This window comes from Staphylococcus sp. HMSC036D05 (genome assembly GCF_001836225.1).
Taxonomy (GTDB): Bacteria; Bacillota; Bacilli; order Staphylococcales; family Staphylococcaceae; genus Staphylococcus; species Staphylococcus caprae.
In genome coordinates this window covers 905,191-957,701 of the sequence record NZ_KV827781.1, presented here as the reverse complement: position 1 = coordinate 957,701, position 52,511 = coordinate 905,191, and the positions used below count along the sequence as shown (strand labels likewise).

55 protein-coding genes and 2 pseudogenes are annotated in these 52,511 nt (G+C 32.5%); 50 read left to right on the top strand and 7 right to left on the bottom strand.

Annotated features, from left to right (window positions below):
• Positions 1 to 145: 145 nt before the first annotated feature.
• Positions 146 to 301: a hypothetical protein gene (locus HMPREF2580_RS12335; RefSeq protein WP_176747475.1), complete on the bottom strand. Its 156-nt coding sequence runs from the start codon at positions 299 to 301 to the stop codon at positions 146 to 148.
• Positions 302 to 465: 164 nt separating this feature from the next.
• On the opposite strand from HMPREF2580_RS12335, the gene HMPREF2580_RS09110 reads away from it, so the two are divergent.
• Positions 466 to 663 (top strand): CsbD family protein, encoded by a 198-nt coding sequence (locus HMPREF2580_RS09110; protein WP_002441669.1) that lies wholly within the window; start codon positions 466 to 468, stop codon positions 661 to 663.
• Between the two features lie 71 nt (positions 664 to 734).
• On the opposite strand, the gene HMPREF2580_RS09105 is transcribed toward HMPREF2580_RS09110, so the two are convergent.
• Positions 735 to 1,592 carry a polyprenyl-phosphate transporter PopT gene (locus HMPREF2580_RS09105; RefSeq protein ID WP_070832236.1) on the bottom strand — a complete coding sequence of 286 codons (858 nt, stop codon included), beginning with the start codon at positions 1,590 to 1,592 and terminating at the stop codon, positions 735 to 737.
• 324 nt (positions 1,593 to 1,916) lie between these two features.
• On the opposite strand from HMPREF2580_RS09105, the gene sufC reads away from it, so the two are divergent.
• The 6 genes and pseudogenes from sufC to HMPREF2580_RS12550 form a co-directional block, all read left to right on the top strand.
• On the top strand, positions 1,917 to 2,678 hold the full coding sequence (gene sufC, locus HMPREF2580_RS09100; protein WP_002441672.1) for a Fe-S cluster assembly ATPase SufC: 762 nt from the start codon (positions 1,917 to 1,919) through the stop codon (positions 2,676 to 2,678).
• Positions 2,679 to 2,778: 100 nt separating this feature from the next.
• On the top strand, positions 2,779 to 4,086 hold the full coding sequence (gene sufD, locus HMPREF2580_RS09095; protein WP_070832233.1) for a Fe-S cluster assembly protein SufD: 1,308 nt from the start codon (positions 2,779 to 2,781) through the stop codon (positions 4,084 to 4,086).
• 65 nt (positions 4,087 to 4,151) lie between these two features.
• Positions 4,152 to 5,402, top strand: coding sequence for a cysteine desulfurase (locus tag HMPREF2580_RS09090; RefSeq protein WP_002441676.1), 1,251 nt, complete (start codon positions 4,152 to 4,154; stop codon positions 5,400 to 5,402).
• Positions 5,392 to 5,856, top strand: a complete 465-nt coding sequence (sufU, locus tag HMPREF2580_RS09085; RefSeq protein ID WP_044466333.1) for a Fe-S cluster assembly sulfur transfer protein SufU — start codon at positions 5,392 to 5,394, stop codon at positions 5,854 to 5,856. Before HMPREF2580_RS09090 ends, sufU begins: the two co-directional genes overlap by 11 nt.
• A gap of 218 nt (positions 5,857 to 6,074) precedes the next feature.
• Positions 6,075 to 7,472, top strand: a complete 1,398-nt coding sequence (sufB, locus tag HMPREF2580_RS09080) for a Fe-S cluster assembly protein SufB (RefSeq protein WP_070832230.1) — start codon at positions 6,075 to 6,077, stop codon at positions 7,470 to 7,472.
• A 157-nt stretch (positions 7,473 to 7,629) separates the two neighbouring features.
• Positions 7,630 to 7,913: pseudogene (locus tag HMPREF2580_RS12550) on the top strand (Csa1 family protein); the annotation flags it as partial.
• A 157-nt stretch (positions 7,914 to 8,070) separates the two neighbouring features.
• Here the strand turns inward: HMPREF2580_RS12550 and HMPREF2580_RS09075 are convergent.
• Positions 8,071 to 9,069 (bottom strand): CHAP domain-containing protein, encoded by a 999-nt coding sequence (locus HMPREF2580_RS09075; RefSeq protein WP_070832227.1) that lies wholly within the window; start codon positions 9,067 to 9,069, stop codon positions 8,071 to 8,073.
• 240 nt (positions 9,070 to 9,309) lie between these two features.
• On the opposite strand from HMPREF2580_RS09075, the gene HMPREF2580_RS09070 reads away from it, so the two are divergent.
• The 28 genes and pseudogenes from HMPREF2580_RS09070 to HMPREF2580_RS08935 all read left to right on the top strand — a co-directional run bounded on the left by HMPREF2580_RS09070 (position 9,310) and on the right by HMPREF2580_RS08935 (position 35,467).
• Positions 9,310 to 9,603, top strand: a complete 294-nt coding sequence (locus tag HMPREF2580_RS09070; protein WP_002441688.1) for a WXG100 family type VII secretion target — start codon at positions 9,310 to 9,312, stop codon at positions 9,601 to 9,603.
• Between the two features lie 83 nt (positions 9,604 to 9,686).
• Positions 9,687 to 12,722 (top strand): type VII secretion protein EsaA, encoded by a 3,036-nt coding sequence (esaA, locus tag HMPREF2580_RS09065; RefSeq protein WP_070832224.1) that lies wholly within the window; start codon positions 9,687 to 9,689, stop codon positions 12,720 to 12,722.
• On the top strand, positions 12,722 to 13,156 hold the full coding sequence (essA, locus tag HMPREF2580_RS09060; RefSeq protein ID WP_002441693.1) for a type VII secretion protein EssA: 435 nt from the start codon (positions 12,722 to 12,724) through the stop codon (positions 13,154 to 13,156). The genes esaA and essA overlap by 1 nt, the downstream gene beginning before the upstream one ends.
• A complete protein-coding gene (locus tag HMPREF2580_RS09055) occupies positions 13,153 to 13,395 on the top strand; it encodes an EsaB/YukD family protein (RefSeq protein WP_070832221.1) in 243 nt (80 codons plus the stop codon). Before essA ends, HMPREF2580_RS09055 begins: the two co-directional genes overlap by 4 nt.
• Before the next feature lie 13 nt (positions 13,396 to 13,408).
• Positions 13,409 to 14,734, top strand: coding sequence for a type VII secretion protein EssB (essB, locus tag HMPREF2580_RS09050; protein WP_070832218.1), 1,326 nt, complete (start codon positions 13,409 to 13,411; stop codon positions 14,732 to 14,734).
• Between the two features lie 20 nt (positions 14,735 to 14,754).
• Complete coding sequence (gene essC, locus HMPREF2580_RS09045) at positions 14,755 to 19,200, top strand: type VII secretion protein EssC (RefSeq protein ID WP_070832214.1); 4,446 nt, start codon at positions 14,755 to 14,757, stop codon at positions 19,198 to 19,200.
• Between the two features lie 13 nt (positions 19,201 to 19,213).
• Positions 19,214 to 19,504 (top strand): TIGR04197 family type VII secretion effector, encoded by a 291-nt coding sequence (locus HMPREF2580_RS09040; RefSeq protein WP_070832211.1) that lies wholly within the window; start codon positions 19,214 to 19,216, stop codon positions 19,502 to 19,504.
• 14 nt (positions 19,505 to 19,518) lie between these two features.
• On the top strand, positions 19,519 to 19,923 hold the full coding sequence (locus HMPREF2580_RS09035; protein ID WP_070832208.1) for a YwqH-like family protein: 405 nt from the start codon (positions 19,519 to 19,521) through the stop codon (positions 19,921 to 19,923).
• A gap of 15 nt (positions 19,924 to 19,938) precedes the next feature.
• Positions 19,939 to 21,522, top strand: coding sequence for a T7SS effector LXG polymorphic toxin (locus tag HMPREF2580_RS09030; protein ID WP_070832205.1), 1,584 nt, complete (start codon positions 19,939 to 19,941; stop codon positions 21,520 to 21,522).
• A gap of 11 nt (positions 21,523 to 21,533) precedes the next feature.
• Positions 21,534 to 22,205 carry a DUF5079 family protein gene (locus tag HMPREF2580_RS09025; protein ID WP_070832202.1) on the top strand — a complete coding sequence of 224 codons (672 nt, stop codon included), beginning with the start codon at positions 21,534 to 21,536 and terminating at the stop codon, positions 22,203 to 22,205.
• A gap of 3 nt (positions 22,206 to 22,208) precedes the next feature.
• Entirely contained in the window at positions 22,209 to 22,661 is a 453-nt protein-coding gene (locus HMPREF2580_RS09020) for a DUF5085 family protein (protein WP_070832199.1), read from the top strand.
• Complete coding sequence (locus tag HMPREF2580_RS12080; protein WP_083321683.1) at positions 22,654 to 23,109, top strand: DUF5085 family protein; 456 nt, start codon at positions 22,654 to 22,656, stop codon at positions 23,107 to 23,109. The genes HMPREF2580_RS09020 and HMPREF2580_RS12080 overlap by 8 nt, the downstream gene beginning before the upstream one ends.
• A gap of 4 nt (positions 23,110 to 23,113) precedes the next feature.
• Positions 23,114 to 23,716, top strand: coding sequence for a DUF5080 family protein (locus HMPREF2580_RS09010; RefSeq protein ID WP_070832196.1), 603 nt, complete (start codon positions 23,114 to 23,116; stop codon positions 23,714 to 23,716).
• Between the two features lie 92 nt (positions 23,717 to 23,808).
• A complete protein-coding gene (locus HMPREF2580_RS09005) occupies positions 23,809 to 24,180 on the top strand; it encodes a cystatin-like fold lipoprotein (protein WP_070832193.1) in 372 nt (123 codons plus the stop codon).
• Between the two features lie 165 nt (positions 24,181 to 24,345).
• Positions 24,346 to 24,552 (top strand): hypothetical protein, encoded by a 207-nt coding sequence (locus HMPREF2580_RS09000; protein WP_070832190.1) that lies wholly within the window; start codon positions 24,346 to 24,348, stop codon positions 24,550 to 24,552.
• A gap of 192 nt (positions 24,553 to 24,744) precedes the next feature.
• Positions 24,745 to 25,218, top strand: coding sequence for a DUF5083 family protein (locus tag HMPREF2580_RS08995; protein ID WP_070832187.1), 474 nt, complete (start codon positions 24,745 to 24,747; stop codon positions 25,216 to 25,218).
• A 12-nt stretch (positions 25,219 to 25,230) separates the two neighbouring features.
• Positions 25,231 to 25,593: pseudogene (locus tag HMPREF2580_RS08990) on the top strand (cystatin-like fold lipoprotein).
• Between the two features lie 20 nt (positions 25,594 to 25,613).
• On the top strand, positions 25,614 to 26,027 hold the full coding sequence (locus tag HMPREF2580_RS08985) for a DUF4064 domain-containing protein (RefSeq protein WP_070832184.1): 414 nt from the start codon (positions 25,614 to 25,616) through the stop codon (positions 26,025 to 26,027).
• Positions 26,005 to 26,397, top strand: a complete 393-nt coding sequence (locus tag HMPREF2580_RS08980; RefSeq protein WP_070832181.1) for a DUF5084 family protein — start codon at positions 26,005 to 26,007, stop codon at positions 26,395 to 26,397. The genes HMPREF2580_RS08985 and HMPREF2580_RS08980 overlap by 23 nt, the downstream gene beginning before the upstream one ends.
• 154 nt (positions 26,398 to 26,551) lie before the next feature.
• A complete protein-coding gene (locus tag HMPREF2580_RS08975; RefSeq protein ID WP_070832178.1) occupies positions 26,552 to 27,169 on the top strand; it encodes a DUF5079 family protein in 618 nt (205 codons plus the stop codon).
• 474 nt (positions 27,170 to 27,643) lie between these two features.
• Positions 27,644 to 28,303, top strand: a complete 660-nt coding sequence (locus HMPREF2580_RS08970; protein ID WP_070832175.1) for a DUF5079 family protein — start codon at positions 27,644 to 27,646, stop codon at positions 28,301 to 28,303.
• Between the two features lie 231 nt (positions 28,304 to 28,534).
• On the top strand, positions 28,535 to 29,560 hold the full coding sequence (locus tag HMPREF2580_RS08965) for a hemolysin family protein (RefSeq protein ID WP_070832171.1): 1,026 nt from the start codon (positions 28,535 to 28,537) through the stop codon (positions 29,558 to 29,560).
• Positions 29,561 to 29,584: 24 nt separating this feature from the next.
• Positions 29,585 to 30,652, top strand: coding sequence for an NAD(P)H-dependent flavin oxidoreductase (locus tag HMPREF2580_RS08960; RefSeq protein ID WP_070832167.1), 1,068 nt, complete (start codon positions 29,585 to 29,587; stop codon positions 30,650 to 30,652).
• Positions 30,653 to 30,875: 223 nt separating this feature from the next.
• Positions 30,876 to 31,724 carry a DUF72 domain-containing protein gene (locus HMPREF2580_RS08955; protein ID WP_070832165.1) on the top strand — a complete coding sequence of 283 codons (849 nt, stop codon included), beginning with the start codon at positions 30,876 to 30,878 and terminating at the stop codon, positions 31,722 to 31,724.
• 13 nt (positions 31,725 to 31,737) lie between these two features.
• Positions 31,738 to 32,565: a sulfite exporter TauE/SafE family protein gene (locus HMPREF2580_RS08950; RefSeq protein WP_002441733.1), complete on the top strand. Its 828-nt coding sequence runs from the start codon at positions 31,738 to 31,740 to the stop codon at positions 32,563 to 32,565.
• Positions 32,566 to 32,658: 93 nt separating this feature from the next.
• Positions 32,659 to 33,978, top strand: a complete 1,320-nt coding sequence (locus HMPREF2580_RS08945; protein ID WP_070832162.1) for a bifunctional metallophosphatase/5'-nucleotidase — start codon at positions 32,659 to 32,661, stop codon at positions 33,976 to 33,978.
• Positions 33,979 to 34,061: 83 nt separating this feature from the next.
• Positions 34,062 to 34,979: a lipoyl synthase gene (lipA, locus tag HMPREF2580_RS08940; RefSeq protein ID WP_070832159.1), complete on the top strand. Its 918-nt coding sequence runs from the start codon at positions 34,062 to 34,064 to the stop codon at positions 34,977 to 34,979.
• A gap of 104 nt (positions 34,980 to 35,083) precedes the next feature.
• Entirely contained in the window at positions 35,084 to 35,467 is a 384-nt protein-coding gene (locus HMPREF2580_RS08935) for a YutD family protein (protein WP_070832155.1), read from the top strand.
• Positions 35,468 to 35,584: 117 nt separating this feature from the next.
• Here the strand turns inward: HMPREF2580_RS08935 and HMPREF2580_RS08930 are convergent, their stop codons facing one another.
• On the bottom strand, positions 35,585 to 35,851 hold the full coding sequence (locus tag HMPREF2580_RS08930; RefSeq protein ID WP_070832152.1) for a DUF3055 domain-containing protein: 267 nt from the start codon (positions 35,849 to 35,851) through the stop codon (positions 35,585 to 35,587).
• 118 nt (positions 35,852 to 35,969) lie between these two features.
• Here HMPREF2580_RS08930 and HMPREF2580_RS08925 point away from each other — a divergent pair, with 118 nt between their 5' ends.
• From HMPREF2580_RS08925 to dltD, 8 genes are all read left to right on the top strand, one after another.
• Positions 35,970 to 36,404 carry a DUF86 domain-containing protein gene (locus HMPREF2580_RS08925; RefSeq protein WP_002441743.1) on the top strand — a complete coding sequence of 145 codons (435 nt, stop codon included), beginning with the start codon at positions 35,970 to 35,972 and terminating at the stop codon, positions 36,402 to 36,404.
• Entirely contained in the window at positions 36,404 to 37,183 is a 780-nt protein-coding gene (locus HMPREF2580_RS08920; protein WP_070832149.1) for a TIGR01457 family HAD-type hydrolase, read from the top strand. Before HMPREF2580_RS08925 ends, HMPREF2580_RS08920 begins: the two co-directional genes overlap by 1 nt.
• A gap of 73 nt (positions 37,184 to 37,256) precedes the next feature.
• A complete protein-coding gene (locus HMPREF2580_RS08915) occupies positions 37,257 to 38,225 on the top strand; it encodes a 2-hydroxyacid dehydrogenase (protein WP_070832146.1) in 969 nt (322 codons plus the stop codon).
• A gap of 409 nt (positions 38,226 to 38,634) precedes the next feature.
• Complete coding sequence (locus HMPREF2580_RS08910) at positions 38,635 to 38,784, top strand: teichoic acid D-Ala incorporation-associated protein DltX (protein ID WP_002441749.1); 150 nt, start codon at positions 38,635 to 38,637, stop codon at positions 38,782 to 38,784.
• A gap of 15 nt (positions 38,785 to 38,799) precedes the next feature.
• Entirely contained in the window at positions 38,800 to 40,257 is a 1,458-nt protein-coding gene (dltA, locus tag HMPREF2580_RS08905) for a D-alanine--poly(phosphoribitol) ligase subunit DltA (RefSeq protein ID WP_070832143.1), read from the top strand.
• Entirely contained in the window at positions 40,254 to 41,468 is a 1,215-nt protein-coding gene (gene dltB, locus HMPREF2580_RS08900; RefSeq protein ID WP_070832139.1) for a D-alanyl-lipoteichoic acid biosynthesis protein DltB, read from the top strand. The genes dltA and dltB overlap by 4 nt, the downstream gene beginning before the upstream one ends.
• Positions 41,469 to 41,485: 17 nt before the next feature.
• Positions 41,486 to 41,722 carry a D-alanine--poly(phosphoribitol) ligase subunit 2 gene (gene dltC, locus HMPREF2580_RS08895; protein WP_002433359.1) on the top strand — a complete coding sequence of 79 codons (237 nt, stop codon included), beginning with the start codon at positions 41,486 to 41,488 and terminating at the stop codon, positions 41,720 to 41,722.
• Positions 41,719 to 42,963, top strand: a complete 1,245-nt coding sequence (gene dltD, locus HMPREF2580_RS08890) for a D-alanyl-lipoteichoic acid biosynthesis protein DltD (RefSeq protein ID WP_070832136.1) — start codon at positions 41,719 to 41,721, stop codon at positions 42,961 to 42,963. Before dltC ends, dltD begins: the two co-directional genes overlap by 4 nt.
• 160 nt (positions 42,964 to 43,123) lie before the next feature.
• Here the strand turns inward: dltD and HMPREF2580_RS08885 are convergent, their stop codons facing one another.
• The gene (locus tag HMPREF2580_RS08885; protein WP_002433501.1) at positions 43,124 to 43,366 is read right to left on the bottom strand and encodes a NifU family protein; all 243 of its coding nucleotides are present in this window, start codon (positions 43,364 to 43,366) and stop codon (positions 43,124 to 43,126) included.
• A gap of 99 nt (positions 43,367 to 43,465) precedes the next feature.
• On the opposite strand from HMPREF2580_RS08885, the gene HMPREF2580_RS08880 reads away from it, so the two are divergent.
• Positions 43,466 to 43,786: a YuzD family protein gene (locus HMPREF2580_RS08880; RefSeq protein WP_002441758.1), complete on the top strand. Its 321-nt coding sequence runs from the start codon at positions 43,466 to 43,468 to the stop codon at positions 43,784 to 43,786.
• A 60-nt stretch (positions 43,787 to 43,846) separates the two neighbouring features.
• Here HMPREF2580_RS08880 and HMPREF2580_RS08875 read toward each other — a convergent pair whose 3' ends face one another.
• Positions 43,847 to 44,911 carry an NAD(P)/FAD-dependent oxidoreductase gene (locus HMPREF2580_RS08875; RefSeq protein ID WP_002441759.1) on the bottom strand — a complete coding sequence of 355 codons (1,065 nt, stop codon included), beginning with the start codon at positions 44,909 to 44,911 and terminating at the stop codon, positions 43,847 to 43,849.
• Positions 44,912 to 45,224: 313 nt separating this feature from the next.
• Between HMPREF2580_RS08875 and HMPREF2580_RS08870 the strand changes: the two genes are divergently transcribed.
• The 6 genes from HMPREF2580_RS08870 to HMPREF2580_RS08845 all read left to right on the top strand — a co-directional run bounded on the left by HMPREF2580_RS08870 (position 45,225) and on the right by HMPREF2580_RS08845 (position 51,067).
• Positions 45,225 to 45,470, top strand: coding sequence for a YuzB family protein (locus tag HMPREF2580_RS08870; RefSeq protein WP_070832133.1), 246 nt, complete (start codon positions 45,225 to 45,227; stop codon positions 45,468 to 45,470).
• 76 nt (positions 45,471 to 45,546) lie between these two features.
• Positions 45,547 to 45,906: a HesB/IscA family protein gene (locus HMPREF2580_RS08865; protein ID WP_070832130.1), complete on the top strand. Its 360-nt coding sequence runs from the start codon at positions 45,547 to 45,549 to the stop codon at positions 45,904 to 45,906.
• Between the two features lie 431 nt (positions 45,907 to 46,337).
• Positions 46,338 to 47,546, top strand: a complete 1,209-nt coding sequence (locus HMPREF2580_RS08860; RefSeq protein ID WP_070832126.1) for an NAD(P)/FAD-dependent oxidoreductase — start codon at positions 46,338 to 46,340, stop codon at positions 47,544 to 47,546.
• A 109-nt stretch (positions 47,547 to 47,655) separates the two neighbouring features.
• The gene (locus HMPREF2580_RS08855; RefSeq protein ID WP_070832123.1) at positions 47,656 to 49,137 is read left to right on the top strand and encodes a M17 family metallopeptidase; all 1,482 of its coding nucleotides are present in this window, start codon (positions 47,656 to 47,658) and stop codon (positions 49,135 to 49,137) included.
• Positions 49,138 to 49,353: 216 nt separating this feature from the next.
• A complete protein-coding gene (locus HMPREF2580_RS08850) occupies positions 49,354 to 50,670 on the top strand; it encodes a Na+/H+ antiporter family protein (protein ID WP_037541241.1) in 1,317 nt (438 codons plus the stop codon).
• Positions 50,671 to 50,692: 22 nt separating this feature from the next.
• On the top strand, positions 50,693 to 51,067 hold the full coding sequence (locus HMPREF2580_RS08845) for a PaaI family thioesterase (RefSeq protein WP_070832120.1): 375 nt from the start codon (positions 50,693 to 50,695) through the stop codon (positions 51,065 to 51,067).
• Positions 51,068 to 51,144: 77 nt separating this feature from the next.
• Here HMPREF2580_RS08845 and HMPREF2580_RS08840 read toward each other — a convergent pair whose 3' ends face one another.
• On the bottom strand, positions 51,145 to 52,302 hold the full coding sequence (locus HMPREF2580_RS08840; RefSeq protein WP_070832117.1) for an NAD(P)-binding domain-containing protein: 1,158 nt from the start codon (positions 52,300 to 52,302) through the stop codon (positions 51,145 to 51,147).
• Positions 52,303 to 52,511: the final 209 nt, after the last annotated feature.

The following is a 52,511-nucleotide window of genomic DNA, read 5'->3' as shown; positions in this document are numbered from 1 at the left end:
CTCTATGTTGGGGCCCCGCCGGCAAGGATGTCTAGGATTGAGAGAAGCTTGATGTAAGCGCGCTTTCAATCCAGACATCTACTGCCAATATGTTAAAAGAGACTGAGATATTTAATATGTCCCAGTCTCGATTTTTAATTAAATATTATAATACTTTAAATAGTATGCCTACACCTACACCACCGTATCCCATTTGATAATCAAATTTTAGAATTTCTATATTTGGATTTTGTTCAAAAAAACGATTCACTTTCTTATTGAGTCCACTTTCAGTCATAGATGTAATGTTGGCGAAATTCATAACGTCACTCCTTAAATCATTTTAGGTACTTTTAATATATGAAAATTAAAGTATAAAGCAATCTTTTTAAGTTAAAAATTAAGCTTTTAACAGCATATGGATGTTTATTTAATATTTTAGAGGGTAAAAGTGATAAAGATAAAAGTCATAAGGAGGAAATTACAATGGCTGAAGATAACAAATTTGAACAAGCTAAAGGTAATATTAAAGAAACAGTAGGTAATGCTACAGACAATAAAGATTTAGAACAAGAAGGTAAAGAAGATAAAACTTCTGGCAAAGCAAAAGAATTTGTAGATAACGCAAAAGAAAAAGCAAATGACGTTATTGATAAATTCAAAGGTAATAAAGGAGACAACTAAGGTTGTCTAACCACTTAAATGAGCCCTCATGTACAGAAACGTACTTGAGGGCTTTGTTGTGTTCTAGCTTGTTATGAGGTTTCATTATGAGCTGTCATACGACCTAAGCTTAGACTTATTAGGAAACCTACAATTAATGTTGTTAATGAAATCGCCCAGGTTAATCCATTTTCAGGAAGACCTGGATAAACTGCGAAAATTGATCCAATAACAAAGCCGATGATTAGAGCGAAGGTCATAGTACTGTGATGATGTAAAAAATATTGAATAATGCGACTAGATACCATAAATCCAGTGAGAATTCCTAAACCAACGATAAGTAAAATAGGTAATGCTGAAAAATTCAACTTAACAAGTTCAGAAATTGAGAACATTACTGTGCCGTACGCACCAAAAACTAATAACATAAATGACCCAGAAATACCGGGTAGTAGCATTGCACTAGAGGCAAACATTCCAGCTATAAAATATTTAATAATAAGACTAAAAGATAAAGATAATGTTTCGCCGGAGTGTTTATCACCGTTATTTAGAAGAGTAATTACAAATAAAATGACGATGCCTACTAGCACCATTAAATAATGTTTAGTTTCGAAGGTACGCTTGAAATCTGAAACTTTAAGTAGATATGGAATAATACCGATGATTAGTCCAGTAAAGAAGAACATTGTAGAAATTTCGTAGTGACTTAACAAATAATTAAATAAGTTACTTAATATTGCTATGGCTAAACCCATTCCTATTATAATAGGAAGTAAAAATTTGAGGCTAGGCCAAAACCGTTTGGAAAACAGCCCACTAATTGAACTAATAAATCCGTCATATATACCTAATAGTAAGGCAATTGTTCCACCGCTCACGCCGGGAACTAAATCGCTGGTGCCCATACCAAAACCTTTAAGGATATTAATCCATTTGAAATTGTTCATGAATGGCTCCTTTCTATAAATGATTTAAAGGTTAAAGTGCATCATATCATAGAAATGAAATTTTAGGGCAATAAATACTTTAATATGTCTAAAAATTGGCTATTGAGAAATTAAGAGCTTGTTTATCATTTAATGAAATTTTACGCGTTAGATAAAAATAATTTTATTTAAAGAATAAATCTAAATTAGTGGTTCAAAAAGTTTATATTACCAACTAAGTGCGTTATAATAAAGAGAATTGAATATCACTAAGTCTTTTTGACTACAGATTAAAATTATTATAAACTAGTTAAGAAAACTTTATATTTTACGGAGGGAATATAAATGTCATCAACATTAGAAATCAAAGACCTACATGTGTCTATTGAGGATAAAGAAATTTTAAAAGGTGTAAATTTAACTGTCAACACAGGTGAAATACATGCAATCATGGGGCCTAACGGAACTGGTAAATCAACATTATCATCTGCAATCATGGGACACCCATCTTACGAAGTGACTCAGGGGGAAGTATTACTAGACGGCGTCAATATCTTAGAATTAGAAGTTGATGAGAGAGCTAAAGCTGGTTTATTCCTAGCTATGCAATATCCTTCAGAAATCACTGGCGTTACTAACGCTGACTTTATGCGTTCAGCTATCAATGCAAAACGTGAAGAAGGACAAGAAATCAACTTAATGCAATTTATTAAGAAGTTAGACAAAGAAATGGATTTCTTAGATATCGATCAAGACATGGCGCAACGTTATTTAAATGAAGGTTTCTCTGGTGGGGAGAAAAAACGTAACGAAATCTTACAATTAATGATGTTAGAACCGAAATTTGCTATTTTAGACGAAATTGACTCAGGTTTAGACATTGACGCATTGAAAGTTGTATCTAAAGGTATTAATCAAATGCGTGGAGAAGACTTTGGCGCATTAATGATTACGCACTATCAACGTTTATTAAACTATATTACACCGGATAAAGTACACGTTATGTATGGTGGTAAAGTTGTTAAATCTGGTGGACCAGAATTAGCTAAACGCCTTGAAGAAGAAGGTTACGAATGGGTTAAAGAAGAATTTGGTGCAACTGAATAGTCGTCAATCAGACTTTTAACATTGAGATGTTCACTTTTAATGATGAAAATGAACATGCCGAGCAACAAACTATTTCATCAAGCAGGAGGAAAAGAAAGTTATGACAACTGAAACTTTGAACATTTCTGAAGCACAACTTGTTGATTATTCAAAAGCGCACAATGAACCTTCTTGGATGACAGAATTACGTAAAAAAGCGTTGGAATTAACAGAAACTTTAGAAATGCCAAAACCTGATAAAACAAAATTACGAAAATGGAACTTTGATACATTTAAACAACACGAAACAAAAGGTAGTGCATATAATAATCTTGATGAACTACCAGAATCAGTAAAGCAAATCATTGATGTGGAGAACACTGAAAACTTAGTCATCCAACATAATAACGATTTAGCTTATACTCAAGTGTCAGACCAAGCTAAAAATGATGGTGTGATTATTGAAGGTTTATCAGAAGCATTAGTTAATCATAGTGACTTAGTTCAAAAATACTTTATGACAGAAGCTGTAGACATTGATGAACATCGTTTAACAGCTTTACACACTGCATTAATTAATGGTGGTGTATTCGTCTATGTACCTAAGAATGTAGTAGTTGAACATCCAATTCAATACGTTGTGTTACACGATGACGAGAATGCTAGTTTCTACAACCACGTTATCATTGTGACTGAAGAAAGCGCTGAAGTTACTTATGTAGAGAACTATTTATCTAACGCAAGTGGTGAAGGTAATCAAATTAATATTGTTTCAGAAGTGATTGCTGGAGCAAATTCAAATGTAGCTTATGGCTCAGTAGATTACTTAGATAAAGGTTTCACTGGTCACATTATTCGTCGTGGTACAACTGAAGCTGATGCATCTATTAAATGGGCATTAGGTTTAATGAACGAAGGTAGTCAAATTATCGACAACACAACAAACCTTGTAGGTGACCGCTCAACAAGTGAATTGAAATCAGTTGTTGTAGGTACAGGTGATCAAAAAATTAACCTAACTTCTAAAATTGTACAATATGGTAAAGAAACTGATGGTTACATCTTAAAACATGGTGTAATGAAAGAAAACGCATCTTCAGTATTTAACGGTATTGGTTATATTAAACATGGTGGTACGAAATCTATCGCTAACCAAGAATCTCGTGTGTTAATGCTTTCTGAGAATGCACGTGGTGACGCAAACCCAATTCTATTAATAGATGAAGATGATGTTGAAGCAGGTCACGCAGCATCAGTAGGTCGTGTAGACCCTGAACAATTGTATTACTTAATGAGTCGTGGTATTTCAAGAACAGAAGCAGAACGTTTAGTTATTCATGGATTCTTAGATCCTGTAGTTCGCGAATTACCAATCGAGGATGTTAAACGTCAATTAAGAGAAGTTATTGAACGTAAAGTTTCTAAATAAACTTATTTCGCACTATATAAAAAGTAAAACCAAAATACGATGAGATTTTTAATTATAGAAAGGTCGTGAATAAAGTGACCGAACGAACTTTTGATGTAAATTCTATCATCAAAGATTTCCCGATTCTTGAGCAACAAGTAAATGGAAAACGCTTAGCGTATCTTGATTCAACTGCAACAAGTCAAACACCAATACAAGTATTAAACGTTTTAGACGATTACTATAAGCGTTATAATTCAAACGTTCATCGAGGCGTTCATACTTTAGGATCACTAGCAACAGATGGATATGAAAGTGCACGTGAAACTGTGCGCCGTTTCATCAATGCTAAATATTTTGAAGAAATTATTTTCACTAGAGGTACAACAGCATCTATCAATATTGTTGCACGTAGTTATGGAGATGCAAACGTTGAAGAAGGCGATGAAATTGTTGTAACTGAGATGGAACACCATGCGAATATTGTTCCATGGCAACAATTAGCTCAACGTAAAAATGCATCATTAAAATTTATCCCAATGACAGACGAGGGCGAACTTAATCTTGATGACATTAAAGCAACAATCAATGATAAAACGAAAATTGTAGCCATTGCACATGTTTCAAATGTACTTGGAACAATTAATGATGTTAAGACGATAGCAGACATTGCACATGAACATGGCGCAATTATTAGTGTGGACGGTGCACAAGCAGCACCACATATGGCATTAGATATGCAAGAAATTGATGCAGATTTCTATAGCTTTAGTGGACATAAAATGCTTGGTCCTACTGGTATTGGTGTGCTTTACGGTAAACGTGATTTACTTAAAGACATGGAACCAGTCGAATTTGGTGGTGACATGATTGATTTCGTTAGTAAATATGATGCGACATGGGCAGATTTACCAACTAAATTTGAAGCGGGCACACCACTTATTGCTCAAGCGATTGGTTTAGGTGAAGCAATTCGCTACATTGAAGACCTTGGCTTCGATGCGATACACAAACATGAAAAAGAATTAACTGAGTATGCCTATGAACAAATGTCTTCTATTGAAGGATTAGACATTTATGGTCCACCTAAAGACCGTCGTGCAGGAGTGATTACATTTAATCTCTCTGATATTCATCCTCATGATGTCGCAACAGCTGTAGATACTGAGGGTGTTGCTGTACGTGCAGGTCATCATTGCGCTCAACCGCTAATGAAATGGCTCAATGTATCATCAACTGCACGTGCAAGCTTCTATGTATACAATACAAAAGAAGACGTAGATCAGTTAGTTCAAGCATTGAAACAAACGAAGGAGTTTTTCTCTTATGAATTTTAATAATTTAGATCAACTATACCGATCTGTAATTATGGATCATTATAAGAACCCTAGAAACAAAGGTGTTTTAGATAACGGCTCAATGACAGTAGATATGAACAATCCCACATGTGGTGACCGTATACGTTTAACATTTGATATTGAAGACGGGATAATTAATGATGCGAAGTTCGAAGGAGAAGGTTGCTCTATCTCAATGTCCAGTGCATCTATGATGACTGAAGCTGTAAAAGGTCATTCATTAGCTGAGGCGATGCAAATGAGCCAAGAGTTCACTAAGATGATGCTTGGTGAAGATTATGAAATTACTGAAGATATGGGAGACATTGAAGCTTTACAAGGTGTTTCTCAATTCCCAGCACGTATCAAATGTGCCACACTTGCTTGGAAAGCATTAGAAAAAGGCACAGTCGAAAAAGAAGGTAAAACAGAAGGTACTACTGAAGAAGAGTAATTTATTTACAAAGTTTCCTTCAGTGTATTTGAAAATGAATCGGGTAAACTCAAACTATAACAGCTGTATAGTCTTTAGATGAATATAGCATGTTGTTATAATATAGATATTACAACATTAAAGAATAGTCATTTTTAAATATTACACTTTAAACTATATAAAATTAAAAATCTCACACGCACGTCGTTTATTAATTATAAATTCAAGGAGTGATTAAAATGGCTAAAAAAGCACCTGATGTTGGAGATTATAAATATGGTTTCCACGATGAGGATGTGTCCATTTTCAGATCAGAGCGAGGTTTAACAGAAAATATCGTTACTGAAATTTCTAGAATGAAAGAAGAACCTCAATGGATGTTAGACTTCCGTCTTAAAGCATTGAAATTATTCTATAAAATGCCAATGCCACAATGGAGCGGAGATTTATCAGAATTAAACTTTGATGACATCACATATTACGTTAAACCATCAGAACATACTGAGCGTTCATGGGATGAAGTTCCTGAAGAAATCAAACGTACATTTGATAAATTAGGTATTCCTGAAGCTGAACAAAAATATTTAGCTGGTGTTTCTGCACAATATGAATCAGAAGTTGTTTATCATAATATGGAAAAAGAATTAGAAGAAAAAGGTATTATCTTCAAAGATACAGACAGTGCATTACGTGAAAATGAAGACCTATTTAGAGAATACTTTGCATCTGTTGTACCTGCAGCTGATAACAAATTCGCTGCACTTAACTCAGCTGTATGGTCAGGTGGTTCATTCATCTATGTACCTAAAAACGTTAAATTAGATACACCATTACAAGCGTATTTCCGTATTAACTCTGAAAACATGGGGCAATTCGAACGTACATTGATCATTGCTGATGAAGGTGCATCAGTAAACTATGTTGAAGGTTGTACTGCACCAGTTTATACAACAAGTTCATTACACTCAGCTGTAGTTGAAATCATTGTTCATAAAGATGCGCATGTTCGTTACACAACAATTCAAAACTGGGCCAACAACGTTTATAACTTAGTTACGAAACGTACGTTTGTCCATGAGAATGGTAATATGGAATGGGTTGACGGTAACTTAGGTTCTAAGTTGACTATGAAATACCCTAACTGTGTATTATTAGGTGAAGGTGCAAAAGGTAGCACATTATCTATTGCCTTTGCAGGTAAAGGACAAGTTCAAGATGCGGGTGCTAAAATGATTCACAAAGCACCAAACACATCTTCAACAATTGTATCTAAATCTATCTCTAAAAATGGCGGTAAAGTCATTTATCGTGGTATTGTTCATTTTGGACGTAAAGCTAAAGGTGCACGTTCAAATATCGAATGTGATACGTTAATCTTAGATAATGAATCTACTTCAGATACAATTCCATATAACGAAGTATTTAATGACAATATTTCATTAGAACACGAAGCGAAAGTGTCTAAAGTGTCAGAAGAACAATTATTCTATCTCATGAGCCGTGGTATTTCTGAAGAAGAAGCTACTGAAATGATTGTTATGGGCTTCATTGAACCATTCACAAAAGAATTACCAATGGAATATGCAGTAGAAATGAACCGTTTAATCAAATTCGAGATGGAAGGTTCAATTGGTTAATATATACTAGAGCTATAAATTTAATAATTATGAATAAACTGCCAACAATTCTTTATACGAGTTGTTGGCAGTTTTTTGTGGGAATAAAGATTTAATAAAAGGTTATTTGTGTAACAAATATCTGTTAATTAATTAGTAACAGAAAAATGGAGATTTTAAAGATTTGAAAACGAATCAGTATTCAAAGTTAGGCTACAATCCTAATGTTCCTAGCTATACCTTAGAATATAATCTAAATAATGAAGAAAATAATGTAAAAAACTTAGAGAAATTTATAATATCCCTACAAACAAAAAGCCAAAATTGATAATAGAAGGGCAAAGTAGTCTCAATCACGCAAGAGTAGGATATAAGAGTTTAGAATTTTCATTTATAAAGAGAACAGATGAAACAATTTCATTTACAGATAATGTGAACCTTCAACCGTCAAATACAAATTAAAATTCTCGAAATGTAAGTGACGAATTTTATCGACTATAGTTAATCAACTTTAATATTCTAATTATAATTTGATGAAGTTCTTTTGAAATAAAAATATGAGTAATATGCAATAGGAGGATAAAGTAGAGATCAACTTCTACCTTATCCTCTTATTTTATTAATGTATATAACTATAGGAACCAGCTTCGCTAGAAGAAATTGTTCTAGTTGAGACGATATAAGGGGCTACCCAGTTCATTTCTGAAATATAAACACTACCATCTGAATTGACACGCTCGACATAAGCGACATGGCCATATGGACCGTTTATTGTTTGAAGAATCGCACCTTTTTCTGGAGTATGGTCGACTTTGAATCCTGCGCTAGACGCTTGTCCAGCCCAATTTTTTGCATCTCCCCAGAACGTACTTATAGTATGTCCATCTTGAGCACGTTTATCAAACGCGTACCAAGTGCATTGACCTGCAGTGTATAAATTATTCTTATTCGTAAATAGTGGTTGTGAAATAATTTTACCATTACCTAAAGCTAACGGTTTCCCATCTTTAGTTTTAGCTTTTTCATTAAATTCTGAGACTTTAAGTTCATCATATAAGTCATCCATATCTAAGTTAGTAATCATGCCATGTTTATCTTTTTTGAAAGCTTGAGAAACATCAGCATTATGATCATCATCGTTGTTAAGGTTGGGAGGCGCAATTGGTGAACGGTTATTTTGTGGAGGAGTATCACTATTATTTATTTTTTCCCCTTGATCATTATTCCCATTTTGAACATCTGGTAATGGCGTTGACCCATTACTTCTATTTAATAAGTTATTAGAATTAGATTGATTCGATTCTTGAGGTTGATTAACTTTTTTCTGCGAAGTTGAATAACGATGTGCTACATTATTTTGTCCAGAAGAATGATTTGTAGAGGTATTATGTTGCCCATCATCATTATTATTTCTGCCATTATTTACATTCCCATTACTTTTCCCATATGTATAAGTAAAAGAACCATCAGATGGATTGACCTTAAAATCTGCGTTTGGATGTTCTTTTTTAGCTTCTTCGATTGTCCCGTAATTCTTAGCGTAACCTATATTATCTATATTAAGTATATTTAATATAGTAAGTGTAGAAATAGTTGATAATAATAATTTTTTGCTCATTAATCGCTAATCCTTTATTTGAAATTTTACTTTTATTATACACATAAAAAATACTTAAATGAATAAGGAATTTTAAATTTCTACATTTTTCGAAGTAAAAATAAATAATTATTGATAAATTTGAAGAAAACTATGTACATATACTTATAATTTTTATATTATTTACGTAAGGCACACTAAAACTTTTTTAGTATGTCTACATGCAAGATCTAACTCAAAATTTTCAGGAGGTTCTACAATATGGCACTTATTAAGATGAGTCCGGATGAAATCAGAGCTAAGTCACAATCTTACGGGAATGGATCTGAACAAATTCGTCAAATTTTATCTGATTTAACTCGTGCACAAGGAGAAATCGCTTCGAACTGGGAAGGTCAAGCATTTAATCGTTTCGAAGAGCAATTCCAACAACTTAGTCCAAAAGTTGAAAAATTTGCTCAATTATTAGAAGAAATTAAACAACAATTAAACAGCACTGCAGACGCAGTTCAAGAACAAGACCAACAGTTGTCTAATAACTTCGGATTACAATAATAATTTTGTGTATAGTAGAGCCACATTTCAATGTGGCTTTACTTTTCATCATGGGGAGAATGTTTTGAAAGGGAAATATAAAAATGAAAAAGAAAAATTGGATATATTCACTCATCATAATATTAATTATAGTGTTAGCCATAGTAGGACTAATTACTTTTGTACATACGAAATATGGAAATCAAGCTGAAAATCATACTAAAAATGAAACTAAAGATTATAAAAATATACATATTGCAATTATAAATGAAGACCAACCAACTAAATATAACGGTAAAAAAATTGAATTAGGTGAACCTTTTATTAAGAGGTTATCTGAGCATAGTAATTACAATTTTGAAACGGTATCAAGAAATATCGCGGAAAATGGACTTAAAGATGGTAAATATCAGGTAATGATTGTTATTCCTAAGAACTTTTCTAAATTAGCAATGCAATTAGATGAAAAAACACCATCAAAAATGTCTATTCAATATAAAACAGCTGTAGGACAAAAAGAGGATGTTGCTAAGAAAACTGAAAAAGTAGTAAGCGATGTTCTTAACGATTTTAATAAGAATTTAATCAATATTTATCTAACAAGTATCATTGATAATTTACATAACGCTCAAGAGAATGTGGGAGACATTATGAAGCGTGAACGTAATGTGGACCAAAATTTTGCCAACTATCTATTAAATCCGCTCAATGATTTTCCAGAATTATTTACGGATACATTAGTAAATTCACTCGTGGCAAATAAAGACATCACGTCATGGATTCAAAATTATAATCATTCACTTCTAAGTGCTAACTCAAATATATTTAACATCGATAATGATTATAACGCTTCTTCAATTGTTCAGGATCAAGGATCATTTTTCGATAAAAATATATCAGCATTAGAACAAACGTTAGATGATTATAAAACTCAAAAGGATAACATTAACGTTGGCGATTACATCTCAGAATTAAAACAAATGAATAAACAAATTGATCAACAATCGGAAGAACAAGACCGTTCTAAAGAAGAATATAATCAAACATTTAAAGAGAATTTAGAAAAAGTTAAAGATGATGTAAAAGAACAAGAATCACCATTTACAAAAGACATGATAGAAGATTATCGTCAGAAATTAACTGAGTCTTTAGAGGAACAACTTAGAAATAATCAAGATCTCAATGACGCATTAGACCAAATTAAACAAGATAATCAAAACATACAAGATACAATGATGAATCATCTTAAAAATACAATAGAAAACGATCATACAGGTTTCGATAATTATTATATTAGAAAGCTGACAAATGAAGATTTAGAAAATGCAGGGTTAAGTTGGAAAGCAACACGTGAATATCAACATATCCTAGATGACATGAATCAATTTATCAGTAAATATAATGAGGCAAACCCTGATCATCCAATTAAACAAGACGATTATCATGGAGAAATTAATGCGGATGATACATCTAAGTTAACTAATGAAGGTGTAAAATTCGAAAGAAAAGAAACAATTAAGAGTAAAGACATCAACAGATTGAGCATTGCGACTGATCCTAACTTCGATTTCGATGGTACTGTCTATATTAATGACAAAAAGTATGATGTTAAAGATCAAGACATTAAATTAGATACAACTCAGAAATCATATGATGTAGAAGTTAAAGGTACAGCTAAGTTGAAAGGCGACCATAAAAATCAAGAAGACTTCCTTAAAGATAAAACGATGCATCTACAACTTGTCTTCGGTCAAGCTGATAAAGATGATGAAAATAAGAAAGCGAATGTCGTAGATTTAAGTATCAATCATAACTTGGAAGGCAAATTAGTTAGTGGAGATTTAGACCAACAATTGCGTTCTCTAGATCAATTTAAATCAGAATACGATTTATATAAAGATAGTGATCTTGATCCTAAAAAACCAAAAATTGATAATAAAGCAATTGTGAATATGATGGTTGACCAAGTTATCAAAGATATGGAAAGTTTTAAAGACGATAAGTCTGCATTACTCAAAGAAATTGATTCTCTAAGCAATTCGTCAAACGACATGATTGATAAAATATTTGATAATAAACAAAGCGTTGAAAACAATAAAAAAGAACTTAATTCAATCATTGATAGTTTAAATGATGTTGAAAAGCAACTTGAAGAAGATCCTGAAACACCTAAAATCGAAAAAGATAAAGGTAAAGAATATACAACTTTATCAACGCATTTAGACGATCAAGTGAATAAATTATCTGAACGTAGTACGAAGTTACTTTCAGATAGTCAGAATTCTAAATCTACAGCTGATTCAATCAGTGGAGAATTAAATAAACTTGATGACAATGTCAATAATTTACATGCAAGTGGTAGAGCGCTTGGTACAAGAGCGAATGATTTAAATAAACAAATGGCAAACAATGATAAAGATAACCAACTCTTTGCTAAAGATTTTGCAAATGTACTGAAAAATTCTAAAGATGGAGATCGACAAAATAAAGCACTTAAAGACTTTATGAGTAATCCAATACAGAAACAAAACTTAGAAAACGTATTGGCTAATAATGGAGATAAAGATACGTTCTCACCAACATTACTCGTATTACTGATGTATCTTATCTCAATGATGACAGCATATGTGTTCTATAGTTATGAACGTGCAAAAGGTCAGATCAACTTTATTAAAGATGATTTTAGTAAAAATAATCATATATGGAACAGAGTCATTTCTTCAGCAATAGTGACATTTACTGGAATGGTTGAAGGACTTGCGATTGGTTTAATTGCTATGAATCGTTATCAAGTGATGCCAGGTTATAAGGTTAAATTCATTTTCATGATTCTAGTGACTATGATTGTGTTCGTCTTAATTAATACTTATCTATTAAGACAATTAAAATCTATCGGTATGTTTATCATGATTGTAATATTAGCAGTTTACTTTATCGCGATGAATTACTTGAATCCATCAGGAAGTGGTAGCACGTTAAATCGTTTATCACCATTATCTTACGTAGACTCAATGATTTATAACTATTTAAATGCTGAACATCCAGTAGGTCTCGCATTACTTGTTTTATCATTATTGGCAATTGTAGGATTTGTGTTAAATATGTTCATTAAACACTTTAAGAAAGAGAGGCTCATCTAATGATAATTGAAAGTATGATAGCAATGACATTGTTAACAGCTGATAATCATAGAGGTGACCTTAATATAGAAATTGACCAAGAAGATAAAGAGAATGTGAATAAAGATATAAAAGAATACGACACAACGTTATTTGATAAAGATAGTAAATCTATTAATGACGCAATAAAACAACAACAAAAGAATAAAGATGAAAAAGTTAAAAATAATTTGTTTCAAAACCAAGCGAGTCACACGACTCGCTTGGATGAAACAAAGCACGTATTGTTTTCCCATAAAAGTTCAAATAATGCTGTGGAGAGTGATAAGAGCCCCTATATACAAGACAAACAAAAGAGAAACATCTTTCCTTACATCTTGTTAAGTATAGGGGTTCTTTTGACGTTAGGATTTGTCATATTTTCCATTAGAAGAGGGAGAAGAAGTAAACAATGAACCAACATAAAAAAGTGACTATAGATTTTTCAAATTATCATATGGGGACTTATGATTTATCAGTTCCAATATATTTACCACTTAAAACATTGATTCCTTTAATTATTGATAGTTTAGGTATCGATATTCGTAATTTTAAAAACCAAGTTAAAGTAATTACGAAAAATCAATTATTAGTTGAAAATGATAGATTAGTAGATTTTCAAGTTGCAGATGGAGACATTTTGAAATTATTATAGGGAGAATTCAATCATGGCGAATAAAAAATCCAAAGAACTTAGTGAATTAGAAACATTAGATAATAAGCAAGATGTTAAAAAGCATGATAGAGAAGATATGAGAGAAATAACGAAGTCTTCTATTAAGAAAGAACATTATCATTTAATGTACTTACTCGAACAGAAAGCTACTTACTTTATTGATGCTGAATTGACCGAGTTGCGTGATAGTTATCAAGTCTATTATAAGATCTCAGATGATATCACATCTTTTCACAAAATAACTAAGTTCTCTAAAAATGAAAAATTAAGATATTTATTGAATATTGCTAAATTAGAAGATATTAAAAATACAAGATATACCTTCGTTTTAGCACCAAATGAGCTGTATTTTACTAAGGATGGCTTACCACTTCTAAAGACAAGAGGGTTAAAAAACATTGTGGAGCCGTTACCAATGTCGGACGAAGATTTTCTGACTCGATATAAAGCGTTAGTAATTACTTCGTTTAATAGTAAGGTTTCATTTGATTCACTCGTTGAAGGGAATTTGGAACTACATAAGGGAACGCCTTTTGAAAATCAAATTATTAATATCAAATCATTAGATGAATTGAAAGATTTTCTTAAGCAACAGTTTAATAAGCAACAAAAAGATTATTCTCAAAATTTCACATATGTTAGAAAAAGAAAATTCCAAATCTTTAAATGGTTAGCTATTGGGGCAAGTATTTTAGGATTGTTACTTATCGCATTTTTAGTGTATCTCTATTTTTCAGTTATGAAGAACCATGATCAAGTTGAAAAAGGTTACAAAGACTATGTTAAATCAGACTACACTCAAGTTTTGAATGACTATAAAGATTTAAATGGTAAGAATTTAGATAAAGAAGCGCTATATATTTATGCGAAAAGTTATGTTCAAACGAATAAGCAGGGATTAGAAAAAGATAAAAAAGAAAACTTATTAAATAATATTACTCCAAATTCTAATAAAGATTATTTACTTTATTGGGTTGAACTTGGACAAGGCCATTTAGATGAAGCATTGAATATCGCAACATATTTAGATGATAACGATATTATGAAACTCGCTTTAATTAATAAATTAAGTGATATTAAAAATAATTCAAATCTTTCAAATGACAAACGTTCAGAACAAACTAAGAAATATAATGATAAACTTCAAGATATTTTAGACAAAGAAAAAGAAGTTAAAGACGAAAAAGCTAAAAAGAAAGAAGAAGAAGCTAAGAAAAAAGATGAAAAAGTAAAACAACAAGAAGAAAACGAGAAAAAACAAAAGAAACAAGCTCAAAAAGATAAAGAAAAACGTCAAGAAGCAGAACGCAAAAAATAGTATAGGACTGGGGACTAACTATGCATAAATTGATTATTCAATATAATGACCAAATAAGCATGCTTAATTTAAGAAATGGTAAAACGTATACCATTAGTAATGATAAAGAAGCAGATATTACCTTTAATTTATTAGAAGAACCCATACACCTTGAACAAAATGAACAAGGTGTATGGCAAGCAAATCACACGTCAATATTTAAAGAACTTAAATATCAAACGAACAATGGCGAAGTAATATTCAATATTTATTTTAAAAATAATCTTACTTCATATGCGTATCCTTCATCTAAAGAAGTCATGACAATTGGTGAAAATGCGTTTGATGACATTCAAGTTGAAAGCTTGAATGATATTGTGATGGTTAAGGATATCCAACAAATTTATCACAATCATTTTATCAGAATTGTGCATAATACAAATAATACGCTATATATTAATTATGAAAAGCAATCGCAAGAAGTAAGTAAAGCGTATATAGGGGACCATGTATTTATAGACGGTATTTGGTTTGAAGTTCAAGAAGAAGGCCTCTCAATACTGTCGCATGGAGACATTCATTCTGAATTGATCGTACTCAATAATGATGAACCGGAAGCTGTGGATACAGATTATAACGATTATCACCGTTCGCCTAGAATCATTCATCGTGAACCTACGGAAACAATTAAAATTGAAAGACCACCTCAACCTGTTCAAAAGAATAACACCATGATTTGGCGAGCGATTATTCCACCTTTAGTAATGATTGCATTGACGGTAATTATCTTCTTAGTAAGACCTATAGGTGTCTATATTTTACTTATGCTTGGTATGAGTACCGTTACAATCATTTTCGGTATCACAACGTATTTCACTGAGAAAAAGAAATATAAAGAAGATGTCGAAAAACGAGAGAAAGATTATAAGAAGTATTTAGAAGAGAAAGCAACAGAAATTAACAAAGCCATCAAAGATCAACGCTTTAGTTTAAATTTTCATTATCCAACATTACCAGAAATTAAAGATATTGTTGAAACGAAGGCACCTAGAATATATGAAAAAACATCTCACCACCATGATTATCTTCACTATAAACTCGGCGTCGCAAATATTAAGAAATCATTTAAAATCGACTACCATGAAGAGGAATTCAATCAACGTCGTGACGAACTCTTTGACGATGCGAAAAGATTGTATGAATTCTATGGTGAAGTTGAACAAGCACCTTTAATCAATGATTTAACACATGGGCCAATCGCTTATGTTGGTACACGTCATCTTATTATAGAAGAAATTGAAAAAATGATTCTTCAATTATCAACGTTCCATAGTTACCATGAATTAGAATTTTTATTGGTAATTAGGGAAGATGAGAAGGACACATTCAGTTGGTCAAGATGGTTACCACATATGACGTTAGGCGCTCAAAATATTAGAGGGTTTGTTTACAATCAACGTACAAGAGACCAAATTCTAACGTCAATTTACAGCATGATTAAAGAGCGTATCCAAACAGTTCGAGAAAAGACACAAAGTAATGAAAAAGTTATATTCACGCCGCATCTTGTATTTATTATTACTGATATGTCTCTAATTATTGACCACGTTATTTTAGAATATGTGAACCAAGACTTAACAGATTATGGAATTTCGCTTATTTTCGTTGAAGATGTCATTGAAAGCTTACCAGAACATGTTGAAACGATTATTGATGTGAAATCTCGCACTGAAGGCGAACTTGTTATGAAAAATGAAGAGCTCGTGCAATTAAAATTCACGCCTGAAAATATTGATGGGGGCGATAAAGAGTATATTGCACGTCGCATCGCTAATTTAAATCATATTGAACATATGAAAAATGCGATTCCAGATAGCGTGACATTCTTACAAATGTATAACGTGAATGAAGTAAGTGAATTAGATATTAAGCATCGTTGGCAAGTTAATGAAACATTTAAAACAATGGCAGTACCATTAGGTGTAAGAGGTAAAGATGACATTCTCAATCTTAACTTACATGAAAAAGCACATGGACCACACGGTTTGATTGCTGGTACGACTGGTTCTGGTAAATCTGAAATTATCCAATCTTACATTCTTTCATTAGCGGTTAACTTCCATCCACATGAAGTGGCATTCTTATTAATCGACTATAAAGGTGGAGGTATGGCGAACTTATTTAAAGACTTGAAACACCTCGTTGGGACAATTACCAACTTAGACGGTGATGAAGCGATGAGAGCGTTAACGTCTATTAAAGCTGAATTACGCCAGCGTCAACGTTTATTTGGCAAACATGATGTGAACCATATTAACCAATATCACAAACTATTTAAAGATGGTATTGCAACAGAACCTATGCCACATTTATATATTATTTCGGATGAATTCGCCGAATTAAAATCTGAACAACCTGACTTTATGAAAGAGCTTGTATCAACTGCGCGTATCGGTCGTTCATTAGGAATTCATTTAATTTTAGCTACGCAAAAACCATCAGGTGTCGTTGATGACCAAATTTGGTCGAACTCTAAATTTAAATTGGCGTTGAAAGTGCAAGACCGTCAAGACAGTAATGAAATCTTAAAAACACCTGACGCTGCTGACATCACGTTACCAGGTCGTGCGTATTTACAAGTGGGTAATAATGAAATTTACGAATTGTTCCAATCTGCTTGGAGTGGTGCGACGTATGATGTTGCAGGGGATAATTATGAAGTTGAAGATAAGACGATTTATATGATCAATGATTATGGTCAGTTTGAAGCAATTAATAGAGACCTTAGTGGTTTGGAAAATGAAGAACCACAAGAAAGTCAAACAGAACTTGAAGCGGTGATTCATCACATTCAAGATGTTACACAACAACTAGCAATTGATGACTTAAAGCGTCCTTGGTTACCACCATTACCAGAAGCGGTGTATCAAGAAGATTTAATTGAAACAGATTTCACAAAATTATGGTCAGATCAACCTAGTGAAGTTGTATTAACGGTAGGCTTAAAAGATGTGCCTGAAGAACAATATCAAGGCCCGCTGGAATTAGAACTTAAAAAAGCAGGGCATATTGCGCTTATTGGAAGTCCTGGTTATGGGCGTACCAATTTCTTACACAATACTATTTTCGATATTGCAAGACATTATCGACCAGATCAAGCACATATGTATCTATTCGACTTTGGTACAAATGGTTTAATGCCAGTATCCGATGTTCCTCATGTGGCTGATTACTTTACAGTTGACCAAGAAGATAAAATCGCCAAGTCAATTAAGCGCATTAATCAATTAATCTCTGATCGTAAAAAGCTATTAAGTCAACAACGTGTAGTTAACATTGAACAATACAATCGTGAAACGAACGATGCGGTGCCAAATGTATTTATCATCATTGATAACTATGACACGGTTAAAGAATCACCATTCGTTGAAGAATATGAAGAAATGATGATGAAAGTGACACGTGAAGGTTTAGCACTTGGCGTGTATATCATTTTAACTGGTTCAAGATCTAATGCGATTAAGTCAGCCATTTTCACAAATATTAAAACACGAATTGCACTATATTTATTCGAAAATAACGAACTTACAAATATTATTGGCTCTTATAAAAAAGGAGTTAAAGACATCAAAGGACGAGCTGCGATTAATGATGATAACTTTACTCAGTTCCAAATTGCACAACCATTTAGAGTAGGCGAAGGCGAAACGTATAACAGTCACATTAAAGACGAAATCGCCAAAATGAACGAAAACTTCGTTGGCGATTACCCAGCACACATTCCAATGATGCCAGAGAAAGTAATCAGAGAAGACGTAGAACGAAGATACAATCTCGAACAACTTATCTTAGAAGAACACAAACTACCACTCGGATTAGATTTTGAAGACGTAGAGTTAGTGAGTTTAGATTTATCTTCTCCAAGCATAATGACTGCAAGAGTTCCTAAAGATTTAGAAAATTTAAATGATCGAGTATTTGAAGAGTTAGTAAAATTAAAATCTACAACTACGACAATATTAATCGATGCAGACGCCAATTTGGCAAATAAAAGGGAATATTTCAGTTCATATTATTCTAAACCAGAAGATTTAACGTTTATTAAACAAGGTTTCGATGTTGAAATTAAGAAAAGACTCAATGGAGAACGTTCAACAGATGATGCAAAAATTGTGTTTATTAATAACTTAAAAGCATTTATAACTATGACAGGATTAACTGACAAAAACATAAGAACGATGCTATCAGATGGTCCGAAAGTTAATGTAAATGTCATTATTAGTAGTATGTATAACGACATTATCGGAACATATGACAAAGAAACAAAACTTACACGTCAAATTATTAATCAAGCAGTTATCGTTTCTCGTTTATATGATCAAGACTTTTTACCGTCAAAAACAACTAGTAGAGAGCCGATGTTAAAACCAAACGAAATGCATTATTTCAATCACAATGAGTATGAAAAAATTAAATTAATTAATTGAGGGGGAGCCGATTATGGGAGAAGTTAAAGTAGAAACAGGTTCAACATCATCTAAAATCAACAATATATCTTCAGCGGGGTCAAATATTAAATTTAATGTAACCAATGATAGTCTAGACTCAACTAATATTAGTCCATTTGTGGGTTTTGCGTCTGCAATTGAATTAGTATCTAGTGCTATGTCTAATTATAGTTCGATAGTTACACAGGATGCTACTGCGATGAATAATGCAGTAGAAGATTTTAGTGATAATGATCAAAACCTTGCTAATCAAATTAACCAAAATACTTCTGGTTTGAATTAAGGAGTTGAAATCAATTGTCAAATAAAGCTGAACTTCGTCGTAAAAGGGCACAATATGTTTCTCAACGTAGTGATAAAGAAAATGAACTAAGTGATTTAAAATCCGATAAAAGTAGATTGAAAAAAGCAATAAAGACTGCAGAGTCAATACAGGAAGATTTTGATTCCGAAAAGAGTAAATACCATCGCATTAAGATCACCAGTAATGAATGGTCAGGAGAAACTAGAGATAAGTCGGATAATAAAAAAGATGATTTAGATGATGCAATTAAAGACTATAGTGAAAAATATGATGATATTTTAGAGCAAATGAATAAAGATTTAGACAAAATAGAACATAAAATTGAAGGAGTCGAAAGTGATATTTCAGGTTTAAATGCTAGTATAGCTGCTATTGATAGGGAACTTGGTAAAAACTAAAAGGGGGTACTTAAATTGGGAAATAAAGTGAAGATGGCTGAGGTACACTCACTTCAAAAAGCTGTTAATAGTTCACTAAATAATCTTTCAAATGACACTAAAACCTTGGAAAACAACTTAAATAATCTTAAAAGTGATGATAATTTCAAAGGTGAAACAGCATCAAGTATTAGTGCTTATAATGATAGTTTTCATATCGAAACTATTCACAGAATAGGTAAAATAAAAAATGAATTTGAATCTAAATTTAAAAGCGCGATAAATGCTTTTCATTCAGATGTAGATAATAACCATAGCGCTATTCTTGATGAAGATGGTATGTATGATTATAGAGACGATTTGAAAAACTCTATAAGTAATATAGAACAATCTAAAAATAAAATGAATAGTACTATTAAAAGTGTACAAGACATTACCGAAGCAAAAGTAATATCTAGTAATTCAGTTAAAGAAAAAGGAAACGATTTAACAAAATTTATAGAAAATACTATTGATGACTTTAAAGATTTTCAAGCTAAACATGACATGGATGACGCTGAATTGTTAGATATGATAGCACCAGTTGCCGCTATGACATCTAAAGTTAAAGATATGCCAACTAATCGCTCTACAATTCCAAATAATGCTGGACGTATAGCAAATTTATATACAATGAATTCAAAAGATAATCAGTTTACTAAAATGAAAAAAGAATTAGATAAGTATCGTAATGCAGTGTATGGAGGTAAAAAAGTTGCAAAAGTAACAAAATCTATTTTAGAAATTAAAAATCATATCATGGCAGCATATATTGCTGGTGATGGAAATTTTGGAGTTGGTAATAGAATTTTATCGTCTGGTAAAATTGGTCAACTTGGTAGTAAAAAAGTAAAATTAATAAATGCTACATTAAACACAAATATAGAAAATATTCAAGGAAAAAGGTTGCTCAAAGCTTCAAAATTTTTATTGAATAAAAATGGAATGAAAATGAGTGACAAAATCGCAAATGCTATAAAAATGACTCGAAATTTTGATGATGCAGAATTTAAAAGCATTCAAAAAGCAGTAGAAAAGTATACCAATAAAAGTCCATTGAGAAGCGGTGCTAAGGCAGGACTAGATAATATAATTAATCCCAAAATAAGAGAAACAATAAAAAATCCTAAGCTAATCAAGAAATTTACGCTAGAACAGTTAAATGAATATAAGAGTATGAATAAACTTGGGAAAGGATTAACATTTTTAAAATATGGAAGTAGAGCTCTTGGCCCAATTGGAGTAGTTACTGCAATAGGATCAAACGTAATGAGTAATAAATCCAAACAGAGAAAAGTTGTAGATTCTGCTGTTGACTTAGGTGCAATGGGTGCATCAGTTGCTACAGGTGCTGCTGTGGGGGCCGCTGTAGGTGGTCCACTTGGAGCAGTTGCAGGAACAATTGCAGGGGCTGGCGTGTCAGCAGCTTCTGATTGGAAAGTATTTAATGGGAAATCAGCAACGGACATTGCAAAGGATAAAGCAAATGAAGCGGTTAGTAGATTTAGAAATTCTAAAGCTTGGCACGACACATCTGAAGCTTTCAAAGGTTTTGGAAAGTCATTATCAAGCGTATTTTAAGGAGGAACATTATGTCCACTTCAGAATTATTAGACGATATAAGAAAACCAGGAGCTCAAATACTTAGTATATTTTTATTTTTAATATTGGGCTATGCATCATTAGTATTTCTTTTTGGTGCAGATATTAAAGATATGTATATAGGATTGAGGATTTTTCTAATAATTGAAATAATTATTATAATTATAAGTGTTATTCAATTTAAAGATTTTTTCAAATACGAAAATATTGATAATAAATTAAAGCTAAAAAAATATGCAAAATTTTTAACAATAATTAATATTTTAAGTACTTATAATGTAATATTTATGTTTCACAATATCTTTTATGTACTAGCTTTACAAAGTAAATATAATTTAGAAAATTTTTGGTTAGTAACTACAACAATAGTTTTACTTTTTTGTATTTTAGACTTAATCAGTAATTTGTTTATTTTGATAGAACTACCCAGAGTTGAAAAAGTAATAAATGGAAAGTTGAAATCAAAACTAGGTATAATCTTTAAACTTTTAGCACAATTAATATTTGTTGAGAAGATTATTGAGTATTTCACACTACCTTATTATTTAGATAATAAATTCACTATAATGGTTTCTATTATTATTATTTTTGCATCAAATGTAGGTGCGTATCTATATATGAAAAAATATGCAGATTTTAAAGCTAAAGTCTTGGAGGATTAAGTAATGCAGTTAGATATGTTAGTGATGCCGAATATAGCTAAAATGGAATTTTCTATGGACCCAAATTATTGGGAAGAGGAAATGTTAAGAATTAAATCTTTCTTTGTATCTAAGGACATTTACACTACAGGTCCAATTATTTTTACAAAAGAAATAATTGGTCTTGATGAAGCGAGTTTTACCACTTACATTGCTTTAAATGATGAAATTGAAGATATTCCAGAATTAAATATTGAATTTTTATCATCTCTAGAAGTTTTGCCAACAATTTCTCATAAGTGCTTTGATGATGATGATTTTGAACAAGTTTATCTAGAAATTCAAAGATATGCCCAAGAAAATAATGTAGTTTTAATGGATAAACCATACTATCATGTGGTAGTTGATTATTTTGATGGTCAAATTTATGAAATCCATGCAGAAGTTGATGTAGATGGAGTTGATATCGATGAATAAAATGGGCTATTCCTCTATGATGTACCGTAATGTTGCTTATAAAGAATATCTAGATATTCAATTAGATCAAACAAAAGAATGTGTTTTAGATTTCTATGAGAAATTAAGCAACCAAAACCTTCAGAAGAATGGACCTCTAATCATATCTTATACACAGATAATGAAGAGTCATCGTGTGAATATATTAATCCAAATGTCTGTAAATCAACCATTTTATAGTAATGAAATCTTACAATTTAGATCTTATTTATGTATTGACCATATGTTACAAGCTAGAATGCCTGGACAAGATTACGAAAGTGAAGAAGTTAAAGCACTTAATGAAATTGAAGCATTTTCAAAAGAAAATAAATTAAGAAGAATTTCACCATACTATCATATTATAAATGAATTTGATGACTATCATTGGATTGATTTGAAAGTCAAAGTTTTAGATAGAAAGGATTGAAATGATGTTCTTCTTATTATTAATAGTAGTATTTGGTTTTTATTATGTACTTTACCTGACAACCGTTATGCTCTCAGAAAGAATGAAAATATTACCAACGCTCCTTTACATATTTAGTATGATTTTATTTATAATCCCATTTATATTTAGTCCTAGTGATCAAAATGGTAAAGAAAATTATTTATTAGTTTTAGAAGCAGGAATTGTATTTTATGGTTGGATATTTATTAATTCATTATGGAAAAGACCACTCAAAGTAAAATTTAAAGTTTTAACAGAAGGTTCTAATAATAAAATTACTCAAAATGAATATGAACAAGTTGAAAGTTTGTCAATTAATTTACTACTTTCAAAATATAAATTTTACATATCATTATGTACTTTAATAGTTTTGTTTATTACTACCAAAATTTATGTAACTCCAGATATGATAGATGGAGTTATAGAGGGAATTCAAACAATAGTTATACTATTATTTTTCGTAATAATAGTTTATTTCATAATTGATATTATTTTATGGATAAAAAGAAAGAAATTTGCATTTATCACACTAAAGCCTATATTTGTTATATTCTTATTTATTTTATTGTTAGTATTTTTGCCATAATTTAAAATAAATATTTAAAAATTAAATAAAATGAATTGGGAAAAGAAGTGTTTATAAAGTATGAAAATCAAAAAATTAGGGAGATAAGTATTATGAAAAAAGTTTTAGTTATTTTATTGATGTTAACGATAGTTTTGGCAGGGTGTAATAATGGAGAAAAATATAAAAAAGATATTGATAAAGTTTATAAAGAACAAGAAAAGCTCAACAAAGAGATTTCACTGTTTAGTGATAAAGTAAATACTAAAATTGATCGAGATAAAAGTAATACTCATGTTTATAAAGATGGAAAAGTTATCATCATTGGCATTCAATTATTTAAAAAGGAAAATAAATTACATTACTTCTATTATAATATTAAGGATGGCAAAGCAAAATTTGATGAAGAAGCGGATCCAATGAAATATATGAAAAAACATGATGCAGATTATGAGGAAGAAAATCAAAAAGTTGAAAAGAAATAAATAAAGTAGTTAGCAGAAAATATAATGATTAATAACTTTAATAAAAATAGTTATATCATTGGTAATATTTTCGATTAATCTATATGAAAATGAATGAAATTTTCATATAATTGAATCATAGAATTTATATTTTATTAATCTATTTACTTAAGGAGAATTGTACGCATGGAAAAAGATGGAAAAGCTCTAAAGGTATGGGCGTGGATTTTTATAGTACTAACGTTTATTTTTGTATTATTTGCAATAGGAAGTATACTTTGTAGTATTAAATATAAAAAGTATGATGAGAAAAAAGGTGCACAATTATTACAAATATCAATTATCGTTGCAGTTGTTACTTTAGTTTTCAATATAAGTAAATTCTTTATGTAAATAGATACACTATAACCATAGTAGTATATTCAATATAAGAAATTTATCAATATTATACTGAAAACTGAAGCTTTAAAATGGCTTAGTATTTATATTAGAGATTTATTTCCTATATTATTTAGGAGATAAATCTTTTTTGTTTTATTAATTTTATCGAAAATAATATTTCTTAATATGCGGGTAAGGTGTTTTATGGAAAAGATAAAGAAAATAAACAAAATATTTTTATCATTTGAAATGATTCCTTTTGTAATATTTGCAGTGGGCATTTTTATACCGACAATAATTAGAATATTGGGTATACATGCTACAGATAAACAAAATTTTGGTGATAAAGTTGGTTTATATATATATATAATTATTGTATCAGTATATGCGATAACGATAATCATTGAAATAATTTGTTATTTTATGTTTTTAAAAAACTATAGATTTGATGTAACAAACGTTGAATTAAAAAATAGAGTGAAAGTTACAAAAGTTTTATCAGTTTTATATATGATACCTGGTCTGTGTGCTATTGTTTTTTATTTCCGATGCTTACATATCAGATCATTTAGAGATAATAAATATTCTGGACAACCAGCATACCACTTTTGGGAATTTTTTATCAAAGAAAATCGCAAACCTATAGAATTAAAAGATTTCTTTACTAAAAATCGTTAGTATGGAGAATAGATGAAAAAATTGTTCGTAGGAGTGTTAATTATTATGATGTCAACACTAAATGGTTGTAATAATAACCATGAAAATAATGAAAACAAATATCAAAATTAAATAAGCAAAGTACTAAAAATTCAAGAAGAAACTCATAAAGTAATGGTAGAAAAAGTGATAAAGTAAATAAAAATTTTAATAAGGAAAAAGTTAATCGATATGCATTTCAAAATGGTAAATTAATTGTACTTAGTTATCCTCTATACAAAAATAAAAGCCAATTATTCTATGCTACATATGAATTTAAGGGAGAAAAGAGATTTCAACCCTAAAAAATACATTCGAGAACATAAGGCTGATTATAAGGAAGAAAAATATAAGTAAATATGTAAAGGAGTATTTTTTTGAATAAAGCTATTAAAATCACCTCATTAATTGGATTAATTTTACAAAGTTTCTTAACTTTATTGTTCTTATTATTTTTTGTATTATCTATTACCGGAATTTTACATCCTGAATTAACAACATCTGTGAATGGTGAAACAACAGTACACGACACAGAAACTGCACAATCTACTTTTAGTTTAGTATTTGGAGTTTTACTATTCTTTGCGTTGCTTTCATTATTACTAGGTATATTTGGATTAAGAAAAATGAAAAGTAATTTAAAAGTAAGCAGTGTGTTTTACTTTATAGGGGCAGTTATCAGTGCTAATTTAATCACTTTTATATCTTGGATTACGTGTGGTGTTCTATTAATTTCTACTTATAAAGATAAACGTAAGGAGCACAACAATGAAACATACATGGTGGATTAGTTTAGCTATATCATGTATGTTTGGTTTGTTTAGTTCTTATGGGATTATTGTGGGAGTGGGTGCTTTAGGAATGATTGCACTTAACTTGATATTGCTTGTTATATATACTCCTAATCAAAATACTAAAGTATTAGAAAGTATTGCGAAGCCTACAACTTATTTAGCAATAATAGGAACATATCTTGTATTCGTCTTAATGAATGCTGTGTTTTATCTTATTATGAAAGAAACATTCAAAGTTATTGGTATAAGACTTTATGGAGACTTGTTTAATAAATTGGGAATTATTTCATTTGTATTAAGCATAGTTTTATTTACATTAGGAACATGGTTAGTTTTTAGAATACAACACCAAAGAATTAAAATGTAAAACTAAGTATATATTTCATTCTAAACTTGTAAATAATTATAAATTGGAATAACGTAGTTTCTCATTTGAGAACTTATTTAATTGATAGGGGATATTTAGGGTAAATGATATTAATATACAAGAATATTGTATTATTAAAATACAAAGATCGTATATGATCGCATTCGCACTAACTAATTTTATTTTATTAGGATTCTACTTATTTATATACATAGGTCCAAGAGTTAAAGGTGGGGTTTCTTTATACATGCAAATATATTTAATAACTACGTTAATACTGTGGTTATTATTATATTTACAAGAGAAAAAGTTAATATTTAAAAACTTCAATAATAAAAATTATAAGAGTAGGTTATCAATATACTTATTATTAAATATTTTAAATGGATATAACATTCCTTTTTTAGCAAGTTCTGGGTATGTTTTCTATTTTTCTGGAAGTAGAGATGACGCAAAAGACTATTGGTTTATTTTATTAGGCCTAATCTGTATATCTTTTCTTGGTTTATTTCTATTTTGTTTTTCAAACTTTGAAATGTTTGGAAATAAGAAAAATAACTTTATTAGTTTTATGGGTTTGTTAATAATATTGCTTTCTATAATTGTAATGTTGCATGTTTCATTTATAGTCCCTGTCGAATCTGAAGAAAATAGAACAATTTGGATGGGAGTCATTGCGTTATTGTGTGCCCATTTAATGGTAGGTAGAGTCTTATTTTATTTATCTGTACTTATTTTTGATATTAAAGAAGAAGGTCTCCAAATAAATTAACAATTATTTGAATGATACTGGTTTTACATACCGTTTTTACGAAAAACTACATATCAATTTATTTAGAGAATATATATTCTGGGCAACAAGCGTACCATTCTTTTCTTTGTGAATTTTTTATCTGAAAAAACCACAAATAGATTTTAAAAATTTTTAAATATGTATCATGCAATGTTAATGTCCCCATAATATCTTTTATATATTGACTTTGCATAGTAATTATAATTTAGAAAATAATCGCTCAATTTATTTATATAACTAAAATAGTTGAATATTTTATGCTTCCGAATTATTTGGATAATAAATTGTGGTTTTTGTTTCGCTAATGATTTATTTTTTAATTTTTATAGGAACATTCATATACAAAAAAATATGCTGATTTTAAAATTTATGTAAAGAATAACTAAATTTGGTTTTTAAATAGATAATATTTCTATCATAGGATTCAAATTTCTTAGTAGGGGAGTTTGTAAGTTGAAAAAAGAAGTGGTTTTTAATATAAAAAAAGCATATTTAACCCCATTTGGCATTGCTATAAATGGTCTGACAATTTTATTTTATGGGATACTATTACCTTTAAACAATACATATCAAAGATTACCCATATATATAATTGTTTTTATAGCACTGTGGTTATTAATAAATATCATATCCATATGTCAAGAAAGGAATAAAAGGATTGACCTTAATAAGAAACAAGTCCTAACTTATATGGCTGTGAATATATTATGCGGATATAGTTTGATAATCGCGATGAGTTCTATTTATTTTATAGGGGCAACTGTTAATGAATTTAATGTATTTAATTATTGGTTATATTTATTAATTATTCTTTTTGTTTCTTGGATAGGATTTCACCTCTTTTGTATAAGCAATTTTAAAATTATCAACTTATCAATTAACAATTTGATACAAATTATCGGGATTATTCTTACCCTTATATCTTTAATTTCTTTACTTTATTTGGGTTTTATTGTTCCAGTCACGGATGGTGAAAACAATTTTATATTTTGTGGACTGATAGCTTTATTATGTGTATACGCGCTTTTAATAAGAAGTTATTATAGTTATTCATGGTATTTATATTTAGTAAAAAATGGAGAAAAGGAAGCAGAACGTGAGAAAAGGGGATAATATCAATAAACTTCCTTTTCAACCAGAAAATTTAAAAATAGTTACTACAAAAAATTCAATTTTCCAACTACCTTCATAAAACATAGAGGATGAGAGTATTAAGTTTATAACTTAGTATTCTCATCTTTTTTAATACGTACCACATTGGAATTGGTCCCGTTTCAAATACGTATTTCTCGGGAAATAGTTTATTAATGCTTAAATTGATTATTTCTATAAGGAGAATGCATCATGATTGTTGCGATTGTTATTTTGATTTTTGTCTCGTTTTTCTTTTCGGGAAGTGAGACGGCTTTAACTGCGGCAAATCGTACTAAATTTCAAACAGAAGCTAAGAATGGTGATCGAAAGGCCAAAGGGTTAACTCGATTATTAGACAAGCCGAGTGAGTTTATAACTACAATCCTTATTGGTAATAATGTAGCAAACATTATTTTACCTATATTAGTGACGATTTTAGCTATTCGAATGGGTATTAATATAGGAATTGCAGCTACCATTATTACGATAGTGATTATTTTAATTTCAGAAGTGATTCCAAAATCAGTAGCTGCGACATTCCCTGACAAAATTTCACGTTTGGTTTATCCTGTGATCAATATTTGTGTCATTGTTTTAAAGCCGATAACAGTATTATTAAATAAAATGACTGACGGAATTAATCATATGCTTTCTCGAGGAAAGCCAGTTGAAAAACGTTTTAATAAGGAAGAAATACGTACGTTATTAAATATTGCTGGGCGAGAAGGCGCCTTTAATGAAGTGGAGAATGCACGTTTACAAAATGTAATGGACTTTGAGAAATTAAAAGTAACCGATGTAGATACAACGCCACGTGTGAATGTAGTGGCATTTTCAAAAGAAGTGACTTATGATGAAGCATATGAAACTGTGATGAATGAACCATATACACGTTATCCAGTATATGATGAAGATATTGATGATATTATTGGCGTCTTTCATTCAAAATACTTACTCGCGTGGAGTAAGCATAAAAATGATAGGATTACGAATTATGCTTCAAGTCCACTATTCGTTAATGAGCATAATCGTGCGGAATGGGTCTTACGTAAAATGACAGTGACACGTAAACATTTAGCCATCGTGCTTGATGAGTATGGTGGCACCGATGGGATTGTGTCACATGAAGATTTAATCGAGGAATTGTTAGGTATGGACATTGAGGACGAGATGGACCAAGAAGAGGAAGAAAAATTGAAAAATCAAAAGTTCCCGCAAAGTGTGGAACGACGATAACTGAGTTGTAAAGGGGAGAGCATGATGTGGAATGATAATGAAATGACCGAACGACTAGGCGTGCGCTATCCTATTATCCAAGCAGGTATGGCTGGTAGCACTACACCTCAACTGGTTGCGACTGTTAGTGAACAAGGTGGTTTAGGTACGATTGGTGCCGGTTATTTTAATGCTGAAAAGTTGGAAAAAGAAATTCAAGAAGTGAAACAATTAACTGACAAACCATTTGGTGTGAATTTATTTGTTCCTAGCGAGAACCATTATTTACCAGATCAAATTGAGCATATGAATGCATGGTTGAAACCCTATCGACGTGCATTTAACTTAGAAGAACCTGTAGTAAATGTGACCGAAGAAATACAATTCAAGCAAGCGATAGACATGATCATTAAATATCATGTGCCCGTGTGTTGCTTTACATTTGGTATTCCTGATCATGAAACGATACAGAAACTTAGAGAAGCTGAAGTAACATTGATTGGTACAGCTACTACTGTAGATGAAGCCATTGAGAACGAGCGTGCCGGTATGGATTTAATTGTTGCTCAAGGTAGTGAAGCGGGCGGACATAGAGGGTCATTTTTAAATAATGGAAAGTATGAACCAATGATTGGAACGATGTCTCTCGTGCCCCAAGTGGTGGATGCAGTGTCGTTACCTGTTGTCGCTGCAGGAGGCATCATGGATGGGCGAGGTCTTCTTGCTAGTATGATGTTAGGTGCTCAAGGTGTTCAGATGGGTACGGCGTTCTTAATTACTGATGAAAGTGCTGCGAATGATTTATTGAAAAATGCCATCCTAAATAGTAAAGAAACAGATACAGTTGTCACTAAAGTATTTAGCGGAAAGTATGCACGAGGTATTCATAATGCGTTTATCGATGAGATGAATCAATATGATGGAGAAATTCCTGATTATCCTATTCAAAATCAATTGACGAATAGTATTAGGAAGGCAGCCGCTAAAGATGGTAATCCAGAACTCACACATATGTGGAGTGGTCAGTCGCCACGACTTGCTGAGAAAATGCATGCGGCAATGATTATGGATAAAGTTGTATCACAAGTTGAGGAAAGATTAAAACAGAATTAAATCAAAATAGTGTCACAATTGGAGGGGACTCGGACAAAATTTGTTGTTTGAGTCTCCTTTAATATATTGGCAGTAGATGTCTGAATTGAAAGTGCACTTAAATTTTACTTCCCTCAATCAAAGTAAAAGTGATTCGATTTTAATCATTAAAGAATATGTAAATTTTAGATTGATAAAGTGAATCGCTGATTTATTGTATGGTATCATGTTGGTGGTGATAAATATGATAGAAATAGGTCTTACTGGTTGGGGTGACCATGATACATTATATGAAGATTTAGAGCGTAAAACGGATAAACTTAAGACTTATGCCAGTCATTTTCCAATAGTGGAATTGGATGCTTCATATTATGCGATTCAGCCAGAACGAAACATATTAAAATGGATAAATGAGACGCCCAAACGCTTTCAGTTTATCGTGAAAATACATCAAGCGTTAACGTTACATGCGGATTATAAAGATTTTGCAGAGACGCGTAACGAATTATTTGCTCAATTCAAAGCCATGATTCGACCTCTTAAAGAACATGGCAAACTTGCAATGGTATTAGTTCAATTTCCACCATGGTTTGATTGTAATGTTCAAAATATTAATTACATATTATATGTGAGGAAACAGTTAGACGATTTCCCAATGTGTGTGGAATTTCGACATCAATCTTGGTTTGATGAACGTTTCAAAGAACAAACATTATCTTTCTTAATGGAACACCAAATTATTCATTCTGTAGTTGATGAACCACAAGTGAAAGAAGGAAGTATTCCATTGGTCAATCGTATTACTCATGAAATTGCCTTCGTTCGTTATCACGGTCGTAATAGGCATGGCTGGACGAAGAAGGATATGACTGATCAAGAGTGGCGAGATGTAAGATATTTGTATAATTATAACGATGAAGAACTTTCAGATTTAGCACAAAAGGTGAAGATATTAAATCATAAAGCTAAAAAGGTTTATGTCGTTTTTAATAATAATTCTGGTGGTCATGCTGCCCAAAATGCTAAAACGTATCAAGATATTTTAGGTATTGATTACGAAGGATTAGCACCACAACAATTAAAATTATTCTAAGAGGCGAAATGTCATGTTATTAACTATTATTTTATTAGTGCTTATTGGAGGCCTTTCTGCAATACTTGGTTCAATCGTAGGTATAGGTGGAGGCATCATCATAGTACCAACACTTGTTTACTTAGGAGTGAATCATCATTTACTTCACGGTATCACACCACAGATTGCTATTGGTACATCTTCGGTCATTCTTATCGTTACCGGATTGTCTTCTTCATTAGGATATTTAAAAACGAAGCAAGTCGACATTAAAAATGGATCAATCTTTTTATTTGGGTTACTCCCAGGGTCTTTGATTGGTTCGTTTTTGAGTAGATATTTAACATTAGATTCTTTCAATTTATATTTTGGTATATTTATGATTTGTGTAGCCATTTTACTGATGGTTCGCCACAAAATTAAACCATTTAAAATCTTTGATAAGCCTCAATACGAACGTACATATGTAGATGTGGAAGGGAAAACTTATCATTACAGTGTGCCACCACTCTTTGCCTTCGTAGCTACTTTATTTATTGGAGTACTTACTGGACTATTTGGTATAGGTGGAGGCGCACTTATGACACCATTGATGCTCATCGTCTTTAGATTTCCACCTCATGTGGCTGTAGGTACAAGTATGATGATGATTTTCTTTTCAAGTGTGATGAGTTCAGTTGGACACATTGTGCAAGGCCATGTAGCGTGGGGTTACTCTATTGCGTTAATTATTTCTAGTATTATTGGTGCACAAATTGGAGTGAGAGTGAATCGTTCAATTAAATCTGACACTGTTGTCATGCTATTAAGAACAGTGATGTTACTTATAGGTGCATATTTAATTATCAAATCGTTATTATAATTTGATAAGCACTTCTACTTTTAGATAACGTATTTAAATGCTAAAGTAAAAAATAAGTACATAATAATCAATGATTGAAGAGGGGGTCTAGTTATGGAGTTAACGATTTATCATACAAACGATATTCATAGTCATTTAAATGAATATGCACGTATTCAAGCCTATTTAGCCGATCACCGTCCGCAACTTCATCATCCCTCACTTTACATAGATATTGGTGATCATGTTGACCTATCAGCGCCTGTTACAGAAGCCACTCTAGGTAAGAAGAATATTGAACTACTGAATGAAGCGCACTGTGATATTGCGACCATTGGTAATAATGAAGGTATGACTATTTCTCACGAAGCGTTGCAAAATCTTTATAACGAAGCGAAGTTCAAAGTGATTTGTGCGAATGTGTTTGACGAGCAAGGTCAGTTACCTAACCAAATTGCTTCTTCCTATATTAAAGAAATTGAAGGCGTACGCATTCTATTTGTAGCTGCGACAGCACCGTTCACGCCTTTCTATAGGGCGTTAGATTGGATTGTGACGGATCCTCTAGCCGCTATTAAAGACGAAATTGATGCACAACAAGGTCAGTTCGATATTTTAATTGTTATGAGCCATGTCGGTGTGTTCTTTGATGAGAAATTATGCCAAGAAATTCCTGAAATTGATGTTATTTTTGGGAGCCATACGCACCATTATTTTGAAAATGGAGAAATCAACAATGGCGTTTTAATGGCTGCGGCTGGAAAGTATGGGCATTATTTAGGCGAAGTCAACCTTACTATTGAGCAAGGTAAGGTAACTGATAAAAGAGCAAAGCTTCATCCACTTGACGGTTTACCTCAGGTAGAAACGCACTTTGACGAAGAAGGTAAAGCACTATTAAGTGAACCTGTGATTAGCCATCATGTGAAATTGCAGAAAAAAACAGATATGATTACTGAAACATCATATTTACTTGCTGAGAGTGTGTATGAATTTACCCATGCAGATTGCGCGATAGTGAATGCAGGCTTAATTGTAAATAGTATAGAAGCGGATGAAGTGACAGAGTACGACATTCATCGCATGTTACCACATCCTATCAACTTAGTGAGAGTACGATTAACTGGCGATGAATTAATCCAAGTGATTAAGAAAAGTCAAAAACAAGAGTACATCTATGAACATGCTCAAGGTTTAGGATTTAGGGGAGACATTTTCGGAGGATATATTCTATATAACATAGGTTTCATTGAGTCAGAAGATCGTTATTTTGTTAATAATGAGGAAATTCAAAGGGATAAGCAGTATACATTGGGCACTGTTGATATGTATACATTTGGGAGATATTTCCCTATTTTAAAAGGGTTACCGACTGATTATATTATGCCTGAATTTTTAAGAGACATTTTTAAGGAAAAGTTGCTTAGTCTTTAAATTTAACGTATATTAGATTTTAATTTATTGTTAATTTCGTTATAATATACGGAGAGAGAATAAACAGGAGGGTATGCGTTGTTATGGCGACTAAAAATGAAGAAATTTTACGTAAACCGGATTGGTTGAAAATAAAGCTTAACACGAACGAAAACTATACTGGCCTCAAAAAGATGATGCGTGAGAAGAATTTACATACGGTTTGTGAAGAAGCCAAGTGTCCTAATATACATGAATGTTGGGGAGCAAGACGTACAGCTACGTTTATGATATTAGGTGCAGTATGTACACGAGCATGTCGATTCTGTGCGGTAAAAACAGGGTTACCAAACGAATTAGACTTGAACGAGCCAGAACGTGTTGCTGAATCAGTGGAGTTAATGAACTTAAAACACGTTGTTATCACAGCAGTAGCACGTGATGATTTAAGAGACCAAGGGTCAAATGTATATGCTGAAACAGTACGTAAAGTAAGAGCGAGAAATCCATTTACAACGATAGAAATTTTACCATCAGATATGGGTGGTGACTATGAAGCACTTGAGACATTAATGGCTTCAAGACCAGACATTTTAAACCATAACATCGAAACAGTTCGTCGCTTAACGCCAAGAGTTCGTGCGCGCGCAACGTATGATAGAACATTAGAATTTTTACGTCGTTCTAAAGAATTACAACCAGATATTCCTACAAAATCTAGCTTAATGGTTGGCTTAGGGGAAACAATGGAAGAAATTTACGAAACAATGGACGATTTACGTGCAAATGATGTAGATATTTTAACAATTGGTCAATATTTACAGCCTTCTCGCAAACACCTTAAAGTTGAGAAATACTATACACCACTTGAGTTTGGCAAAATGAGAAAGATTGCTATGGATAAAGGATTCAAGCATTGCCAAGCAGGACCACTTGTACGTAGTTCATATCATGCCGATGAACAAGTTAACGAAGCGGCTAAAGAAAGACAACGTCAAGGGGAAGAACAATTAAGTAAATAAATCTATTTTAAAAGAGGTCGGGACAAAGACGTTTAGGGTTTGAACAGAGTAACTTTACGATAATTGTCCTAACCTTTTTTATATTAATAAAATTAGGTGAAATCATGATTAAAGTAGAAGAACAATACTTTGAATTAATTGAAGAATATAGAGATTGTTTTGACGACGAAATTTTTGCATCGAGATACTCAGATATTTTAGACAAATATGATTATGTGGTTGGCGACTTCGGATATGATCAATTACGTTTAAAAGGATTTTACAATGATAGTAATAGAAAAGCTGAAATTAGCAAGCGTTTTTCAAGTATTCAAGATTACTTGCTAGAATATTGCAATTTTGGATGTCCTTATTTCGTATTACGACATATTCCGGCCGATGAACTGATTGAAGAAGTAGAAGATGAAGAAGTGCTTATAGATAAACTTCATGATGTTAAGATACAACCGACCATTCAAGATACTGAAAATAAAGATGAACATAAATAAAAGTCCGTTAAGTCGAGTCAATATACCTCGATTTAATGGACTTTTTGCTTTAATATTTTTTGAATTTGAAGGTGATAAACTTTCGGTCTATACAAGCTCAATTGAATCTCTCTTCAATTACTGAATGACCTCATTTAAATATTCGATAATTTCATCGCCTTCTTCTTCTGTAACGCCTAAGATATGCGCAATATAACCCTCTTCTTCTATATCATCAGTACCGATTATTCCAAATTTATTGGTTTGCATGTTCAATACGAGTGTTTTACCGTAATGTCTATCTGTTTGAACGAGCATTAAATCATAACGACTGTGTTCGCCAACAAATCCCACGAATTGAACTTGGCTTTGTTCTTCGTCATCGTATAAGTACATATCAATCATGCGTGATGCGCTCCTTTATTTTCCAAAAAGTGTTACGTCTAAGTATAACGACAAATGAAGAGGACTGCAAAATTATGATATGATAATCATGATAGACGTATGAAGAGGTGACTAGGGAATGTATTTCGTAGATAAAGATAAATTAACTCAGAAATTAACATACTTACAAAATTTAACGCAAGATTATGGTGAAAATAAAGAAAATCATTATGCATTTGAGCGAATTGCACAAATGTTAATAGAATCTTCTGTGGATATTGGAAATATGATTATTGATGGATTTATATTGAGAGATCCAGGTAATTATAAAGATGTGATTGATATCTTAGAATTGGAAAATGTGATTTCTAAAGAGACTCAAACTCATATTAATGACACGGTAGATGTGAGAAAGCAGTTTGCTCATGATTATACAGAATTGAATATTGAAGAAATCGCTCCTTTATTTGATAAAGCTTTACCTTATTATAAGCAGTTTATTCAAGAAGTTGCGCAATTTCTTGAGAGTGAGAATGTCCCGATCACTGCATTTGGAAAAGGAGAGAATAAATAGTGAAGCATTATAAAGCATATTTAATCGATTTAGACGGTACCATGTATAAAGGTACAGATGAAATTGATGGTGCAGCACAATTTATCGATTATTTAAATCAAAACAATATTCCGCATTTATATGTAACGAATAATTCAACGAAAACGCCAGACGAAGTAACGGAAAAACTTCGCAATATGAAGATTGATGCTAAACCAGACGAAATTGTGACCTCAGCACTTGCGACTGCTGATTACATTTCAGAAGAACATCCTAATGCTTCTGTTTATATGTTAGGTGGTAATGGACTGAAAACAGCTTTAACTCAAGCTGGACTTACAGTTAAAGATGATGAACACGTAGATTATGTGGTAATTGGTTTAGACGAAGAAGTCACTTATGAAAAGCTCGCTCTGGCTACACTTGGCGTGCGTAATGGTGCTAAATTTATATCAACTAACCCAGATGTTTCTATACCTAAAGAAAGAGGATTCTTACCAGGTAATGGTGCAATTACTAGTGTTGTCAGCGTTTCGACAGGTGTTCAACCTCAATTTATTGGGAAACCAGAACCTATCATTATGAATAAAGCGATAGAAATTCTTGGGCTAGATAAATCAGATGTTGCTATGGTTGGTGACTTATATGATACAGATATCATGTCAGGAATTAATGTAGGTATTGATACGATACACGTTCAAACAGGCGTAACGACATATGAAGAGATTCAAACTAAAGACGTTCCACCTACACATTCATTTGCTGATTTAAATGTTGCAATCTCCGAACTTGAAAAGTAAACCTAGATAATAAGAACGTTAATAGAATGTGCAGAATAAGATTTTACTTTTTAGAAAGAAAGGGAGTGATTAAATGAATAAAATACTGATTACCAGAAAGGTACCGCAACCATTTGTGGAACAATTAGAACGGATTGGCAATGTTGTCATGTGGGATAAAGAACTAACGCCCATGCCTAGAGAAGCATTCCTAGAGGAAATCAAAGACGCCACGGCATGTTTAAGTACTTTAAGTGAAAGAATAGATGAAGAAGTATTAAAAGAAGCATCAAACCTTAAGGTTATTGCGAACATGGCAGTCGGATATGACAATATCGACGTAAATAAGGCAAGTCAGTATGGTATAACAGTAACAAATACGCCTCATGTATTGACTGAAACAACCGCTGAATTAGGGTTTACATTGATGCTTACTGTGGCGCGACGAATTATAGAAGCGGCAACATATGTGCAAGAAGGCCAGTGGGAAAGCTGGGGACCGTATCTACTTTCAGGCAAAGATGTTTATGGTTCAACAGTTGGCATCTTTGGTATGGGCGATATTGGTAAGGCATTCGCTCATCGGTTGAAGGGGTTTAATACACGTATTTTATATCATAATCGCTCTCGTCATTCAGATGCTGAAAAGGAATTAAACGCCACATATGTCACTTTCGAAGAATTGTTAAAAGAGAGTGATTTTGTGATTTGTACAGCACCATTGACTCAAGAAACGGAAAACAAATTCGACGCTAAAGCTTTTGAGATGATGAAAAATGATGCCATATTTATCAATATTGGGCGAGGTGCCATCGTTGATGAAGAAGCATTAGTTGCAGCATTACAACGTCATGACATTTTAGCTTGTGGCCTGGATGTTTTACTTCAAGAACCTATTGATATGAATCATCCATTGTTACAACTACCAAATGCAGTGGTGTTGCCTCATATCGGTAGTGCTTCTCGCCGTACACGAGATCGAATGATTCAACTTTGTGCTGATAATATTTTAGCCGTTTTAGAAAATAAACCACCAATCACTGCTGTGGAATTTAAAAATTAGATAGACATAAAAGCTCATGTAATCATAGTTTGAAGCACGTGTTTTGATTACGTGAGTTTTTTGTGGCTTAATCTAACAATTTTGTTATACAGTCTGTAATTGTCTATTTATCTGTTTAGTTTTAAAATGATGTTGTTCTAATAAAAGTGAGAACGTTCAATCGTTTAAAATACGTGATGACTTTTTTATTCGTCATTCAATATTAAGTTAGCTCATTATACAAAGATTATAAAAATTGAATTGAATTATAATTCGAATACGATTATAATAAATTGTAAAACTAAAATATAAAAGTAGCTTTGTATTTTAAAAATCACGGTTCAAAACGTTAGATTTTAATAACGTATTTTATATAAGCAGAATAGTTGTTTATGAACGAATAAAATAGTCCAAGTTTGAGAGGTGCTATATGAAAGCTAAAGGTAAAGAACCTAACAAGCATTTTGAGAAAATGAAGCCTTACTTACTAACATTATTATATTTAGCTATATTTATAGCTTTGTATTTAATATACGGTAGTGGCGATACACATAATAACTTCATTTATAATGAATTCTAATGAGGGAGAGTAATTATGGCAGAAATAATTAATACGTTAAACCATTTCGTTAAGGTACAACCTGAAGCGATTGCGGTTAGACATACAAATGAAGTCTTAACTTATAAAGAATTAGATCATGCATCAAGTAAGCTAGCGCATCAATTACAAGATAGTAAGAAACCAATGGTCTTATATGGTCATATGTCTCCTTACATGATTGTAGGTATGATAGGTGCAATCAAAGCAGGTTGTGGTTATGTACCTATTGACACATCAGTTCCAGAAGAACGTGTGAAAATGATCATTGAAAAGGTACAACCAGAATATATTTTCAATACTTCAGAAGAAGATGTAGACCAATCTATTGCTGAAGTCATTTCTATCAAAGACGTTAAGGAATCTCAATTTCCAATCGTTTTCGATAGCCAAATGAAAACAAATGACGTTGTTTATACCATTTTTACATCTGGTTCGACAGGTGAGCCCAAAGGTGTACAAATCGAATATGCAAGTTTGATTGAATTTGCAAAATGGATGGTTTCACTTAATAAAGCAGGCGAAGGTAAAGAATGGCTTAACCAAGCGCCATTCTCGTTTGATTTATCTGTAATGGCGATTTACCCATGTTTAACATCAGGCGGAACTTTAAATTTAGTAGACAAAGATATGATTAAAAAGCCTAAACTACTAAATGAAATGTTAGTCAATACGCCTATTAATGTGTGGGTTTCAACTCCGTCATTCATAGAAATGTGTTTATTATTACCTAATCTTAATGAGGAACAATATGGTAGTTTAAATCAATTCTTCTTCTGTGGAGAAATCTTACCTCATAGAACAGCGAAAGCATTAGTAAGTAGATATCCTAACGCTACAATTTATAATACTTACGGTCCTACTGAAGCGACTGTAGCTGTGACTAGTATTCAAATTACACAAGATATATTAGATCAATACAATCCATTACCAGTTGGTGTGGCTAGACCTGGTACTACTTTATCAACAACAGATGAAGGTGAACTTGTCATTGAAGGTCAAAGTGTGAGCTTAGGTTACTTGAAGAATGAAGAGAAAACTTCAGCTGTTTTCAATTTTGAAGATGGTACAAGAACATATCATACAGGCGATAAAGCTAAAGAAGAAGACGGACAATGGTTTATCCAAGGACGTATTGATTTCCAAATCAAGCTTAATGGTTATCGAATGGAACTTGAAGAAATTGAAACACAATTGCGTCAATCTCAATATGTAAGAGAAGCAATTGTTGTACCAGTTTATAAAAATGGTAAAGTTGTACATCTCATTGGCGCAGTTGTGCCACATGAACCAGTTGAAGATAATTTAGCAATGACGACGAACATCAAACATGAACTTAAATCTCGCTTACCAGAGTATATGATTCCGAGAAAGTTCGAATGGATGGAACAGTTGCCACTTACATCAAATGGTAAATTAGATCGTAAAAAGATTGCAGAGGTAGTTAACGGATGATTCCATATGGAACGTTTACCTTCTTCTTAATTGCTTTTATTGTACTTATTCCAGTTATTATACTCGGATTTTTAGGTAAGCGAAGTTATATTTATAACGGTATAAGTACTGCCATTATGATTGTGTTAATCTTCTCTTCAGATAAACACAATTTATTCGGTCAAAAGTATTTAAGTGTACAACTATTGAGTTTTATTATTTATGTTATTTGGCAAGTCGCATTGATTATGTTCTACTATAAATCAAGACAGAAGAATAATACATTTGCTAAGTTTGTAACTGTAATGGTTTTATCCATTCTACCTTTAGCTTTGGTTAAAATATTACAAAGTACTTGGTTAGGCGGACATCAAATTCATTTTCATGAGAGCAAATTAATCGAATTTGTTGGATTCCTAGGTATTTCATATGTCACATTCAAAAGTGTTCAATTAATCATGGAAATTCGTGATGGTTCAATTAAAGAAATTAAAGTAGGGAAGTTAATTCAATTTATTTCATTCTTCCCAACGATTTCTTCTGGACCAATCGATCGTTATAAACGCTTTGTTAAAGACGATAAAAAGGTACCTACAGGTGAAGAATATAGAGAGCTTGTTCTTAAAGCTATCCACATGATTATGTTAGGTTTCTTATATAAATACATTATTGCGTATTTCATTCAAGTTTATGCGGTTAATCCGTTACAATTAAACTTACATGGCTTTACGCACATGTGGTTATACATGTACGCGTATAGTTTCTATTTATTCTTCGATTTCGCAGGATACAGTTTATTTGCGATAGCAGTAAGTTATTTATACGGAATTAAAACGCCACCGAACTTTAATCAACCATTCAAGGCTAGAAATATTAAAGATTTCTGGAACAGATGGCACATGACTTTATCGTTCTGGTTTAGAGATTGCATTTACATGAGATCATTATTCTATATGTCTCGTAAGAAGTTATTGAAAAGCCAATTCGCAATGTCTAATATGGCATTCTTCTTGAACTTCTTTATCATGGGTGTATGGCACGGTCTTGAAGTTTATTACATTGTATATGGTTTATACCATGCGGCATTGTTCATTGGTTATGGCTATTATGAACGTTGGCGTAAAAAGCATCCACCACGTTGGCAAAATGGATTTACAACCGCACTAAGTATCATTATTACATTCCATTTTGTAACATTTGGATTCTTAATTTTCTCAGGTAAATTTATTTAATAAAGGAGTAATTAATTATGGAATTTAGAGATCAAGTATTAGATTTATTAGCAGAAGTTGCTGAAAATGATATTGTAAAAGAAAACCCAGACGTTGAAATCTTTGAAGAAGGAATTATTGATTCATTCCAAACAGTTGGTTTACTTTTGGAAATTCAAAATAAATTAGATATTGAAGTTTCAATTATGGACTTTGATAGAGATGAGTGGGCAACTCCAAATAAAATCGTAGAAGCATTAGAAGAATTACGATGAAATTTAAACCTTTTTTACCTATCTTAATCAGTGGCGTGATATTCATTATTTTTGTTCTTTTACCAGCCAGTTGGTTTACAGGACTAGTAACGAATAAAACGCTAGCTGATAATAGAATTTCTCTAACTGATCAAGTTTTAAAAGGCACGCTCATTCAAAATAAATTATTTGAGTCAAATAAGTATTATCCTATCTTTGGTTCAAGTGAACTTGGTAAAGACGATCCATTTAATCCGGCAATTGCTTTGAATAAACACAATTCAAGCAAACAAACATTTTTACTTGGTACAGGTGGATCAACAGATTTGATTAATGCTGTTGAATTGGCATCTCAATACGATCAACTTAAAGGTAAGAAATTAACATTTATAATTTCTCCACAATGGTTTACAAACCATGGTTTAACAAACCAAAACTTTGATGCTCGTATGTCTCAAACTCAAATCAACCAAATGTTCAATCAGAAGGATATGCCAGCTGACTTAAAGAAACGTTATGCACAAAGATTATTACAATTCCCGCATGCTCACAACAAACCTTATTTAAGAGAGCAAGCGAAACATCCTGAAGACGTTTCAGGCAATTACATTTCAGCATTCAAAGAAAATCAACTTGTTAAAATTGAAGCGATTAAATCTTTATTCTCATTCAAGCAACCTCCATTAGCACATGTTAAACCTGCTACTAAAGAGGATGCATCATGGGATGAGATGAAAGATAAAGCGGTTGATATCGGTAAGGCAAATACTAAAACAAATCGTTTTGATATTAGAGATCCTTACTGGAAATTAATTAAAGAAAATAAACGTAAAGTTAAACGTGATTATGAGTTCAATATTAATTCTCCTGAATTCGATGACTTAAAATTATTAGTACAAACATTGCATGAAGCAGGTGCAGACGTACAATATGTAAGTATTCCATCCAATGGTAGATGGTATGACCATATCGGTATTGATAAAGATCGACGTGAAGGCGTTTATAAAAAAATTCACTCTACCGTTGTCGATAATGGTGGTAAGATTTACGATATGACTAATAAAGATTATGAAAAGTATGTAATTAGTGATGCTGTCCATATTGGATGGAAAGGTTGGGTCTACGTAGATCAACAAATTGCTAAACACATGAAAGGTCAAGATCCAAAAAATCATAAAGTAGATTACTCTAAAAATAAACCACCACGCGATACACACAAAGACCAAAAACATCATGAGAAAAAAGAAGATAAAAAAGCATAAAGATTAAAAAGAAGCCAAACACTAACCCAAATTGGTGAGTCTCTGAAAAGTTTGATTAAAATCTAACTTTCAGGGGATACCTCACAAAGTAGTGTTTGGCTTTTTTGTTATAAAAAATAAGCGCTCATTAGAGCACTTATCGCGTTTCTTATATATTGAATTAGAATACTTGTTCTACTTCGATAACGCCTGGAACTTCTTCGTGAAGTGCGCGTTCAATACCAGCTTTTAATGTGATTGTAGAACTTGGGCATGTACCACAAGCGCCGTGTAGTTGTAATTTAACAATACCATCTTCGACGTCTACGAGTGTACAGTCACCGCCGTCACGTAATAAAAATGGACGTAAGCGTTCAATGACTTCAGCTACTTGATCGAACATTGTTGCATTCTCAGTAGGCATGAGACATGTCTCCTTTCAAGTCATTTATTTCATAATCATTATTTATTCATTATAATAGATTCAGTAGTAAAAATCTATAAAACAAGATGGGGGATTTTGATGACTAAAATTAGTGTTGTTGTGTATGGCGCTGACGTGGTGTGTGCGAGTTGCGTTAATGCACCAACCTCAAAAGATACATTTGAGTGGTTACAACCATTACTTAAAAGAAAGTTTCCTGAACATCATTTTGAGTTCACCTATATTGATATTAATAAAGATAAAGAGAATTTGACGGATCATGATGAACAGTTTATTGAAAGAATTCATGAAGATGAGCTATTTTACCCTTTAGTGACAATGAACGATGAATATGTCGCTGATGGTTATATTCAAACGAAGCAAGTCACTCGTTTTATTGATGCTCACTTTGAAAATTAATTGAATATACAAATTGAAGGCAGGTTCTAGAATAAATAGAACTTGCCTTCATAAAGGTGTTTAACCATTATGATATTTATAAAGCCATAATACGCCGGACTTTAGTATGGAAGCTAAACGTCCAGTCACCGTGCGATCCATAATGTACGCGAAACCTTGTTTGTCCCCAAGTGATCCTAAGAAACCTTGAATTTTAATTTCAGGCATCTTTTCAGGAAGTGGTTCATTGTTCCACTGTTTCTTGAGCACATCAGCAATTTGATCGCCTTGATATTCAGCTAATTGAGCACTTGGTGCATGAGGAAGATCTGCACAATCGCCTACGACGTATACATTTTTGTATGTTGGAACTTGATGATATTGATTAAGAATGACACGTCCGGTATTACTGATATCGATAGGTAAATTTCTAACTACTTCAACAGGTTGGATACCAGCAGTCCATACTACTAAATCAATGTTTTCTGGTTCTCCATTATTATAAATTTTCCCTGGTTCAACGCGATCAATGATTGAATTCGGTACTACAGTAACATTATGTTTTGAGAACCAATTTGATATGTATTTACTTAACTTTTCAGGAAAATTTCTTAAAATACGTGGACCTCTGTCATAAAGTAAGATTTCTAAATCTGAGCGACTTTCACGTAGCTCACTTGCTAATTCGATACCACTTAATCCTGCGCCAACGATACCTACGCGAGCACCACTTGGTAATTCACTAATACTATGGAAAGTATCACGAGATTTAGACAAAGTCTGAATACTATGCGTGTATTCCTCTGCACCTGGTACATTATGATATTTATCTTCACAACCAAGACCTATAATAAGTTCATCGTAGTCAATTTTTGAATTTCCTACTGAGATAATTTGTGCGTCCAAATCGATGTCATTTATTTCTCCATAAACCGTATTAATTTGGTTATTATCAGGAAAGCGCATGCGCACATCTTTGTCGGATTTCGTTCCTGCTGCCAATGCATAGAATTCAGGCTTTAAACCGTGGAATGGCATACGATCAACTAACGTCACGTTGTACCCCTCGGGAATTGAATTAGGTAAAATACGTGACATAATTCGCATATTACCGTAACCCCCGCCTAGTAATACTAAGTTTTTCATTACCTTATACCCCTTTATTCAACATATTTTATTTATTAATTATTGAGACCCTTTTAAAAATATCTTTCATGTACCCGTTAACATCAAAGATAACTTTCGTAATATTTACTTAACCCCTGAATTTTAAAGTAAATATGTATGTGTAACACTATTATATCGGTTTTTCAAAATGACTACAAACAAATGTAGAATGCAATTTAATTTGTAAAAATAGTAAAAATGTAGGTTGTAGAAATCGTCAAGCTGACGGATAGTCATAGAGGCAGTAACTTTGTTATAATATGTGAACTAATAAATATTAAGAAGGTGTCTTATGTTCCCGTTAGTAGAATTTTGTGTCTCGAATATGGCAAAGGGCGGAGATATTGTCTACGAAAAACTAGAAAATGATCCAGGTGTTGATGTATTAGAATACGGATGCCTACAAAATTGTGGGATATGTTCTAGTGGGTTGTATGCACTTGTCGATGGTGATATCGTTGAAGGTGATACACCGGATGATTTATTAAATAACATTTATAAACATATTGAAGAAAATGATATTACGAATATGTTTTAATGAGAAAAGCAAATCATATTAGAATAGATTTAGTAGAATTTTATTATCAGAGAGAATGATCTTGGGAGGTAGTAATATGCCAACGGTAATCTTAACAGAAGCAGCAGCTTATGAAGTGAAAGATATGTTAGCAAGTAATGGTATGTCAGATGGCTATTTAAAAATTAAAGTAAATGGCGGTGGATGTACTGGGTTAACATACGGTATGTCTGCTGAAGAAACACCTGGCGATAATGACGAAGTGTTAGAGTATTATGGACTTAAAGTGCTCGTAGATAAATATGACGCACCAGTTTTAAATGGTACGACAATTGATTTTAAACAATCATTAATGGGTGGCGGTTTCCAAATCGATAACCCGAATGCCATCGCTTCATGTGGTTGTGGCAGTTCATTTAAAACAGCTAAAGTTTCAGGAAACCCTGAACAATGTTAATTATCCTATAACAAATTAAATACGATGACTTTGTTTTAAGGCAACCTAGATAGGTTGCTTTTTTGTATTTTAAAAATGTTTAAAAGGGTATAAGTCAGTGTGTAACTGTTTGGATAATAGTTAATTTAATGGATCGTCTCTTAATTAAAATTGGTACACATTTACAAATCATTTTAGGAAGCATTCGTTAAATTAAAAATTTCACAATCTCGCTTGTTGTAACTTGAAAATGTAGTGTAAAAGCTATAAAATTATAGTTGGATTAAAAATTGTCTTTTGTGTGAACAACTAAAGATTTGGCCTGATTAAAAGACGTTATAATTTAAGATGTCGAGGAAGTCTATAATGATAAGGCAATTTACTTTGTCATAAGTTTATAGCCTTAATCTTCATTTTGGTTAAAATATTATGAAAGCTTAGGTGAATTAGAGATGGCTCAAAATCGTAAGAAAGTATTAGTTTTAGGTGCCGGCTATGCTGGTTTACAAACTGTTACTAAATTACAAAAAGAAATTTCTTCTGATGAAGCAGAAATTACTTTAATCAACAAAAATGAATATCATTATGAATCAACATGGTTACATGAAGCTTCTGCTGGTACTATCAACTATGAAGACTTAATTTATCCAGTTGAAAGTGCTTTAAAACAAGATAAAGTAAATTTTGTTGTGGCTGAAGTAACAAAAATTGATCGCAATGCTAAACGTGTTGAAACTGATAAAGGTGTATACGACTACGATGTTTTAGTTGTAGCATTAGGTTTCGTAAGTGAAACATTTGGCATTGATGGTATGAAAGACTATGCTTTCCAAATTGAGAACGTTTTAACTTCTCGTAAATTATCTCGTCACATTGAAGATAAATTTGCTAACTATGCAGCTTCTAAAGAAAAAGATGACAAAGATTTAGCAATCTTAGTAGGTGGAGCTGGCTTTACTGGAATTGAATTTTTAGGTGAATTAACTGAAAGAATTCCAGAATTATGCAGTAAATATGGTATTGACCAAAGCAAAGTAAAAATTACTTGTGTTGAGGCTGCACCTAAAATGTTACCAATGTTCTCTGACGAACTTGTTAGCTATGCTGTAAACTTCTTAGAAGACCGCGGTGTAGAATTTAAAATTGCTACGCCAATCGTTGCTTGTAACGACAAAGGTTTCGTAGTAGAAGTAAACGGAGAAAAACAACAATTAGAAGCTGGTACTTCAGTTTGGACTGCTGGTGTTCGTGGTAGCCACTTAATGGAAGAATCATTTGAAGGTGTTAAACGTGGACGTATCATCAACAAACAAGATTTAACTATCGAAGGTCATGACGATATCTTTGTAATTGGTGACTGTTCAGCGTTTATTCCTGAAGGAGAAGAACGTCCATTACCAACTACAGCACAAATTGCGATGCAACAAGGTGAACATGTTGCTAAAAATATTAAACATATCTTAAACGGTGAAGCTAAAGAAGACTTCCACTATGTTAACCGTGGTACAGTTTGCTCATTAGGTTCTCATGATGGTGTAGGTATCGTTTATGGCAGAGATATTGCAGGTAAAAAAGCTGCATTCATGAAGAAAGTCATTGATACACGTGCTGTATTCAAAATTGGTGGCATAGGTTTAGCTTTCAAAAAAGGTAAATTCTAAACTAAGTCATATTAACATATTATGTATTTTGCCTCCTGCTCATGAGCGGGAGGTTTTTTTAATATTTATATCACAATATACATACACTTATGTGGAACGGAGGAAGATAATGAATTTTCAAATCAATAAAGAATCTAATCAACCTATAGAAACACTTGTGATTGGTTTACCAGATCATATTAATCAATTAAATGATGTGAAATACTATGACGAATCAATGACCGACCAACTTGAAACGTTAAAACAGCATCACATTATTGGCAGTTCAGTAGGAAAAGTATCTTCAACTATGTTTTATATAAATAACCAACCTAAACGTTTGTTAACAGTTGGATTAGGTAACTTAAAAAATCTGTCATATCAACAATTATTAAAGGTATGGGGGCATACTTTTCAATATATAAAGGCAGAACATATCAATGAAGCAGAGTTACTCTTAGATACGTTTATCTCTAAATATAATCATCCTTCAGAAGTTGCTAAAGCATTCGGCTTACAAAGTGAACAAGCCATTTATCAATTCGATAATTATAAATCAGATAAAAAGGCACCGTATCAACTAAATATTAGTATTCAAACAACGCATGAAGATATAAATTCTTATATTCAAGAAGGTCAGCAACTCGGACAGTCTATTAATCTTGCGCGAGAATTGAGTCAAATGCCGCCGAATATTTTGACACCGAAATACTTTGCCGAAGAAATTGATAAACATTTTAAAGAAAGTGAAGTTACGGTAGATATCAAAGATGCTGAAACGATTGTGTCTGAAGGGTTTGGTCTCCTTCATGCGGTAGGTAAAGGTTCTGTAAATGGCCCAAGATTAATTACGATGACATATAATGGTGGCAGGGAAGACGAAGCGCCACTTGCGTTAGTTGGTAAGGGAATTACATATGATTCAGGCGGCTATAGTATAAAGTCTAAGATGGGTATGCAGACAATGAAATTTGATATGTGCGGGGCTGCGAATGTCGTAGGTATGATAGATAGCATCGCGAAATTACGTTTACCTGTGAATGTGGTAGGAATTATTGCTTCTGCTGAGAATATGATTAACGAAGCCTCTATGAAACCTGATGATGTGTTTACTGCATTAAATGGTGAGACAGTTGAAATGTTAAATAGTGATGCTGAGGGTCGTATGGTATTGGGAGATGCTGTATTTTATGCCACACAATTCCAACCTCATCTTATATTGGATTTTGCAACATTAACTGGAGCTGCAGTAGTAGCACTTGGCGAAGATAAGGCAGCTGCCTTTCACTCTCACGCTGAAAATGAAATCAACAGCTTGTTAGATACTGCAAGGTCTGTTGATGAAAAGGTATTTGAATTACCAATGACAGAAACGGAAAAGCAATTAATAAAGAAATCAGATGTTGCGGATTTAGTTAATCACACAAATGGGCATGGTAAAGCATTATTTGCAGCAGCGTTTATTACTCACTTTAGTGGTCAGACGCCACATATTCATTTTGATATTGCAGGACCTGCTACGATTAACAGAGCTACATTCAAAGGACCTAAAGGACCTACAGGCTATATGATTCCTACTGTAATTGAATGGATGAAACAGCAATATAAATAAATATATTCACTCATAGAAATGGATAACAATATAAATTTAGAGATTAGTCGGATGACGGAAAATTCCCTTCAAAGTTTATATTTTAATTATGAATTTTTGTACGGGGGAAATCGTAAGCGACTGATCTCTTTTAACATTGACATTGAAATCATGTATTGCTACTATGTAGATTATAAATACTTTAGTTCGATAGAGTGATAAAGGATGGAGAGCGTCATGGTTAATGCAGTTGTCATAGCGGTAATACTAATGATTGTGTTATGTCTATGTAGATTAAACGTAGTCATTAGTTTATTTATCAGTGCACTTGTGGGTGGTTTAATTTCTGGCATGAGTGTTGAGAAAGTTATTAGTGTATTTGGAAAGAATATTACAGACGGTGCAGAAGTTGCATTGAGTTATGCTTTATTAGGAGGATTTGCGGCACTCATTTCTTATAGTGGGATTACTGATTACTTAGTCGGTAAAATCATTGAAGGTATTCACTCTGAAAATAGTAGGCTCTCCCGAATAAAAGTGAAAGTCATCATTATTATTGCCTTATTAGCAATGAGTATTATGAGTCAAAACTTAATTCCAGTACATATCGCATTTATTCCAATTGTTATACCACCATTAATTAGTTTATTTAATGATTTAAGGATTGATAGACGACTCATCGGTCTAGTCATAGGTTTCGGATTATGTTGGCCATATGTTCTACTTCCTTATGGTTTCGGTCAAATTTTCCAACAAATTATTCAAAGCGGTTTCCAAAAGGCACATCATCCAATTGAATTTAACATGATTTGGAAAGCGATGTTGATTCCATCAATGGGTTATATTGTAGGGCTGATATTAGGCCTTATCGTTTATAGAAAGCCACGTGATTACGAGCAACGCAATGTGAACAATCGTGAAACAGTGACTGAATTAAAGCCTTATGTGTTAATCGTGACTGTCATTGCGATATTAGCTACTTTCTTAGTTCAAACATTTACAGATTCTATGATATTTGGTGCACTTGCAGGTGTACTTGTCTTCTTTGTTTCAAGAGTATATAAGTGGTATGAATTAGACGAACAATTTGTAGATGGTATTAAAATAATGGCCTACATTGGTGTAGTTATTTTAACGGCAAATGGATTTGCTGGCGTGATGAATGCGACAGGGGATATTGATACCTTAGTGAAAGGTTTAACGAGTCTGACAGGTGATCATAAATTGATTAGTATTATAATGATGTACGTGATTGGTCTTATCGTTACGTTAGGCATTGGTTCTTCATTTGCGACCATTCCAATTATAGCTTCATTATTTATACCGTTTGGTGCATCCATTGGTCTTGATACGATGGCACTGATTGCGCTCATTGGTACTGCGAGTGCATTAGGTGATTCAGGTTCACCCGCTAGTGATTCAACATTAGGTCCAACGGCAGGGCTAAATATTGATGGTCAACACGATCATATTCGTGACACATGTGTGCCGAACTTCTTATTCTATAATATACCTCTAATGATTTTTGGTACGATAGCTGCTATGGTACTATAAAATATGAAATGAGGTGTAAAGCATGACGAATCTTTTAGAGACATTTGAAATGCGAATTGAAAATGAAGACAACGGCAAGGTAGTCATTTCTATGCCAGTCACTGACAAGGTAAAACAGCCTTTCGGTTATTTACATGGTGGGGCAAGTCTAGCTTTAGGTGAAACAGCATGCTCTATGGGAGCAGCAAATTTAATAGATACAAATCAATATATACCTTTAGGTTTAGAAATGAATGCGAATCATATACGCTCTACAAGAGAAGGTCGTGTAACTGCAACTGCAACGATTGTGCATCAAGGTCAGTCAACTCAAGTATGGAACGTTGAAATAAAAGATGACAATCATCAATTAATCAGCATTATGCGAGGCACAATAGCCATCAAACCAATCAAATAAATATTATACAAATAAAGCGCGTCCTTAGATTGTTAAAAAACATGTTGGTTTACAATCTAAGGACGCGCTTTTTTATACTACGATATCTTTTTACTTAAACGGCTTAACGCTTTACTAATACGTTCAGCACCTTCTTTACCACCCATAATGTTTCGAGCAAAGGGACCTAATTCAAGATCAGCAAGTCCGCCCATCACAAATAATTGTGGTAGCCACTCAAGATCATACGTTAATGATGGATAACCACACTCATTTAGCGGGGCATCTTCTTCGTGAATCAGAGCGCGCACAAATTGTTGAGCACCTAATTGATTTACAAATCCAGTTGCAAGTAGGATATGTTGGTAAGGATAGGTGTGACCTTCAGAAACAATTTGATTAGAACGCACTTCGTCAATAGGTGAATGATGTAGCTGTAATCTACCGGTTTGTTCATGCTTCTTCAAACGTAAGAATAATTCCATAGGCATTGACCCTTTATGGCGTTCTTGCTCAATGAGTTTCATACGTTCTTCAGATGATGAAATGGCTGATAATTGGTTCATTCGTTTAGGACCCAACCATCCTGGATCTGCATCGAAATCATGTATTTCAATTTGTTTATTAAGCCAAAGATGTATGATGTCATTGCTATTTTGATGGTTTAATAATTTCAAAGTTAAATGTGCAGCAGATATACCAGAACCTACAACATGATTTGTCTTATTGTCTATTTCAGCATTGTAATTAGAATCAAAGATATGTGTTGCTTTTGCATTCTCTTTAAATTGTTCAGGTATGAAAGGTCTATGATTACATCCACTCGCAATCACAACACAGTCAGTCGTGACCATCTTGCCACTCTTTAATTGGACTTGCCACTTACCTCTATGGCGGTTTAATTTAGATACGGTACCTTGAATGTGACAATCATTGAGTTCGTACTGGTGCACTAAATCATGGACATGATGCATAAACATATCTCTCTGTGGGCGTTTGTATGGACCATAATAAGCTGAGGTGTATTGATTTAATTTTGCGTATTGCTTGAGATGAAAGGGTTGGGGATGTATGTGATGCACGAATGGTGACCTCAAGAAAGGCATGCTAATACGCTGGGTGAACTGATTAAATTGTTCACATAAAGTTGTATAAGGATCAATAATGGTCAATTGCTCTTTTTCTAAACCTTCGTGTCTTAATTTGATTGCTGCCGTTGTTCCATGAATACCACCACCGATAATTGTCCAATGCATTCAAACCGCTCCTTTATTTTTTGAAAAGTTAAATCGAAATAATTACGATTTAAATAGTATCATATTTCATCTAAGAGTACAAAATAATTATCGGTAAGTAAGGCACATACGACTAAATTGCAAATTAAGAGAAAGATGTTGTGTAGCATCATCAAATAGGAGATTTTCATAAAAAAGTAGAGGCTGGGACATAATTAATTGTCTCAGCC

What these genes read in the sequence shown, in the direction of transcription:
- HMPREF2580_RS12335 (WP_176747475.1), bottom strand. Translation starts at nt 301, where the DNA reads ATGAATTTCGCCAACATTACATCTATGACTGAAAGTGGACTCAATAAG.
- HMPREF2580_RS09110 (WP_002441669.1), top strand. Translation starts at nt 466, where the DNA reads ATGGCTGAAGATAACAAATTTGAACAAGCTAAAGGTAATATTAAAGAA.
- HMPREF2580_RS09105 (WP_070832236.1), bottom strand. Translation starts at nt 1,592, where the DNA reads ATGAACAATTTCAAATGGATTAATATCCTTAAAGGTTTTGGTATGGGC.
- sufC (WP_002441672.1), top strand. Translation starts at nt 1,917, where the DNA reads ATGTCATCAACATTAGAAATCAAAGACCTACATGTGTCTATTGAGGAT.
- sufD (WP_070832233.1), top strand. Translation starts at nt 2,779, where the DNA reads ATGACAACTGAAACTTTGAACATTTCTGAAGCACAACTTGTTGATTAT.
- sufU (WP_044466333.1), top strand. Translation starts at nt 5,392, where the DNA reads ATGAATTTTAATAATTTAGATCAACTATACCGATCTGTAATTATGGAT.
- sufB (WP_070832230.1), top strand. Translation starts at nt 6,075, where the DNA reads ATGGCTAAAAAAGCACCTGATGTTGGAGATTATAAATATGGTTTCCAC.
- HMPREF2580_RS09075 (WP_070832227.1), bottom strand. Translation starts at nt 9,069, where the DNA reads ATGAGCAAAAAATTATTATTATCAACTATTTCTACACTTACTATATTA.
- HMPREF2580_RS09070 (WP_002441688.1), top strand. Translation starts at nt 9,310, where the DNA reads ATGGCACTTATTAAGATGAGTCCGGATGAAATCAGAGCTAAGTCACAA.
- esaA (WP_070832224.1), top strand. Translation starts at nt 9,687, where the DNA reads ATGAAAAAGAAAAATTGGATATATTCACTCATCATAATATTAATTATA.
- essA (WP_002441693.1), top strand. Translation starts at nt 12,722, where the DNA reads ATGATAATTGAAAGTATGATAGCAATGACATTGTTAACAGCTGATAAT.
- HMPREF2580_RS09055 (WP_070832221.1), top strand. Translation starts at nt 13,153, where the DNA reads ATGAACCAACATAAAAAAGTGACTATAGATTTTTCAAATTATCATATG.
- essB (WP_070832218.1), top strand. Translation starts at nt 13,409, where the DNA reads ATGGCGAATAAAAAATCCAAAGAACTTAGTGAATTAGAAACATTAGAT.
- essC (WP_070832214.1), top strand. Translation starts at nt 14,755, where the DNA reads ATGCATAAATTGATTATTCAATATAATGACCAAATAAGCATGCTTAAT.
- HMPREF2580_RS09040 (WP_070832211.1), top strand. Translation starts at nt 19,214, where the DNA reads ATGGGAGAAGTTAAAGTAGAAACAGGTTCAACATCATCTAAAATCAAC.
- HMPREF2580_RS09025 (WP_070832202.1), top strand. Translation starts at nt 21,534, where the DNA reads ATGTCCACTTCAGAATTATTAGACGATATAAGAAAACCAGGAGCTCAA.
- HMPREF2580_RS09020 (WP_070832199.1), top strand. Translation starts at nt 22,209, where the DNA reads ATGCAGTTAGATATGTTAGTGATGCCGAATATAGCTAAAATGGAATTT.
- HMPREF2580_RS12080 (WP_083321683.1), top strand. Translation starts at nt 22,654, where the DNA reads ATGAATAAAATGGGCTATTCCTCTATGATGTACCGTAATGTTGCTTAT.
- HMPREF2580_RS09010 (WP_070832196.1), top strand. Translation starts at nt 23,114, where the DNA reads ATGTTCTTCTTATTATTAATAGTAGTATTTGGTTTTTATTATGTACTT.
- HMPREF2580_RS09005 (WP_070832193.1), top strand. Translation starts at nt 23,809, where the DNA reads ATGAAAAAAGTTTTAGTTATTTTATTGATGTTAACGATAGTTTTGGCA.
- HMPREF2580_RS09000 (WP_070832190.1), top strand. Translation starts at nt 24,346, where the DNA reads ATGGAAAAAGATGGAAAAGCTCTAAAGGTATGGGCGTGGATTTTTATA.
- HMPREF2580_RS08995 (WP_070832187.1), top strand. Translation starts at nt 24,745, where the DNA reads ATGGAAAAGATAAAGAAAATAAACAAAATATTTTTATCATTTGAAATG.
- HMPREF2580_RS08980 (WP_070832181.1), top strand. Translation starts at nt 26,005, where the DNA reads ATGAAACATACATGGTGGATTAGTTTAGCTATATCATGTATGTTTGGT.
- HMPREF2580_RS08975 (WP_070832178.1), top strand. Translation starts at nt 26,552, where the DNA reads ATGATCGCATTCGCACTAACTAATTTTATTTTATTAGGATTCTACTTA.
- HMPREF2580_RS08965 (WP_070832171.1), top strand. Translation starts at nt 28,535, where the DNA reads ATGATTGTTGCGATTGTTATTTTGATTTTTGTCTCGTTTTTCTTTTCG.
- HMPREF2580_RS08960 (WP_070832167.1), top strand. Translation starts at nt 29,585, where the DNA reads ATGTGGAATGATAATGAAATGACCGAACGACTAGGCGTGCGCTATCCT.
- HMPREF2580_RS08955 (WP_070832165.1), top strand. Translation starts at nt 30,876, where the DNA reads ATGATAGAAATAGGTCTTACTGGTTGGGGTGACCATGATACATTATAT.
- HMPREF2580_RS08950 (WP_002441733.1), top strand. Translation starts at nt 31,738, where the DNA reads ATGTTATTAACTATTATTTTATTAGTGCTTATTGGAGGCCTTTCTGCA.
- HMPREF2580_RS08945 (WP_070832162.1), top strand. Translation starts at nt 32,659, where the DNA reads ATGGAGTTAACGATTTATCATACAAACGATATTCATAGTCATTTAAAT.
- lipA (WP_070832159.1), top strand. Translation starts at nt 34,062, where the DNA reads ATGGCGACTAAAAATGAAGAAATTTTACGTAAACCGGATTGGTTGAAA.
- HMPREF2580_RS08935 (WP_070832155.1), top strand. Translation starts at nt 35,084, where the DNA reads ATGATTAAAGTAGAAGAACAATACTTTGAATTAATTGAAGAATATAGA.
- HMPREF2580_RS08930 (WP_070832152.1), bottom strand. Translation starts at nt 35,851, where the DNA reads ATGATTGATATGTACTTATACGATGACGAAGAACAAAGCCAAGTTCAA.
- HMPREF2580_RS08925 (WP_002441743.1), top strand. Translation starts at nt 35,970, where the DNA reads ATGTATTTCGTAGATAAAGATAAATTAACTCAGAAATTAACATACTTA.
- HMPREF2580_RS08915 (WP_070832146.1), top strand. Translation starts at nt 37,257, where the DNA reads ATGAATAAAATACTGATTACCAGAAAGGTACCGCAACCATTTGTGGAA.
- HMPREF2580_RS08910 (WP_002441749.1), top strand. Translation starts at nt 38,635, where the DNA reads ATGAAAGCTAAAGGTAAAGAACCTAACAAGCATTTTGAGAAAATGAAG.
- dltA (WP_070832143.1), top strand. Translation starts at nt 38,800, where the DNA reads ATGGCAGAAATAATTAATACGTTAAACCATTTCGTTAAGGTACAACCT.
- dltB (WP_070832139.1), top strand. Translation starts at nt 40,254, where the DNA reads ATGATTCCATATGGAACGTTTACCTTCTTCTTAATTGCTTTTATTGTA.
- dltC (WP_002433359.1), top strand. Translation starts at nt 41,486, where the DNA reads ATGGAATTTAGAGATCAAGTATTAGATTTATTAGCAGAAGTTGCTGAA.
- dltD (WP_070832136.1), top strand. Translation starts at nt 41,719, where the DNA reads ATGAAATTTAAACCTTTTTTACCTATCTTAATCAGTGGCGTGATATTC.
- HMPREF2580_RS08885 (WP_002433501.1), bottom strand. Translation starts at nt 43,366, where the DNA reads ATGCCTACTGAGAATGCAACAATGTTCGATCAAGTAGCTGAAGTCATT.
- HMPREF2580_RS08880 (WP_002441758.1), top strand. Translation starts at nt 43,466, where the DNA reads ATGACTAAAATTAGTGTTGTTGTGTATGGCGCTGACGTGGTGTGTGCG.
- HMPREF2580_RS08875 (WP_002441759.1), bottom strand. Translation starts at nt 44,911, where the DNA reads ATGAAAAACTTAGTATTACTAGGCGGGGGTTACGGTAATATGCGAATT.
- HMPREF2580_RS08870 (WP_070832133.1), top strand. Translation starts at nt 45,225, where the DNA reads ATGTTCCCGTTAGTAGAATTTTGTGTCTCGAATATGGCAAAGGGCGGA.
- HMPREF2580_RS08865 (WP_070832130.1), top strand. Translation starts at nt 45,547, where the DNA reads ATGCCAACGGTAATCTTAACAGAAGCAGCAGCTTATGAAGTGAAAGAT.
- HMPREF2580_RS08860 (WP_070832126.1), top strand. Translation starts at nt 46,338, where the DNA reads ATGGCTCAAAATCGTAAGAAAGTATTAGTTTTAGGTGCCGGCTATGCT.
- HMPREF2580_RS08855 (WP_070832123.1), top strand. Translation starts at nt 47,656, where the DNA reads ATGAATTTTCAAATCAATAAAGAATCTAATCAACCTATAGAAACACTT.
- HMPREF2580_RS08850 (WP_037541241.1), top strand. Translation starts at nt 49,354, where the DNA reads ATGGTTAATGCAGTTGTCATAGCGGTAATACTAATGATTGTGTTATGT.
- HMPREF2580_RS08845 (WP_070832120.1), top strand. Translation starts at nt 50,693, where the DNA reads ATGACGAATCTTTTAGAGACATTTGAAATGCGAATTGAAAATGAAGAC.
- HMPREF2580_RS08840 (WP_070832117.1), bottom strand. Translation starts at nt 52,302, where the DNA reads ATGCATTGGACAATTATCGGTGGTGGTATTCATGGAACAACGGCAGCA.